Source organism: Chryseobacterium sp. PET-29, from assembly GCF_025736815.1.
GTDB lineage: Bacteria > Bacteroidota > Bacteroidia > Flavobacteriales > Weeksellaceae > Chryseobacterium > Chryseobacterium nepalense.
The window spans coordinates 3055911-3113581 of the sequence record NZ_CP107053.1 but is presented as its reverse complement, the minus strand read 5'-3'; the positions used below and the strand labels follow the sequence as shown (position 1 = coordinate 3113581).

General features: G+C 37.4%; 48 protein-coding genes (1 of these 48 only partly in view). 13 read left to right on the top strand and 35 right to left on the bottom strand.

The window, feature by feature from the left end:
• The 3 genes from ODE14_RS14040 to ODE14_RS14030 all read left to right on the top strand — a co-directional run.
• Positions 1-300, top strand: partial view of a hypothetical protein gene (locus tag ODE14_RS14040; protein ID WP_263601876.1) — the 3' end only. The gene continues 519 nt to the left of window position 1, outside the view; 300 of the gene's 819 nt are visible here — the last part of the coding sequence; the start codon falls outside the window, past its left edge; its stop codon occupies positions 298-300.
• Positions 301-468: 168 nt separating this feature from the next.
• The gene (locus tag ODE14_RS14035) at positions 469-1176 is read left to right on the top strand and encodes a response regulator transcription factor (protein WP_263601875.1); all 708 of its coding nucleotides are present in this window, start codon (positions 469-471) and stop codon (positions 1174-1176) included.
• 3 nt (positions 1177-1179) lie between these two features.
• Positions 1180-2592, top strand: coding sequence for a sensor histidine kinase (locus tag ODE14_RS14030; RefSeq protein WP_263601874.1), 1413 nt, complete (start codon positions 1180-1182; stop codon positions 2590-2592).
• Between the two features lie 52 nt (positions 2593-2644).
• On the opposite strand, the gene ODE14_RS14025 is transcribed toward ODE14_RS14030, so the two are convergent.
• On the bottom strand, positions 2645-5359 hold the full coding sequence (locus tag ODE14_RS14025; protein WP_248389396.1) for a carboxypeptidase-like regulatory domain-containing protein: 2715 nt from the start codon (positions 5357-5359) through the stop codon (positions 2645-2647).
• 556 nt (positions 5360-5915) lie between these two features.
• Here ODE14_RS14025 and ODE14_RS14020 point away from each other — a divergent pair.
• A complete protein-coding gene (locus tag ODE14_RS14020) occupies positions 5916-6797 on the top strand; it encodes a cupin-like domain-containing protein (RefSeq protein WP_248389398.1) in 882 nt (293 codons plus the stop codon).
• 53 nt (positions 6798-6850) lie between these two features.
• Here the strand turns inward: ODE14_RS14020 and ODE14_RS14015 are convergent, their stop codons facing one another.
• The 22 genes from ODE14_RS14015 to mraZ form a co-directional block, all read right to left on the bottom strand.
• A complete protein-coding gene (locus ODE14_RS14015; RefSeq protein ID WP_263601873.1) occupies positions 6851-7393 on the bottom strand; it encodes an RNA 2'-phosphotransferase in 543 nt (180 codons plus the stop codon).
• Positions 7377-8336, bottom strand: a complete 960-nt coding sequence (locus ODE14_RS14010) for an ADP-ribosylglycohydrolase family protein (RefSeq protein ID WP_263601872.1) — start codon at positions 8334-8336, stop codon at positions 7377-7379. Before ODE14_RS14010 ends, ODE14_RS14015 begins: the two co-directional genes overlap by 17 nt.
• Positions 8336-9022, bottom strand: coding sequence for an SIR2 family NAD-dependent protein deacylase (locus tag ODE14_RS14005; RefSeq protein ID WP_263601871.1), 687 nt, complete (start codon positions 9020-9022; stop codon positions 8336-8338). Before ODE14_RS14005 ends, ODE14_RS14010 begins: the two co-directional genes overlap by 1 nt.
• 143 nt (positions 9023-9165) lie before the next feature.
• Positions 9166-9636, bottom strand: a complete 471-nt coding sequence (locus tag ODE14_RS14000; RefSeq protein WP_263601870.1) for a macro domain-containing protein — start codon at positions 9634-9636, stop codon at positions 9166-9168.
• 107 nt (positions 9637-9743) lie between these two features.
• On the bottom strand, positions 9744-10262 hold the full coding sequence (locus tag ODE14_RS13995) for an O-acetyl-ADP-ribose deacetylase (protein ID WP_263601869.1): 519 nt from the start codon (positions 10260-10262) through the stop codon (positions 9744-9746).
• Between the two features lie 142 nt (positions 10263-10404).
• Positions 10405-10959: an NADAR family protein gene (locus ODE14_RS13990; protein ID WP_263601868.1), complete on the bottom strand. Its 555-nt coding sequence runs from the start codon at positions 10957-10959 to the stop codon at positions 10405-10407.
• Positions 10960-11474: 515 nt separating this feature from the next.
• Positions 11475-11921, bottom strand: a complete 447-nt coding sequence (locus ODE14_RS13985) for a GatB/YqeY domain-containing protein (RefSeq protein WP_263601867.1) — start codon at positions 11919-11921, stop codon at positions 11475-11477.
• A 120-nt stretch (positions 11922-12041) separates the two neighbouring features.
• Positions 12042-13937, bottom strand: coding sequence for a cell division protein FtsZ (ftsZ, locus tag ODE14_RS13980; RefSeq protein WP_263601866.1), 1896 nt, complete (start codon positions 13935-13937; stop codon positions 12042-12044).
• 90 nt (positions 13938-14027) lie between these two features.
• The gene (gene ftsA / locus ODE14_RS13975; protein ID WP_263601865.1) at positions 14028-15416 is read right to left on the bottom strand and encodes a cell division protein FtsA; all 1389 of its coding nucleotides are present in this window, start codon (positions 15414-15416) and stop codon (positions 14028-14030) included.
• A 21-nt stretch (positions 15417-15437) separates the two neighbouring features.
• The gene (locus ODE14_RS13970; RefSeq protein WP_263601864.1) at positions 15438-16397 is read right to left on the bottom strand and encodes a cell division protein FtsQ/DivIB; all 960 of its coding nucleotides are present in this window, start codon (positions 16395-16397) and stop codon (positions 15438-15440) included.
• Positions 16398-16540: 143 nt separating this feature from the next.
• Positions 16541-16918, bottom strand: a complete 378-nt coding sequence (locus tag ODE14_RS13965; RefSeq protein WP_263601863.1) for a GxxExxY protein — start codon at positions 16916-16918, stop codon at positions 16541-16543.
• 117 nt (positions 16919-17035) lie between these two features.
• Positions 17036-18394, bottom strand: a complete 1359-nt coding sequence (murC, locus tag ODE14_RS13960) for a UDP-N-acetylmuramate--L-alanine ligase (protein ID WP_263601862.1) — start codon at positions 18392-18394, stop codon at positions 17036-17038.
• Positions 18395-18644: 250 nt separating this feature from the next.
• Positions 18645-19052, bottom strand: a complete 408-nt coding sequence (locus tag ODE14_RS13955) for a TASOR family protein (protein WP_263601861.1) — start codon at positions 19050-19052, stop codon at positions 18645-18647.
• Entirely contained in the window at positions 19052-20206 is a 1155-nt protein-coding gene (murG, locus tag ODE14_RS13950) for an undecaprenyldiphospho-muramoylpentapeptide beta-N-acetylglucosaminyltransferase (protein ID WP_263601860.1), read from the bottom strand. The genes ODE14_RS13955 and murG overlap by 1 nt, the downstream gene beginning before the upstream one ends.
• A 78-nt stretch (positions 20207-20284) precedes the next feature.
• The gene (locus ODE14_RS13945; protein ID WP_248389420.1) at positions 20285-21523 is read right to left on the bottom strand and encodes an FtsW/RodA/SpoVE family cell cycle protein; all 1239 of its coding nucleotides are present in this window, start codon (positions 21521-21523) and stop codon (positions 20285-20287) included.
• A 22-nt stretch (positions 21524-21545) separates the two neighbouring features.
• Complete coding sequence (murD, locus tag ODE14_RS13940) at positions 21546-22883, bottom strand: UDP-N-acetylmuramoyl-L-alanine--D-glutamate ligase (RefSeq protein ID WP_263601859.1); 1338 nt, start codon at positions 22881-22883, stop codon at positions 21546-21548.
• 69 nt (positions 22884-22952) lie between these two features.
• Positions 22953-24194 (bottom strand): phospho-N-acetylmuramoyl-pentapeptide-transferase, encoded by a 1242-nt coding sequence (gene mraY / locus ODE14_RS13935; protein ID WP_248389424.1) that lies wholly within the window; start codon positions 24192-24194, stop codon positions 22953-22955.
• Positions 24195-24277: 83 nt separating this feature from the next.
• Entirely contained in the window at positions 24278-25738 is a 1461-nt protein-coding gene (locus ODE14_RS13930) for a UDP-N-acetylmuramoyl-L-alanyl-D-glutamate--2,6-diaminopimelate ligase (protein ID WP_263601858.1), read from the bottom strand.
• An 87-nt stretch (positions 25739-25825) separates the two neighbouring features.
• Complete coding sequence (locus ODE14_RS13925) at positions 25826-27817, bottom strand: penicillin-binding transpeptidase domain-containing protein (RefSeq protein WP_263601857.1); 1992 nt, start codon at positions 27815-27817, stop codon at positions 25826-25828.
• Positions 27801-28166 (bottom strand): FtsL-like putative cell division protein, encoded by a 366-nt coding sequence (locus ODE14_RS13920; RefSeq protein ID WP_090001746.1) that lies wholly within the window; start codon positions 28164-28166, stop codon positions 27801-27803. The genes ODE14_RS13925 and ODE14_RS13920 overlap by 17 nt, the downstream gene beginning before the upstream one ends.
• 102 nt (positions 28167-28268) lie before the next feature.
• Positions 28269-29165 carry a 16S rRNA (cytosine(1402)-N(4))-methyltransferase RsmH gene (rsmH, locus tag ODE14_RS13915; protein ID WP_248389430.1) on the bottom strand — a complete coding sequence of 299 codons (897 nt, stop codon included), beginning with the start codon at positions 29163-29165 and terminating at the stop codon, positions 28269-28271.
• Between the two features lie 45 nt (positions 29166-29210).
• Positions 29211-29669, bottom strand: a complete 459-nt coding sequence (gene mraZ / locus ODE14_RS13910; protein WP_248389432.1) for a division/cell wall cluster transcriptional repressor MraZ — start codon at positions 29667-29669, stop codon at positions 29211-29213.
• Between the two features lie 272 nt (positions 29670-29941).
• Between mraZ and ODE14_RS13905 the strand changes: the two genes are divergently transcribed.
• The 3 genes from ODE14_RS13905 to ODE14_RS13895 all read left to right on the top strand — a co-directional run bounded on the left by ODE14_RS13905 (position 29942) and on the right by ODE14_RS13895 (position 31859).
• The gene (locus tag ODE14_RS13905; RefSeq protein WP_248389434.1) at positions 29942-30703 is read left to right on the top strand and encodes an alpha/beta fold hydrolase; all 762 of its coding nucleotides are present in this window, start codon (positions 29942-29944) and stop codon (positions 30701-30703) included.
• Between the two features lie 63 nt (positions 30704-30766).
• Positions 30767-31390: a ribosome biogenesis GTP-binding protein YihA/YsxC gene (gene yihA, locus ODE14_RS13900; RefSeq protein WP_263601856.1), complete on the top strand. Its 624-nt coding sequence runs from the start codon at positions 30767-30769 to the stop codon at positions 31388-31390.
• Entirely contained in the window at positions 31383-31859 is a 477-nt protein-coding gene (locus ODE14_RS13895) for a GNAT family N-acetyltransferase (RefSeq protein WP_263601855.1), read from the top strand. The genes yihA and ODE14_RS13895 overlap by 8 nt, the downstream gene beginning before the upstream one ends.
• Positions 31860-31896: 37 nt before the next feature.
• Here the strand turns inward: ODE14_RS13895 and ODE14_RS13890 are convergent, their stop codons facing one another.
• Positions 31897-32964, bottom strand: a complete 1068-nt coding sequence (locus ODE14_RS13890; RefSeq protein WP_263601854.1) for a phosphatidylinositol-specific phospholipase C1-like protein — start codon at positions 32962-32964, stop codon at positions 31897-31899.
• Between the two features lie 252 nt (positions 32965-33216).
• Between ODE14_RS13890 and ODE14_RS13885 the strand changes: the two genes are divergently transcribed.
• Both ODE14_RS13885 and ODE14_RS13880 read left to right on the top strand, forming a co-directional pair.
• The gene (locus ODE14_RS13885) at positions 33217-36336 is read left to right on the top strand and encodes a SusC/RagA family TonB-linked outer membrane protein (RefSeq protein ID WP_412059340.1); all 3120 of its coding nucleotides are present in this window, start codon (positions 33217-33219) and stop codon (positions 36334-36336) included.
• A 15-nt stretch (positions 36337-36351) separates the two neighbouring features.
• Positions 36352-38118 (top strand): RagB/SusD family nutrient uptake outer membrane protein, encoded by a 1767-nt coding sequence (locus ODE14_RS13880; protein WP_263601853.1) that lies wholly within the window; start codon positions 36352-36354, stop codon positions 38116-38118.
• 106 nt (positions 38119-38224) lie between these two features.
• Here ODE14_RS13880 and msrA read toward each other — a convergent pair whose 3' ends face one another.
• From msrA to ODE14_RS13835, 9 genes are all read right to left on the bottom strand, one after another.
• Complete coding sequence (msrA, locus tag ODE14_RS13875; RefSeq protein ID WP_263601852.1) at positions 38225-38776, bottom strand: peptide-methionine (S)-S-oxide reductase MsrA; 552 nt, start codon at positions 38774-38776, stop codon at positions 38225-38227.
• A gap of 472 nt (positions 38777-39248) precedes the next feature.
• Positions 39249-40217, bottom strand: coding sequence for an ROK family protein (locus ODE14_RS13870; RefSeq protein WP_263601851.1), 969 nt, complete (start codon positions 40215-40217; stop codon positions 39249-39251).
• A gap of 87 nt (positions 40218-40304) precedes the next feature.
• Positions 40305-41516 carry a PepSY-associated TM helix domain-containing protein gene (locus ODE14_RS13865; protein WP_263601850.1) on the bottom strand — a complete coding sequence of 404 codons (1212 nt, stop codon included), beginning with the start codon at positions 41514-41516 and terminating at the stop codon, positions 40305-40307.
• Positions 41517-41670: 154 nt separating this feature from the next.
• Positions 41671-43788, bottom strand: a complete 2118-nt coding sequence (locus ODE14_RS13860) for a TonB-dependent receptor (protein ID WP_263601849.1) — start codon at positions 43786-43788, stop codon at positions 41671-41673.
• A complete protein-coding gene (locus tag ODE14_RS13855) occupies positions 43785-44993 on the bottom strand; it encodes a PepSY-associated TM helix domain-containing protein (RefSeq protein ID WP_263601848.1) in 1209 nt (402 codons plus the stop codon). Before ODE14_RS13855 ends, ODE14_RS13860 begins: the two co-directional genes overlap by 4 nt.
• Positions 44994-45033: 40 nt before the next feature.
• On the bottom strand, positions 45034-47169 hold the full coding sequence (locus ODE14_RS13850; protein WP_263601847.1) for a TonB-dependent siderophore receptor: 2136 nt from the start codon (positions 47167-47169) through the stop codon (positions 45034-45036).
• Between the two features lie 149 nt (positions 47170-47318).
• Complete coding sequence (gene secA / locus ODE14_RS13845; RefSeq protein WP_263601846.1) at positions 47319-50393, bottom strand: preprotein translocase subunit SecA; 3075 nt, start codon at positions 50391-50393, stop codon at positions 47319-47321.
• 128 nt (positions 50394-50521) lie between these two features.
• Complete coding sequence (locus ODE14_RS13840; protein WP_002662059.1) at positions 50522-50743, bottom strand: DUF2795 domain-containing protein; 222 nt, start codon at positions 50741-50743, stop codon at positions 50522-50524.
• Between the two features lie 141 nt (positions 50744-50884).
• On the bottom strand, positions 50885-51907 hold the full coding sequence (locus ODE14_RS13835; protein ID WP_263601844.1) for a GDP-mannose 4,6-dehydratase: 1023 nt from the start codon (positions 51905-51907) through the stop codon (positions 50885-50887).
• 86 nt (positions 51908-51993) lie between these two features.
• Here ODE14_RS13835 and ODE14_RS13830 point away from each other — a divergent pair, with 86 nt between their 5' ends.
• Complete coding sequence (locus ODE14_RS13830) at positions 51994-52788, top strand: DUF2797 domain-containing protein (protein WP_263601843.1); 795 nt, start codon at positions 51994-51996, stop codon at positions 52786-52788.
• Positions 52789-52807: 19 nt separating this feature from the next.
• Positions 52808-55489, top strand: coding sequence for a hypothetical protein (locus ODE14_RS13825; RefSeq protein ID WP_263601842.1), 2682 nt, complete (start codon positions 52808-52810; stop codon positions 55487-55489).
• A 16-nt stretch (positions 55490-55505) separates the two neighbouring features.
• Here the strand turns inward: ODE14_RS13825 and ODE14_RS13820 are convergent, their stop codons facing one another.
• Positions 55506-55856: a hypothetical protein gene (locus ODE14_RS13820; RefSeq protein WP_248389462.1), complete on the bottom strand. Its 351-nt coding sequence runs from the start codon at positions 55854-55856 to the stop codon at positions 55506-55508.
• A gap of 153 nt (positions 55857-56009) precedes the next feature.
• Between ODE14_RS13820 and ODE14_RS13815 the strand changes: the two genes are divergently transcribed.
• Together ODE14_RS13815 and ODE14_RS13810 are read left to right on the top strand one after the other, a co-directional pair.
• Complete coding sequence (locus ODE14_RS13815) at positions 56010-56204, top strand: hypothetical protein (protein ID WP_248389463.1); 195 nt, start codon at positions 56010-56012, stop codon at positions 56202-56204.
• 122 nt (positions 56205-56326) lie between these two features.
• Complete coding sequence (locus tag ODE14_RS13810; protein ID WP_263601841.1) at positions 56327-57373, top strand: PA0069 family radical SAM protein; 1047 nt, start codon at positions 56327-56329, stop codon at positions 57371-57373.
• A gap of 59 nt (positions 57374-57432) precedes the next feature.
• Here the strand turns inward: ODE14_RS13810 and ODE14_RS13805 are convergent, their stop codons facing one another.
• Positions 57433-57591, bottom strand: coding sequence for a bacteriocin-like protein (locus ODE14_RS13805; protein ID WP_169231564.1), 159 nt, complete (start codon positions 57589-57591; stop codon positions 57433-57435).
• Between the last annotated feature and the right edge of the window lie 80 nt (positions 57592-57671).

Genomic DNA, 57671 nt, shown 5'->3' with positions numbered 1-57671 from the left:
TTTAAAATTATTGGTAATAAATTGTATTTCTCAGAATATGTTTACTTACCGCAGGTAAATGATTTTAAACCAATAATATTATTTGATAATACTTCAGATATTGAAAGTTATTATTTAATCATTATTAAAAACGAAAAAATAATTTCTAATTTGTTAATAGGGAAAATGGATGGTGAAAGCATTCAAGATTTTAGCATATCAAAAGATTATAAAATTACTTTATATAAAAGAAAAGATTCAAAAGATATTAGAAAAAAAATAAGGAATTATATTATTTCAAAGGAAGGGTATATCAAATAAAGAATATAAAAATACCAAAAAATAATAGTAATATAGTGTTTCTGTGATAATACTATTCCCATAAAAACATGCCACGGATATTGTAGAGATCAATAATACTTTCCCGCAAACTTCGAAAATCCCACACTTCCCAATCTTTTTTCTATTTTTGTATAATTCCTTATGCTCATGAAAAAGATTATTCTCATTGAAGACGAAACAAGTGTGGTGTCCTTTATCAAAAAAGGACTTCAGGAAAGCGGGTATGAAGTTTCTGTAGCATTTGATGGGAAAACCGGCGTTCAGCTTGTACAGTCCAATGATTTTGATCTCGTTATTCTGGATATCATGCTCCCGGAAATGAATGGGCTCGATGTCTGCAAAGAGATCAGAAAAACCAATCAGCATGTTCCAATCTTGTTTCTAACGGCACTCGGAACATCTGAAAATATTGTCCTTGGATTGGAAAGCGGCGGAGATGATTATCTCGTAAAACCATTTAAATTTATTGAATTGGTTGCCCGCGTAAAATCACTTTTAAGGCGAAGTACCAACGGAAATACCGCTGAAATTGAAGAGCCCGAAGCAGGTCAGGAACATGTTTATCAGTTTTCGGATCTAATCCTTAATGATTACACTAAAAAAGTAACAAGAAACGGAGAGGAGATTTCACTTACCTCAACAGAATACAAGCTGCTGCTTTATTTTCTTAATAATCCTGAGAAAGTAATTTCCAGAGCAGAAATTCTTGATGCGGTTTGGGGAGTCAATTACGAACTCGGAACAAACGTTGTTGATGTTTACGTCAATTATCTAAGAAAAAAACTGGATAGCCAAGAAGATAATAAACTCATCCATACCGTTATAGGAATGGGATATGTTTTAAAAAAAACCTAGCGGATGTTCAATAAAGTTATTACCAATCAGACCAAAACAATGGTGCTCCTCATGCTGGTTTTTACAGCTATTATTTTGCTGTTCAGTGGGTTGGTGTATTTTTCTATTGTTAATTTTTCTCATCAGCGATTTTACGAACTTTTAAAAATCCGCACCACCACCATTATTCAGGTAGAAAAAAGCAAAGATAATCTGGATCTTCCCGAAAACTATATTCTGAACGGTCTGAATGATGAAGAGCTTCCGATGGAAAGAGACTATGTTTTTGCGGTTCCCACAGATTCTAATTTTAATAAAATTTCACAGGAAATTCATATTCCGTCTTCTTTTTTCAAAAATATCGTCAGAAAAGGAGAAGCAAATTACAATGACAAAGAATTTTATTATATCGGACAGACTTTCCGGCATGATGATAAAAGCTATATTGCGATTGCTTCAGCAAAAAACCATTATGTGGTATATTACCTCGGATTCCTGAAGAGAACATTGATCACCTGTATTGTGCTTTCGTTGTTTTTCAGCATGATTTTTTCTTTTTATTTATCTAAAACATTGTTTAAACCGATCCTGAAAATTACAGGAAAGGTAAAGGAAATCAGTTCCGAAAACCTTCATCTTCGCTTGGAGCCGCAACCGGATAATAAAGAGCTGAACGAGCTGGTGGAAACATTCAATGATATGCTGAACCGTATCGAAACGTCTTTTGAAACCCAGAACCACCTCATCGGAAATGTTTCACACGAATTAAGGACACCTCTCACTTCCATCATGGGTGAAGCAGATGTGGCGCTTTCGATTTCAAGAACCAATGCTGAGTATAAAGAAACACTCGGAATCATCCTTGATGAAGCCGAAAAACTGGATAAAAAAATTAATGCGCTTCTGATGATCGCACAAACAGGATTTGACGGTAAGATCCAGAAAATGGATAAAGTACGGATGGATCAGCTGCTCTGGGATGTTATCGAAACTTTACGGAGAATTGATGTAAGAAACAATATTTTTCTTGATATAAGCATGCTGCCCGATAATCCTAAAAAGTTAAAGGTTCAGGGGAACGAACAGCTGCTTCATCTTGCAGTTACCAATATTATCCAGAACGGATGTAAATATTCGAATTTCCAGCAGGTAAAAGTTTCTCTGGGTGCTACTGATAACGATGTTTATATTATCGTTAAAGATAACGGAATCGGTATTCCGCAGAAAGAGATGAATAAAATCTATGATCCTTTTTTCAGAGCCTCTAATACAAAGAATTATGAAGGGTACGGAATAGGGCTTCCTTTAGCCAGAAACATCGTCAGAATGCATCATGGTGAATTGATTGTAAGTTCTTACGAAAACCAAGGAACAACCGTACAGCTGCGCTTCCCGAATTTTTACAGCACCTTGCAGGAAAATGAAAGGGAAAGCTGAGAGCCTTCTAATCATAAAAAAAACCAATCTCATTAAGATTGGTTTTATTTTTTTATTTAAAGTTGAATTTTACGGTAAACATTACCTGGCTTGGCCTCAACTGTATTCTTGTGTAAGAAATACTTTGCGGATTGATATCATAAGTTTCAAATACTTTTTTATTGGCTATATTCATCCACTTCAGTTCAAAATCAATTTTCTTTTTAGCCCATGTAAACTGGTAGGAAACATCAAAGAATCCGTTAGTATATTTTTGATCAAGAGCACTTGTATTCACCTGATCCCAATTGAATCCTATCGTATGATTCTCAATCGGATAGAAGAAAACACCTAAGTTATGATTATATCCGCTTCTGGAATTTTCATTATTCAGCTGAGGTGTATTACTTTTACTTACCTGTTTTGTCTTTGAAATATTAAAATTATAATCAATACTCATCCAGCTGAAGTAGGTATTATTGAATTTAAATCCGTAAGACTGAGAATTATTTCTGCTGGTATAGGCAAACCCGTTCTGATAAGCGTCGGATTTCGAAGTATTGTTGCTGTAGCTTAATGAAGCATTTGTTTTAAATTTCGGGAAATATTTACCAACTTCAGTGCTGTATCCGTTATTCAGTACATGATTTTCCTGCTCTATGTATTGCATGATGGTATAACCCGAATTATTTCTTATCGGAGACGAAATAAGATTTCTTTTGGCATCCGAAAATCTGTAATTCACGTTAAAGAATAAGTTGTTCAGCGGATTTCTATATTCAATTCTTGTTCCTGCAGATTTTGTATTATTCTGAGGAATAGGATTATTGGCAGCCATTGCGTTAATTCCGTTTGGAGAAGTCATCAGGAATCCGGAATAAGCGGTATTAACTTCGCCAAAGTTATTATTGATATTGGCATTTACAGAAGCCTTCCAGAAAGACGCAAATGTATATTGTGCAAAAACATTGGGTTCAAAAGTTACTTTGTTTACGGTTTTCGATACCAATCTTAAAGGATCTTCAGCTTTAATATTATTGGAGTTTACCGGGAAGTTGGCATACACCATCCAGGAATCATTTTTATAATTCACCCCAACACTTCCGTAAGGAGTTGCAGTGGTATAAGTAAGGTCATTACTATATGCTGAAAGCGGAGTAGTATCAGAAGACGGAACCGTTATTATATTTGAGAGATCAGATACAAGATCTGTTGTTTTAAAATTAAATCCTATTTCCGGAGTAAACGTCCATCCTTTTGTAGAAAAGCCGATATTGGCAGAGTGGTTGGCTTCAAATGTTTTCAGTCTCAGGCTCTGTCTTACAACACCGTTTCCTGAAGGGGTAAAAAAGCCAGGTATTTCAAGATAGGATGCCGGCGAAACTTCAAGAGTCTGCCTGTCTGTCTGATAATTAATAAATGATAAAACATTTACCATTTTTTCTTTCCATGGAACAATCGTACTTAATGAATTCTGGAAAGATGTTGTAGGAGATTCAATAGCTTCCTCACCATGTCTGTTAGAATTCGTCAAAGAATTTGTTCTGTCTGCAATTCCTCTGTCTGCATTCCAGAATTGTGAGAAGCTGGTGGTATTTTTAAAGAACCCCTTTTTAGCATTTTTCGTAAATATCAGCTCTCCTTTCGCTTTATCGGTATAAAAGTTATTAAATATATTTTGGGTAACAGTAGACGCCGGTTCATCTGTTGTGGCAAAATAATCTGTTCTGCTGTAAGATTCTCTTTCCACTGCATTATTCGTGTAGTTGGCATTGGCTTTCAGTTCCCATTCTTTTTTCTTGTCAATATTGGTAAGATAATTCGCCGACAAATAATGAACATTATTCATCAGATACCTTTTTACCGGAAGATTAGGCGTGCTTGCATTTTCCACATTCAGCCAGTCATTCTGGGAGGCATTAATTCTTCTTCCCTCAAACCTGTTTCCGAACGCAAGAATATTTCCTTCATTTTCCACCTGCTCTCCCATATTATTGGTCTTGTAATTAACTACCCACTGGCTCTTCTGTCCGAAGAACATCGGCGTAAGCTTAACGTTCCAGAGCCAAGGATCTCCAAAACCTGTTCCTACTTCGCCTCTTCCCGTCATGGTAACGGAATTTTTAAGCTTGATGTTGATCGCTGCCTGATCCGAAGGCACTTTATCCTGAAGGATTTTTACAGGCTGGTGATTTTCAAGAACTTCCACTTTTTGTACGGCATCCTTCGGAAGCGAGTTGTTGATCGTTCCGTAGCCGCCTTCCATAAGGTCTTTTCCGTTAACGTAGAACTTATTGATGGCATTACCCTGATAAAGGATGGTTCCATCCGTATTCACTTCTATGCCCGGAATTTTTTTCATTACATCAGCAAGTGTTCTGTCGCTTTTACTGTCAAAGGCTTTAAGGTCATAGGAGATGGTATCACCTCTTGCCGTAATCATCCTTGTTTTCAGCTGCACTTCTTTGATTTCCGTAGCCTCGCCCTGCATTTTGAAGTTTGCAGTCTGATCGCTGTTGCTGATCTGCTTTGTTAACGGTCTTTGATTGAATGCCTTTACCTTCAGGTCTACATTAGACTCCGAAGAGGTGAAAGTTACTTTGTACTCTCCCTTGGAATTGGTAATTGCATAAGCAAGGATGGCATCTTTGCCCGGTTCTTCTATGGTAACACTGGCGCTGGGAATTGCCTGGCCGTCTTCATCCGTAATTTTTCCCGAAACAGTTTTCTGTGCGAAAGAAAGAACGGAGAAAAAAATCATGACGAATAAAGTAATTTTCAATTTCATAATTTACTATTTATGTTATTAGTTAGTCGTTAAAGCTTTTTGTTACACAATAAGAAAGATTGATATAAATGAGAAAGGTTAAAAAACATTTATCACTACAAAATTAGTGATAATTTCTTTTGAATATGAATTTAATTGTGTTTCAGTAAGAAATTTTTGTTTTGCACTCATTTATTATATTAAAAACTGGAAATTGAATGGGAAGGATTAATTTTTTTTAAGAAAAAATTTAATTTAAAATAGGATTCTCATTTTATGAGTTTATCAATAATTTGCTGTAATAGGAAATTATTTTTAAAATAAATGTTTTAATCATATTTTATTAACTTTTTATGAATTAGCTTTATCGGATAAAGTTTTTATATTAGCACTAGATGGATCTTTTTTGTTCATTATTGTGTTTTGATACCCTGTAAACTTTACAGGGTATTTCGTTGTAAGAAAATTTTATTTAGAATAAATAGGTAAAAATGATTTGAATCATAGATTAAAAAAAGCTTAAATCTGTTAACATATATTTTTATTTAATAATTTTGTAACATTAAATTTTAAACAAATGGGAATCAATTTAAAGCCTATTGATATTGTAGATGACATTACAAGAGAAGAGTTCATTGAAAAATATCTTAAGCCCAGAAAACCTGTGGTGATTAAGAATATGGCAAGAAAGTGGCCTGCTTATCAAAAATGGACCATGGATTACATGAAGGAAGTAGTAGGAGATGTAGAGGTTCCGTTATACGACAGCAGCAAGGCTGATCCCGCCGCTCCCATTAACGCATCTGCCGCAAAAATGAAGTTTACAGATTATGTGGATCTTATCCAGAGAGAACCTACAGATCTCAGAATTTTCTTTTTCGATCCTATCAAGCACGCCAAAAAATTACTGGCAGATTATATTTCCCCTAAAGACCTGATGGGCGGTTTCCTGGACAAATATCCCTCCATGTTTTTCGGTGGAAAAGGATCTGTAACATTCCTTCACTATGATATCGATATGGCGCATATTTTCCATACCCATTTCAACGGAAGAAAACATATCCTTCTTTTTGATTACAAGTGGAAAGAAAGGCTTTATAAAATCCCTTATGCTACCTATGCACTTGAAGATTATGATATCGAAAATCCCGATTTTACAAAATTTCCTGCACTGGATGGAGTAGAAGGCATAGAATGTTTCCTTGAACATGGTGATACTTTGTTTATGCCAACCGGATGGTGGCACTGGATGAAGTATCTGGATGGAAGTTTCTCCATTTCCCTGAGAGCATGGGACAAATCCTGGGCTGTGAAAGCACATTCTTTGTGGAATCTTACGGTACAAAGGAAATTTGATGATGTGATGAAGAAAAACTTCAAGAAGAAATACATGGACTGGAAAGAGAAGGTGGCCGTTAAAAGAGCCGAAATCGCCTTGAAAAGAGGATTGCCCAAATAGACAACTTAAAAGAGACTGCCTTAATAGACAGTCTCTTATTTTTTATCTATTATTTAATATTTTATATATTGAGGATCAACAAAGTCGGTAAGCCAGACCTTATTTTCTGAAAGATAAAATAGAATTCCGTCTGCATGCATCTTTCCTGTCATGATGGTAAGAAGAACAGGCTTTCCGTGGCGCATTCCGACTTTTTCGGCTGTATCTTTGCTGCTGCTTAAATGCACATGCTGCCGGCTTCTTTTTTCAATACCTTTTTCTAAAATAGAATCCAAATTATTTTGCGCCGTTCCGTGATATAGAAATTCCGGAGGCTGCTGAGGTTTCAATGCAAGATCAACAGCAATGGAATGTCCCTGGCTCGCTCTTATTTTAGTTTTATCCTCATTAAAAATAAAACGTTTCTTATCATTAGTTTCTACCACTTCATCAAGCTCATCAAGGGTAAAAAGGATATTGTTATTCGCACACTTTTTCTGCAGTTCTTTTACATCTGCCCATCCATTTTCATCCAGGTTCAGGTTAATGATTTCAGGTTGATGTCTTAATACCAGACTTAGGAATTTGCTTATTTTTTTATTATGTTTTTCGTTCATTACTGTTATTTAATTTTTCTTCTAATTTTTCGCAGAGCTTTTCAATATCTTTCTTTCTTGCCAACATATCAACCCAATCTTTTGGAATATTTTCAAAACCGTAATAAATTCCGGCAATTCCACCGGTGATGGCTCCTGTGGTGTCGGTATCTTCGCCTAAATTAACGGCTTTTAAAACCGCTTCGGAATAATTCTCAGAATTAAGAAAACACCATAATGATGCTTCTAAACTATGGACGACATAACCACCTGAACTGATAGAATCTTCGGGAAATTTTGAAATATCATCTTTCAAAATTCTGTCAAAAAGTTGGATTTCTTTAGGGTTAAAGCCTTGATTTTCCTTAAGTTCCAAAGTTATTTTCTGTGTATGGTGATAAGCTTCAGCCTTACTTTTTCCTTTGATTAATTCAATGGCAAAAATCACATAAACGAAACAGGCAAACACCGAACGAAAATGTCCGTGCGTGATTGAAGAAACTTCTTTTACCTTCTGATACAATTTTTCAATATTTTCTTCGTCTTTAAGATAGAAAGCCAAAGGGAGGGTTCTCATTAAAGAACCATTTCCATTATCTTCTTCAAAAATATTTCCCGAAAATTTTGCGTTTTCTCCTTTTATTAACCTAGCAATGGAGTGCCTTGTTGTTCCCCCGATATCAAACAATCTTCCGTGAGCGGTCCAATGTCCGTATTTTACCCACTTTACGAAGCTTTGTCCGATCTTTTCCAAATCATAACTTTTTGTAAGTTCATCTGCAATGCAAAGAGTTAATGAACTGTCGTCGCTCCATGTTCCTTTCGGTTGGTTCCATGATCCGAATTCCCGCATATTTTCAACGGGAAATCTTTTTAAAATTTCCCTACTGGTGAATTCCACCGGAACACCAAGCGCATCACCCACACAAACCCCGAAAATTCCCGCTTTTACCGTCTTGTCCATCAGGCAAGATTTATCAATTTATCAAACAAAAGTTTCATCCCCTGTGTTGCAGTCTCTTTCATCACAACAGCTCTTTGTCCGTACCCAAAACCGGTTTCATTAGGGTTAATCACTATTAAAAGGCAGTCGTCTTTAATATCATGAAGCAGCCCGGCCGCCGGATAAACCTGTAGCGAAGTTCCGATGACCAGAAAAATATCGGCCTCTCTCGCTATCTTTGTGGCTTCCCTCATCAGAGGGACATCTTCCCCAAACCAAACGATAAACGGCCGTAATTGTGCCCCGTCTTCCGCTTTATCACCAATATTGATGTCGCTTTTCTGTTCGTAGACTAGGGTTTTATCATTGCATGAGCAGGATTTAAATAACTCGCCGTGAAGATGTAAAATATTCGTGGAACCTGCTCTTTCGTGAAGGTCATCAATATTCTGAGTTATGATCTGAACATCGAAATATTGTTCCAGTTCTGCTAATAACCGGTGTGCTTCATTAGGCTCTACCTCATGAAGCTGCCGGCGTCTCTGGTTGTAAAATTCCAGGACTAATGCTCTGTCTTTTTGCCATCCTTCAGGACTTGCTACATCTGTGATGCTATGATTTTCCCAGAGACCATCTCCGTCTCTGAAGGTTTTTATTCCGCTTTCGGCACTGATTCCGGCACCGGTTAATATTGTTAGTTTTTTCATTGGTTTTTATTTTTTAAACGCAAAGCTCGCGAAGATTTTATTTATTACTAAACGTTTTTAAGTGCGCAAGGTCTTTCTACTCAGCAAAGTTCTCAAAGTGTTTTGTTGATGTGTTAAGTTTTGGACAATCATATTATTCATTATTAAAAATCATAGACGAATACTTCTACATTGTTTTTTAGTAATGTTCTTTCAATAATAGGCTCGACTTCTTCCCATTTCCCACCTGCCAATCCGCAACCGATTCTCGGCATATGAACTCCAGCATTTAATTTTAAAGCTTCATTAGAAAGTTTTTCAAGGCATTTTTCAACCGCTTCATAACGAATCGGCGGAATTCCTTTTGAATTGGTTTTAATTTTATGCTGGCCAATCATATTACAGACCCAAAGACTTTCTTCAATCTGAATAGTCTGGATTTCTCCGAGATAAAAATTTTCAGCATCCTGAAACCATTTCCGATATTTATTTTCCGGTTCTTTCCATCGGTTTGAAATGGCTAAAACAAAACCTTTTCCCCAACTTCCGATGTCGTTGCAGATGTGTGCGATGATGTTGTTTCCTTCTGACTGAGGATTTGTTGCGTCACCTTTTAGATATATTATTGTTTTCATGGTTTTTTATTCTTAACTTTTTTTAAAACGCAAGCTCGCGAAGATTTTTTACTGGCAACTGTTTTTAAGTTCGCAAAAGCGTTCTAATTAACAAAGCTTACAAAGACTTAATCTGTAATATTCTTTAACAAAGTTCTATAAATTTCCTCATTTTCCTCATCAAAACAAACGAAGATTACTTTTTCCAGAATTTCTGATTTGAAATTTTTTACCTCTTCAGTTGCAATTTTGCCTGCGAGCTCCTTTGGAAATCTGTAAACTCCGGTACTGATGTTAGGAAAAGCAATGGTTTTTACACCAAGGCTTTCTGCTAATATCAAAGAATTTTTATAGCAATTTGCCAATAACTTTGAACATTTTTCCTCATCTCCATCCCAGACCGGGCCAACGGTATGAATGACATATTTTGCAGGAAGATTTCCCGCAGTGGTCACAACAGCTTCACCGGTATTGCATTTACCCTGTTGGTTTCTGATCTGAATACATTCTTCTAAAATTTGTTTTCCTCCGGCACGATGAATGGCCCCGTCAACTCCGCCTCCGCCTAATAATGAAGAATTGGCAGCATTTACGATGGCATCTGTTTCAATTTTGGTGATGTCGCCTTTTATTAATTCAATTTTCATGTTTTTATTTATTGAGTTTGATTGCTCTTGTAATTTAATTATAAATAAGGTCTGCGAAGATCACTTTACACTAACTGCTTTTAAGTATTTCAATGTAAGCTAATTACATCTCATTATTCAGATCAGACACTTCCGATATTGTTTACAGTTCTTTTTTTATTCTTAGTTCATCTCTTACTTCCATTAATGCAAATCCCAGAAGATTTTCGCCATTCCATTGTGCCGGATTTTTAGCTTTAGGATCTGTTTCCAACATTCCGATTCCCCAGATGGTATCGTAAGGACTTGCTTCAACCAATATCTTATCCCCGGTTGAGAGCAGGAATTCTTTGAACGTTTCATTTTGTGAAAATTTTAGTAGATTTCCCTGCTTCACAATATGGTATTTATGTTCATCCCAGATTTCAGGATTAAAATTTCTGATTTTTCTTCCTAAACTTTTTGCCAGGTTTGGAGTTTCAGAGTTTAAAATCTTTTCTAAAATTTCAGTATCATTGAATAATTTTGCCTTTCCTGCCATCATGTAATGCTCGGCGGTTTTATACATAACCTCTTCTTCTTTGAATTGTAAAGGAAACCACTGACTAAAGCAAGCCTTGGTAACTTCATCTTTAACAGTATGCCCCCAAAAGAATAAAAATTCAAGATTTTCATTTTTGTTAAAAAGATCAACAATGCTTTCTAATGTATAGGTCATAATTGCGTTATTGTTACACAAATTTAGTAAAACGAAAGTTGAAGCTCCAAATTTATTTGTGTTTATTTTACGCTAAAAATATAAATGTTTGATTTTCAATATGTAAATTTCATCAGAATATATTTTAATATAAAAAAGTAATTCGAATGATCAAGAGAACACGAAAGAATAAGAGTAATATTTCCCGCAAAACAACAATTACTGTAATGTAAAATACAAAATATGTTTTTAAGTTAAAATATACCATTTATTGATATTGATTATTAAAAAACAATTATCTTTGATCCAGATTCTGAAAACAATACCATGAAAAAAAGTATTTAACCAATTCCCTCAGAATTAATTGTTCAATTCTTATGAGTTGAGCTATTCCTAAGGAGAAAAATAAATGAAGCCCGGAACTGGAAAGGTTCCGGGCTTCTTAATCAAATCGATATGCAAAGGTTGAATATCCTTATAAAAATTGATCTTTTGGGCTGTAGCTGATTTACTATATCAACTCAAAAAATCAATACCTAAGAAAGCAGCTTTTTAGCCATCTCGGAGATGCTTTTTCCGTCAGATTTTCCGGCTAAAGATTTTGAAGCTACTCCCATTACTTTTCCCAAATCTTTCATGGATTCGGCTCCTGTTTCAGCAATGATGTTTTTCATTTCTGCTTCCAGTTCCTCGGCAGAAAGCTGCTTCGGCAAAAACTGTTCAATAACTTTCATCTGGGCTTCCTCCACTTCCGCAAGATCATTTCTTCCTTGTGCAGTAAACTGTTCTGAAGAATCTTTACGTTGTTTTACCATTCTCTGGAGTATCGCAATTTCCTGCTCTGCAGTAACTTCTGCTCCTCTGGCTTCTGTTTTAAGCAATAATATTTGAGATTTTACGGCACGAAGAGAATCCAGAGCCACTTTGTCTTTCGCTCTCATCGCCGTTTTTATCGCTTCGTTTATGGTATTTTCTAAACTCATGTCAATATTTTAATTTGAAAATTTGAAAATGAGACAATTTGAAAATGCAGATGCATTTTAATGTGATTCTGCCATTGAATAAGTTTCAAATTATCAAATTGCTACATTTTCAAATTTAATTTAATCTACATCTTTATTTAAAAACCTGTTTTCCCTGATCTGCATGTTGCCGTTGTTGTCAGACAGATACGTGTTAATATTCTGTTCTGACGCATTGGTTCCTTCAATAGAGATATTTTTTCTCTTAAAGGCCGGAACGGATTCAAACTCGCTGGAGCTGTCGAAGCTCTGGTAACGTGAATTGAATTCTTTTAGCTTATTTCTGCGTTCCATTACTCTTTCCTGATCTACGGTTTTATTCACAAACGTGAACTCTTCTTCTTCGGGTTTTGTTGCCTGCTTTTCAGACTGAGTTTCTGCAACGGGCTCTTCTTTCAGATGCTGAAAGAAATGCTCAACTTTCTGAAGAGGCTCTTCTGTAAGTTGGTTTACCTCGGTTGAAGAAGTAAATTCCGCTTTCGGGCCGAAATCTGATTTCGAATCGGTATTTTTCGACTCATTTACAAAAAAACTGAATTCAACAGGCTTTTCTTCTGAATATGATCTATTGGAAGAATTTCCGCTTTGTGGTTCTTCTTTTTTCTGATCAAAATCAAACTTGAAAGATTCTATTTCAAGATCATTCGGGTCTTCTGGTTCCTCATCAAGAGAAAACAGGCTGAATGACTCTTCTTCTTCATTTTTCCAGCTTTGTTCCGGTGTATGAATCGTATCTTCCTCTCTGTCAGTGAATTTTATTTCTGTTCTCGCAGGTTCTTCTTCAATAGTCATTTTTTTTTCAGATGAGGAACTGAAGAATGGAGCATCATTATCTTCGTCATCAAGTCTGAAAAGACTTTTGCCTCCGAAATCATAGGACTGCTCGGGTGCGTCTTCTCTTTCCTGTCTTGTTTTGAAGGGAGACTCTTTAGGAGTATCAAAACTATCGTTCAGGCTGATTTTAATTTTTTCTGTTGGGCCGGAGAATTTTTTATTGTCATTTGAAAAACCAGTAGCGATTACAAGAACGCTTACAGAATCTCCAAGTTCTTCATCAGAACCAACCCCAAAGATAATATCTGCGGTATTTCCGGCTTCTTTCTGGATATGATCCATAATTACCCCGATCTCGTCCATCGTTACTTCTTCCACGCCGCTTCGGATTAATAAGAGCACGTTTTTAGCGCCGGTGATTTTATTATCGTTCAACAATGGAGAATCCAAAGCTTTTTTAACGGCTTCTTCAGCTTTATTTTCACCTGAAGCCACTCCGGTAGACATCAACGCTGTTCCTGAATTCTGAAGCACGGATTTAGCATCTCTAAAGTCAATGTTTACGTCAAAATATCCGGTGATTACTTCAGCCATTCCTTTGGCTGCATTCGTCAATACCTCATCAGCTTTTGAGAATCCCTGTTTGAAACCAAGGTTTCCGAACTGCTGTCTTAATTTATCATTATTGATAACAATCAGGGAATCTACGTTATTTCTTAATTTATCAAGACCATTTTCCGCCTGCTCCAGTCTTCTTTTACCTTCAAAGCTGAAAGGAACGGTAACAATCCCTACCGTAAGAATTCCCATATCTTTTGCTACTTTAGCAATAACGGGAGCTGCACCGGTTCCTGTACCACCACCCATTCCGGCAGTGATAAATACCATTTTTGTATTCTGGCCCATTGCCGCTTTGATATCTTCGATGCTTTCGATAGCCGATTTTTCTCCCACTTCAGGATCAGCACCGGCTCCGAGACCTTCTGTAATAGTAGTTCCCAACTGCACTTTATTGGCAACAGGATTATTATCCAAGGTTTGTGCATCCGTATTGCAGATCACGAAATCTACCCCGTGGATTCCTTTTTCGTACATGTGTTTTAGGGCGTTGTTTCCACCGCCTCCAACACCGATCACTTTTATTATTGATGAATTTCCTTTTGGCAAATCAAATGAAAACCCCTGTGTCCCTATATTTTCCATAACTATACTTTTATAATTATTATTGATAATTGATTGATGATCACTGATAAGGAAAAGATCATGCATCGCTTATCGTTTTATCATTTATATTTATTCTACTTCCTCAAAGAATTTTTTTACTTTTTCCATGAGCGACTGCCCGAAAGTCAGTTTTGCTGCTTTTTTAGACTGCTGTTCGCTAACGTTATGCTCCGGCTGTACGGTTTCCGCCTGCTGTACATTCTCCTGGATGGTTTCTGCAACAGGTGTTGTGGTTTCAGCTTTTGTTTCTACAGGTTCCTGAACCGTTTCCTGAAGCTCAGCATGCTGTTTTTTGTCCCTGATCTTTAAGCTTTCCATTAATAAACCGATGGAAGTAGCGAATTCAGGTCCCTTAAGATACTGATTTTTATCGTTTGCGATGTATTCATTGGCAAAACCGATTCTGCTATCAAATCCCGTGGTATAGTTTGCCAGCTGACGCAGATGTTTAAGGTTCGATCCGCCTCCTGTAAGTACAATTCCGGCAATAAGCTTTTTCTTTTGTTCGAATGCGCCGTATGCCTTAAGTTCCGTATTCACCATTTCCAGAATTTCTTCTACTCTGGCATTGATAATCTGTGCCAAAGTTTTGAGTGAAATCTCTTTATCCGGTCTGCCGTGAAGCCCCGGAATGGTTACATAGGTACTGTCTTTTTCAAGCTCAGGAACTGCTGAACCGAATTTTACTTTTAACTGTTCCGCATGCTTTTCGATGATAGAACAGCCTTCTTTAATATCTTCGGTAATTATTCCGCCACCGTAAGGAATTACACAGGTGTGACGAATAATATTATCTTTAAAAATAGCGATATCTGTAGTTCCGCCACCGATATCTACGATGGCTACTCCGGCTTCTTTTTCTTCTTTAGTCAGTACAGCTTCCGAAGATGCTAAAGGTTCCAGGGTAAGAGCTTCCATTTCAAGACCTGCTTCACGCACACATCTTGCAATGTTACGGATGCTTCCCATCTGTCCTACCACTACGTGGAAGTTTGCTTCCAGACGTTTTCCGTGCATACCGATCGGCTCTTGAATTTCTCCTTCGGAGTCTACTTTATATTCCTGGGGAAGTACATGGATTATTTCTTCACCTGGAAGCATGACCAGCTTCTTGACCTGATCTTTTAATGCTTCAATGTCATCATCTGTGATGAATTTGTCCGGATGTTCACGCATAATATAATCAGAGTGCTGCAGAGAACGGATGTGTTTTCCTGCAATCCCTACCGTTACTTTACGGATAGGAACTCCTGCGCTGGACTGTGCTTCAGACACAGCAGCTTTGATTGAATTAATGGTCTGCGAAATATTATTCACAATACCTTTGTGAACACCAAGACTCTTAGCCTTCCCTACACCGAGAACTTCTATTTTCCCGTGTGCATTCCTCCTTCCGACAATCGCGACGATTTTCGTCGTCCCGATGTCCAGACCTACTGAATACTCTTGATTTTCCATTGTTTATATCGATTTGATTTTTTATTCTATTTTAATTTTCGCCTTTGTTTTCGGCTTTACTGCCGTAGATTTCTTCTCTGTTTTTTTTATTTCTTTTGGCTTGGTTACTGTTTTTGGTTTTAATGAAGAGGAAGTTGGTTGGTTAGTCTTTTTTATTTCTGCCGGTTTGGGCTTATCGTCGGCTTTCTTTACCGGAACTAATGAAGCTTTTGCCAGTTCTTTATTTCTTACATTCAGAATACTGTCATTTTCTTTAAAATAAGGATTTAAAGTGGTGACAATCTGGTTCTGATATTTTACCGATACCATTTTGTATTTTTCGGGATCCTGGTAAACAAGATATTTTTCTACAAAGGTTTTAAAACCTTTTACTTTAAATTCAATATTGTCCAGATCTCCGATTTCTACTTTATAATTACCTTCGCTGGTGAGCAAATTGTAGTCGCCGTTATCTTTTGAAATGCCGATGAAATATTTCTTACTGAAATCATCTTTATCGATTTTTTCGACAAGCTCAGCCAGTTTTTTATATTCGTCCTTCTGTACATCTCCCGTTACCAGCATGCACGGATGAGAGTATGTTTTAGAAATGGGAAATTCTATTCCTTTTTCGTCTACATAAAAGTCACGCCCATTTTTATTAAGCCTGAAAACAGGAACCCTTTGCTTGATATCCAGGTTCAGTTTCCCGTTCAGATTAAGGTATACATTAGCGCTGTCCACAGCAGGAAGGGCATTGATCTTCTTTTCCAGGGCAGGAATATTAAGATCCCCCACTTTTCCGGAAGGGTTTTCTTTTTTTACAATTTCCCGGATATCTTTTTCATCAATAAAATAAACTGGTGTTTTCTCACTCATTTTTACAGAAATTTTATTGTCCGTAATCTTCTGTCCACTGAATTTCTTCAATGAGAAACTCAGCAGAAACCCTAGAATGATTACTGTAATGGCAATTTTTAATATTCTGTATTTATTTTTCATTTTTAAATTTTTTAACGCTAAGTTCGCAAGGCTTTTTTCTATTATTATTTGTTACTTTTTTGCTCGCAAGGGCGTTTCACTCAGCGAATGTTAGCTGAAAACATTTACTATTTATCCTTTTATTTGTGCTGTTTACCAGGCTTTTATAATTTATTTACTACTCTTTTTACTCCGTTTTTAAATAAGCTAGAATGAAAATTTAAAATCATCCCTAATTTCATTTCTGTAATTCTTAAATAGTTAAGAAGCTGAAAGAAATGATACGTATTAATTTCCGGAGCAGCTTTTATTTCAATAATAACTTTATTTTCAATCACCAAATCCGTTCTGAATGCTTTCTCAATTAGCAAATCTTCATAATTGATACTGATATCTTTTTGACTCTCAATTCTAAGTCCACTATTTTTCAATTCGTAGATTAAGCATTGCTCATACACATTTTCATAGAGTCCTATTCCAAGTTTTCGATGCACTTTCATCCCTGCATCAAAAACTACATTTGATATTTCATTTTCTGTCATCTTGTGTTTTTTTATTCCTAAATGATATTTCCAGTTATCATTTGCTAAGTGAAACGCCCCTGCGAACGACTTTATAGGAGTTATATAAATTCCGTTGCGCTCGCTGCGGTTATTAAATTAATATTTACTCATCCACTCACAAACAGGATCATACAGCGTATCAATATTTCCTGCGCCTACGGAGAGAAGGATGTCAAATTCTTTTTCTTTTATTTTACTGAAAGCATCACTTAATGTTGAAACTTCCTTTTTATCTAAAGTCACTTTTTCCAGGAGCCAGTCTGAAGTAATGCCTTCAAAATTTTCCTGAAGTTCTCTTGCCGGATAAATATCAAGCAGGATTAATTCATCGGCCTGACTCAGGCTTTCTGCAAAATCGTCAGCAAAATCTCTTGTTCTGCTGAACAGGTGCGGCTGGAAAACCACCAGCAGTTTCTTTTCCGGGTAAAAAGTTCTGATTGAGCTCATTACCGCATTGATTTCAGTCGGGTGGTGAGCGTAATCGTCGATGTAAATTTTACCGTTCTCATATCTGTGCTTGGTATATCTTCTTTTAATTCCTTTAAAATTGATAATTGCTTTTTTTAAAGTCTCAAAATCGACTTCCAAATTATGAAGGATTGCCAATGCCACGGTTGCATTTTCTACATTATGGATTCCCGGAATTTCCCAGGCAAAATCTTTTACTGTTTCTTCCGGAGTATGAAAATCAAAATAGATCGTATCATTCTCCATACGCAGGTTATCAGAATAATAATCTGCTGTTTCATTTACGGCATAGGTGAGGTGTGGTCTTCCGATGTCAATCCCTTTTCTTACAAAAAGCTGTTTGTCGTCCGGAACCAATGCGGCAAATTGCCTGAATCCCTCTTCAATGGTGTTTTTGTCGCCATAAATATCCAGGTGATCTGCATCGGTGGAGGTGATCACTGCCCAATCTGGGGAGAGATTAAGAAAACTTCGGTCATATTCGTCTGCTTCTACCACAGAATATTGAGTCCCATTATACAGAAAGTTTGATTTGAAGTTCTCGGAAATTCCGCCCAAAAAGCAGGAAAACGGCAGATCTGCCTCTTTGCACAAATGTGAAACCAAGGTAGAAGTTGTTGTTTTTCCATGAGTTCCTGCAACAGCGATACAGTCTGTATTTTCTGTAATTAATCCCAATACTTTTGCGCGTTTCAGAACTTCAAACTTATTATCGTTAAAATAATCCAGAATTTCTAAAACCTTAATGGCAGGTGTATAAATTACCAAAGTATCATCTTTCTGCAGTGAGGTAATTCTTTCGTCAATAATATCATCAAAAACAATATCGATTCCTTCGTTCATAAGAGCTTGGGTAAGCTTGGTGTTGGTTTTATCATAACCAGACACTTTTTTGCCCGAAGCATGGAAATACCGTGCCAGAGCACTCATCCCGATGCCTCCGATGCCCACGAAGTAAAAATTCTGATATGTATTTAAAATGTTCATTTTTAATATTTGTTTAAATATCTGACGACAATCCAAAAAATAACTCCGATTATTGAACAGATTAATATATTCCTACCTTGTTTTCGGTCTTCTTCCTTATAGACATAAGCAGATTCTCCGTTTGATAAATTTCTCTTGTAAGACATTATCGTATACCCTATTATAATACCTAAAAAGCCTCCAACAAATGCAAAGAAATAACCTAAGTAAAACCACAGTTTCGGAACTTCAGCTTCTTTTGATAATTCCTCTATCTTTGTTTTGAAATAACCGTAAGAACTTCCGGACTAATTTCTTTTCCTCTTTCTTTTAAAATTTTCTGAGCCAGCAAGTAATCAAATTTGCTCCACTCTTCCTTCTTTAGTATAATTTCGATAAGCTCCTCATCAGAATATTCAAAAAGATAATAATCTCTTTCAACATTTTGCACATCATTTTCTACAAGCTTTTCCTCTAATTCTTCAACTTTATTAAAATTCTCTTTTTGGATTTTTAATTCAAATTCCTGATTGTTGACATCTGCTCCAAAGCTTGAATCTAATCTGGAGGAATTGTCGGCCAATTCATAATCAATATGATTAACTTCAAGAATTTTAATTAATTCTAAAGCATCATCCTTATAAATAAATTTTCTATATGTAGAAAGTGTGGCTGACATTATTCAATTATTTTTAAAATCTCGTCCACAATCTCTTTAGCCGCATTTGGCTTAGCAAAATATTGCAGATTCTGAGACATTTCTTTTCTTATAATTACATTTTCACAGATTTCTGAAAGGGTATTCCAGAATTTTTCCTGCATTTCAGAGTCTTTTACCATTCTTGCGGCATTCTTTTCCACCAGATTCATCGCATTCTTGGTTTGATGATCTTCCGCTGCAAAAGGGAAGGGAACCAATAATACAGGCTTCTGCGCTACTGCCAATTCTGAAATGGCAATAGCTCCCGCTCTGGAAACAATAACATCTGCCGCAGAATATGCTGTTTCCATGTCTTTGATGAATTCTTTTATCTGTATCTGGTTGCCGGTTTCTGGTTGTTGGTTATTTCCATCAACGGACAACTGAAGCTCATCAACAATTTCTTTATAATCCAGTTTGCCCGTCTGCCAGATCAATTGATACCCTTTTTGTTTCAGGTTTTCAAGATTTTCTTTCCATCCGTTATTTAATGTTCTTGAACCTAGAGAGCCACCGACTGATAGAATCGTTAACTTTTCTTTATCAAGACCCATTTTTTCTTTTGCCTGGGCTGTTTGTTGCATTCCCGAAACAATATTTTCGCGGATAGGATTACCCAGAAAGTGTATTTTATCTGCCGGAAAGCCATCTACTTTCGGGTAGGCAGTAAATACGGCTTTTGCTTTTTTGCTCAAAATTTTGTTGGTAACGCCTGCATGGGCATTCTGCTCCTGAATAAAAATCGGGATTCCCAATTTGCTTGATTCATACAAAGCCGGTCCGCTTGCAAAACCGCCTGTTCCTATCGCGAAATCGGGAGCGAAACTTTTAATGATCTTTTTAGATTTAGATAAACTTTTTAAAATCTTAAAAGGCAGCCCTAAATTAGAGAGGATATTTCCACGGTTGATTCCGGCAATATCAATGCCTTCTATTTTGTAGCCGGCCTGAGGAACTTTTTCCATTTCCATTTTGCCGTTGGCTCCAATGAACAAAAATTCTGCATCCGGAAATCTCTTTTTGATTTCGTCTGCAATAGCAATAGCCGGGAAGATGTGTCCTCCTGTTCCGCCTCCGGATAATAAAACGCGGATGGCTCGTGGCTTCTGGCTATTGAATGATTGATTGTCCATTTTTTATTTTATCTGTTTTAAATTTGACAGGATTTGCACCCTATCCTGATTTATGTCCTTTTGAGACTCTTTTTTTATTTAAGCAATGTCGTTTATTTCTGCAATGCTTTGCTTTTTGCCCAATCCTTCTTCATCATAAATCTGGATTCGTGAGCTTATATTTAAAATTATTCCCAGTTGTAAATAGGTTACCAGCATGGATGTCCCCCCATAGCTGATCAATGGCAACGGCTGGCCAGTTACCGGGATCAGATTGACGGCTACCGCAATATTTACGGAAAGCTGTATAAAGATCATTACCCCGAGACTGAGCACGAGCAACGATCCGAAAAATGCCGGCATTTTACTGGCAATCATTACAATCCTGATCATCATAATTAAATACATACTGATCAGAAAGGCTGCACCTATTACTCCATATTCTTCAACAATTACCGCAAAAATAAAGTCGGACGCAGACTGTGGAAGCATTTGTTTTAATGCGCTTTTCCCGGGTCCCATTCCTGTTATCCCACCGTGAACAATGGCTGCTTTAGCCTGCATTACCTGATAGTTTTTAGCTTTTACACTTTCATCGTCTACATCGGCCGACTTCGCTTTGCTTGAAGTAAAAGTTTCGATACGGCTCATCCATGTGTGTACCCGGTTTCCTCCGATGAGGTTTGTGTTGAGTGCAATAATCAAAAACAATACAATTGCAATAAATGATGCGGAGATGAATCCTGCAATATATTTCCAGTGAAGCTGCCCGATAATCAATACAATCACGGAAACCATCAGGATCATTAATGCCGTAGATCCGTTATCTTTTGCAACAAGAACAAAGACAAGGAGAATAGGGCCAAAGATGTACATGATATTTTCAATCGGAAGCCTTTCTCTTGTGATTTTTTTGGTCAGATACCTGCAGAGATAAATGATCAGCATAAGGAATGCAAAAGAAGAAGGCTGGAATGATATCGGCGTGCCCGGAATTTTCAACCATCTTGAGGCACTTGCTCCATCAATGGTTTGCCCGGTAAACATCGTGACAATGAGAAGAATAATCATTAAACCAAGCAGGATGCTGCTGAGCTTTCCGATGTATTCATATTTTACCATTCCGACCACTCTCATGATCGAAAGACCTAAGACTACGAAGAACATATGCTTGATCACGTGACCTGTTGTAGTCCCGTTATTTACGATATATTCCAGATTTGAGCTTGCAGAATATACAGGGAAAATAGAGAAGATGGAGATCACAAGAATGACCATCCAAAGTACTTTATCGCCCTTCAGGAATTCAAATCTGTTTTCTGTATCTTGTTCATTCATATTTAATGCTGTTAGCTTTTGGCTAATTGCCACCTGCTTTTAAAACCTGCTGTTTAAATTGTTGTCCCCTGTCTTCATAGCTTTTAAATAAATCAAAGCTTGCACAACATGGTGAAAGTAAAACCATATCTCCTTTTTTGGCCAGTGATTTTGATATCTTTACTGCTTCTTCCATGCTTGAAGTATCGTAAATAAATTCTTTTTTATCCCTAAAGAAGTTGATAATTTTTTCATTATCAATGCCTAAGCATACAATTGCTTTTACTTTTCTTTTGACTAAATCTTCAATTTCGGTATAGTCATTTCCTTTATCGATTCCGCCAACAATCCATACGGTTGGATTTTTCATACTTTCCAAAGCGTAATAGGTTGCGTTGACATTGGTCGCCTTGCTGTCATTGATGTATTTTACGCCATCAATCTCTGTCACAAATTCCAGCCTGTGCTCAACGGCCTGAAAAGTCATTAGCGAATTTCTAATGCTTTCATTATTGATTTCCAGAATCTTACCCGCAATTGATGCGGCAAGGCTATTGGCTACATTGTGATTGCCAAGAAGAGATAATTCCTCGATTTTCATTGAGAATTTTTCTTTCATTTTAACCACAATATTTTCATCATCAACAAAACCTCCTTCAGACAGTTTCTCTTTGGTGGAAAAAGGAATCATTTTCGCTTTAACCTCCAGCTTTTCAAGGATATTTTTGCTCATTTCATCATCTTTATTGTAGATGAAGAAATTGTCATTTTCCTGATTTTCCGTTATTCTGAACTTTGCTAATGCATATTCTTCATAGTTGTAATTGTACTGATCCAGGTGATCCTGTGACAAATTCAGCAATAAAGAAATATAAGGTCTGAAATTCTGAATATCATCAAGTTGGAACGAGCTTACTTCCAATACATAATAGTCGTACTTTTCGTCGGCAACCTGTTTAGCAAAACTGTACCCGATGTTTCCTCCAAGACCAACATTGAGTCCGTCGTTTTTCAGGATGTAATAGATCAGCGATGTCGTAGTTGTTTTCCCGTTGCTTCCGGTAATCGCGATGATTTTGGCATCGGTAAATTCCGAAGCAAATTCAATTTCCGAGGAAAGTCTTATTCCTTTATCGTGGATCTTATGAATGATGTCTGCCTTTTTAGGAATTCCCGGGCTTTTTACAATCCAGTCTGCATCCAGAATTCTTTCTTCATGATGGTTTCCTTCTTCAAATTCAATTTCATTATCCGTAAGAAACTGCTTATAGTGATCCTTAATAGACCCCTGGTCTGAAAGAAAAACTTCCAGACCCTGTTTTTTAGCCAAATAAGCAGCGCCACAACCGCTTTCTCCTCCTCCTAAAACAACTATTTTCATACTTTTTTGCTTTATGCTGTAGCTATAAGCTTTAAGCCTGATGCTTATCGCTTATTGCATACCGCCGGTTTATCTCATCTTTAATGTAATGAGACATACAATTGCTAACATTACCCCTATGATGATCATCCTGTTAACGATTTTGCTTTCATGAAAACCGCCTTTCTGATAATGATGGTGAAGGGGTGACATTCTGAATAATCTATTGTTCTGGGCATATTCAAGCCCGTATTTTCTTTTTCTGTATTTGAAAACAATCACCTGAAGCATGACGGAAATGTTTTCTATTAAAAAAATTCCGCATAATACAGGAATCATCAGTTCTTTTCTCAGAATAATTGCCAGAACGGCGATTACACCACCCAGCATAAGGCTTCCCGTATCTCCCATAAACACCTGGGCAGGATAAGTATTGTACCAGAAAAAACCGATTACAGCTCCTACCATGGCGACTACAAAAATGGTGGTTTCACCCATGTTGGGAAGGAACATAATGTTCAGATAATCAGCGAATATGATGTTTCCTGAGAGATAAGCGAACAATCCCAATGTGAGTAAAATAACGGTGCTGGTACCTGCAGCAAGACCGTCTATTCCATCAGTAATGTTGGCACCGTTTGAAACGGCTGTTACAATGAAAATTACAATAGGGATGAAAACAACCCATGCCCATTCGTGGGCATCTTTATCATTCATCCAAAACAAAATTCCGCTGTAGTCGAATTCATTATTTTTTGCAAAAGGAACGGTGGAAACGGCAATCTTTTCGGTAGGCATAAAGTTTTGCTCTACATTGTTACGGTTTACCACTTTAGCGTCCAGATATTTTCTTTTTACGGTAATATCGGGGTGAAAGTACATTGTAACGCCTACAATCAGACCCAATCCCACCTGACCTACGATTTTGAACTTTCCACTGAGGCCGTCTTTGTTCTTTTTTATTTTTTTCAGGTAATCATCAAGGAAACCGATGGCGCCCATCCAAAGGACTGAAACAATGAGAAGAACAATATAAATATTGGTAAATTTTGTAAACAGCAATACAGGAATCAGCGTGGCCAGAATGATAATTAGCCCTCCCATAGTAGGAGTTCCTTCTTTTTGCTTCTGTCCATCTAAACCGAGATCACGTACCAGTTCACCCATTTGTTTGGCTCTCAGATAATTAATGATTCTTTTTCCATAGATAAGAGCAATGGTTAAAGAAAACAGTACCGCCATTCCCGCTCGGAAAGAGATGTATTTCAACAATCCAAGTCCGGGGACATGGATTCCGTGGTTGGTTAGATATTCGTATAGATAGTATAGCATTTTTTCAAATTTTAATAAATGATAAATGATGACTGATGAATGATAAAACCAATTAACATTTATCAATTATCGATTATAAATTTTTACTTGCTCATCAATTTCCAAAGTTCATTAATGGTTTCTTTATCATCAAAATGATGTTTCACACCATTGATTTCCTGGTAGGTTTCATGGCCTTTTCCGGCTACGAGAACAATATCTTTCGGTTCAGCAAATTTTATCGCCATTTTAATCGCTTCCTTCCTGTCAGGAATGGAAGTATATTTGCTGAAGTTCTGGGGTTCTACACCCGCTTCAATTTCTTTGATAATGGCTGCAGGATCTTCCGTTCTCGGGTTATCTGATGTAATAATCGCCAATGTTGATTTTTTGGTGGCAATATTTCCCATTTCAGATCTTTTAGCGTGATCCCTGTCGCCTCCACAACCGAAAACTGTGATCAGTCTTTCGTTTTTTGTCCTAATGTCGTTGATGCTGTCCAGAATGTTTTCCAAAGCATCCGGAGTGTGAGCATAATCTACAATAAAAATGATTCCGCCGTCTGATTTGAACGTTTCAAACCTTCCTGAAACCCTTTTTAGCTGGCTGATGGCCTGCAGAATTTCTTCCTGCTCAAAACCAAGCTCTGAAGCTATCCCAAACACCAGCAGTAAATTATAGACATTAAATTTTCCCGTCAGCGTTGTCCAGAATTCTTTTCCGTTGAAATTCAGCAGCATTCCGTTAAAATCCACTTCCAGCAATCTTCCGTGATAGTCGGCCATTGTCTTTAAGGCATAAGACCTTTTTGCTGCCTTTGTGTTTTGAAGCATGACGTTCCCGTTTTTATCATCAATATTTGTGATAGCAACGGCGGTTCCATCCAGCTCATCAAAAAATCTCTTTTTTGTTTTTAGGTACTCATCAAAGGTTTTATGATAATCCAGATGATCGTGGGTAAGATTAGTAAATCCGGCGATTTTAAAATGGAGGCCTTCAATCCTGTTTTGGGCAATACCGTGAGAGCTTACTTCCATGAAAGCAAATTCACAGCCTTCTTCAACTGCCTGAGCTAAAATTTTATTAATAGTGATAACATCAGGTGTTGTATGGGTTGCAGGAATGATCTGGTCTGCAATTCTTATCTCTACTGTAGAAATCAATGCAGAATCATAGCCTAAATTTTTGAAAACATCAAAAAGTAAGGTAGAAACAGATGTTTTTCCATTGGTTCCTGTAACACCGATTAATTTTAATTTTTCTGAAGGATTTCCGTAGAAATTAGAGGCCAGCTGCCCTAAAGCTTTGGAAGAATTCTTTACTTTTACATAAGTGATATCTTCATTTAAATTGTCAGGAAACTCTTCACAGACAATAGCTTTTGCGCCTTTTTCTTCAGAAGCTGCAATAAATGAATGTCCATCCACAACCGTTCCTCTCATTGCGATATACAAAGAGTTGTCCGTAACCTTTCTGCTGTCGAAAACCAATTGTGAAATTTCACGGCTGTCATCACCATGAATTTCTAAAACTGGAATTCTCTTTAATAATTCATTTAACTGCATTTATACTGATGCTTTATATTCTTAAAATATTTCCATTTTAATAGGATTTTATCCTATTCTGTTTTAAATTGTCCTTGGACTGTTTCTTTAATTTTGCAGAGACAAATAAATTCTCTGATTCTTACTAATCATGGTGCCTTCCAGCGGAAATTGCTCTTTAATTCTTCCTACGCCTTTAAAGTCAACACGATATCCCAAATTTTCCAATTGCGGAATGACGTTTTTACCGATCAGTCCCACAACATTGGGCATTTGTTTATTATTGACGGCTACTTTCACATTAGGTTCAACCATTTTATTAAGGTTTACCTTTCTGTCAACCAGCATTTCTCTTTCAATATTTTGTGGCGTTTTCAGGAACGTTTTTCCAGCAATTTCCTTAAATACGGGGGCTGCAACCGTTGCTCCGTAAAACCCTTTCGAAGTGTTGGGCTCACTGATCATCACATAACACGTATATTTTGGATTATCAGCGGGATAGAAGCCTGCAAAGGAAGAGCGGTATTTCATAGGTCCGGGAAGCCAGTATTCAAATCTTGCCGTTCCTGTTTTTCCTGCCATTTTCAGATTCGGGGTAAAAATACTCTTTGCCGTACCTTTTTCCACAGCTTTTGTTAAAGCATGTGTCATCATTTTAACGGCTTTGTCGGATGCCATTCTGCTCACCATTACTTCTGGTTTTGCATTGTACATAACCTTTCCGTCTTTCATGATTTTATCGATGAATAGTGGCTTCAGCATTTTGCCATTGTTAGCAACACCGTTGTAGAAAGTTGTAAGCTGTAACAAGTTAATATTGGTAGAATATCCATAGGCGATGGATGCTAATGTTGCGGCATTCCATCTTTTACTTTCCGGAGTAAGAATTTTTGGTTTTGTAATTCCGGGAAGTTCGATATCCATTTTGTCAAACAATTTCCAGCGTCTTAAATGATCAAGGAAAATCTGGGGTTTTTCCGCATAATATTTCGTAATAAGCTTTGCAGAGCCTACATTGCTGGATTTGGCCAAAACATCACTGATGTCGTATGTTCCGCCGCCGTGGCCATCGGAAATTCTTTGTTTGGCATATACCCAGATTCCGTTTCCTACATCTACGGTTGTATTTTCGTCAATAAAACCGTCGTCCATTGCAGCGAGAAGGGAAATGGTTTTAAAAGTGGAACCGGGTTCGATATTATCTTTTAAGGCATAATTGTAAGAATCTACATACTCTCCGTCATCGTTTCTTCTTAGGTTCACCATTGCGCGAACCTTTCCTGTTTCCACTTCCATTACAATGACAGTTCCATGTTTTGCTTCGAAATTAACAAGCTGTTTCTGCAAAGCCGAGTGCGCAATATCCTGAATTCTAAGGTCTAGCGTAGTGTAAACATCTTCTCCGTCAACAGGTTCCTGAACTTTCCAGAAGTCAATCGGTTTCCACTGTGAGGAATTAATTCTTTGCTCAAGTCTTTTTCCGTCGGTTCCTCTTAAATATTTTGAGAAAGCACCTTCAAGACCGGAACTGTACTCACCGTTATCCATTCCGATTGTTCCTGCTCCGATTTCGGAAGTAGCCAGTTCTCTTTTATAGTTTCTGTCTACAATAAAGCCTCCTTTATTTTTACCTTTTTTGAAAATCGGGAATCTGCGGATTCTGTCGTACTGGTCAAAATCAAGACCTTTCACCAAAGTGTAATATTGGTTTTTCTTTTTTCTCTGCTCGTCAAACTTTTTTCTGAAGTCACCTCTTGGTTTCCCAAACATTTTGCTCAAGGAATCCGTTAATGCACCGATATTATTCGTGTAAACGGTATCCTTCATTGTTTTAAAATCAAGATAAATATCATAACGCATGACAGTTGTTGCGAGGATAGAACCATCTGAAGCGAAAAGATTTCCACGGGCAGCTTTAAGAGTGGCTTCGCGATAATTTTTATTAATGTAATCGTCTTTAATTTCCTGAACATTAGTATTCTGAAGGATTACAATCCTTGCTAAAAACATGACAAACACGCACAAAGCTACCACTGCAAAGAGGTAGCCCCAACGTAACGTTTTTTTACGCTTGTTATCGTATTCATTTTGTTTTTGCATCTGTACTGTCCAGTTTTATGAGCAATTTATGAGGATGGCTTTCCAGGGTCATCAAAGAATCCCGGGCGACTTCTTTCCCCAACTCCGATTCCATTTTTACTTTGATCAGCTTACTTTGTGCATAAGCGTTTCGTGATTTATATTCTTCTGTTTCTTCCTTTAAGGCATTAACGATTTCTATCTTTTTATTAACCAGGTGATTGCTGTAAATCATGGCCATCATCAGCACAAAGAGCAGGAGAAAATACCGGTAATGTATTTTGATTTCATCCCGGTTCAGGAAATTTCCTTTTATAATGTCTATAAAAGTGAGTTTTTTCTGAGGACGATATGTTGTTCTTTTTGCCACAGACTTTGTCTGATTTATTTTTATATTATTTTGTTAACCACCCCGTCAAAAATTCTTTGAATTTTCGCCACCCTCCAGAGGAAGGGAAGTTGCGGGTGGAATTTATCCTACTTTGATTCCTGTTCTCATTTTAGCACTTCTGGCTCTTGAGTTTTCTTCAATTTCTTTTTCATCCGGGATAATCGCTTTGCTTTTTACCAGCTCGAATGCTTTTTTATAATTTCCGTAAATATCTCTTTCCGGTTCTCCTTCAAACATTCCGTTTTTCAAAAATCTTTTTACCAGCCTGTCTTCCAGGGAGTGGTAAGAAATGACAACCAGTCTGCCTTCGGGTTTTAAAACATTGTATGCCTGAACAAGCATTTCTTTCAATACTTCCAGCTCCTGATTTACTTCAATCCTGATCGCCTGAAATAACTGGGCATAAAATTTATTTACCTTATGCGGTGGAATGTAACTGAAAAGTTTTTTCAGATCTTCCGTTGTTTCTATGCTTTTTGTTTTCCGGTGATGAACAATATCTCTTGCCAGCTTTCTTGCTTCTCTCAACTCACCGTAGTGGTAAAATATATCCGCAAGCTCTCCTTCTTCATAATCATTGATAACTCTTTTAGCATCAAGATTCTGCATTACGTTCATTCTCATATCCAGTGGAGCATTACTTCTTGTGGAAAAGCCTCTGTCGGCCTCATCAAATTGGTGGGATGAAACTCCAAGGTCGGCCAGAATGCCGTCTACTTGGGAAACACCATGCATCAGCAGAGAGTTTTCGAGAAATCTGAAATTCTGATTGATTAATGTAAATCTCGGGTCATCGATCGTATTTTTAAGAGCATCGAGATCCTGATCAAAGCTGAAAAGTCTTCCTTTGTCGGAAAGTCGGCTCAATATTTCTCTTGAATGGCCGCCACCGCCAAAAGTACAGTCCACGTATGTTCCGTCTGGATTCGTTACCAAATCATCAACACTTTGCTTCAACAAAACGGGGTTATGATACATGTTTAAGTTGTGTTTTTTAGCTTTTTAATTAATAATCAGCTTCGTTTATTCCTCATCGAAAGCGCCCATCACATCTTCGGCTAGGCTTGCAAAGTCTTCTTCGTTGATGGAAATTACTTTTTCGTAAGCGTCTTTATCCCATATTTCGAAGAGTTCTCCTGCGCTTGTAATTACAATATCTTTCTGAAGGTTTGCGAAAGTCATCAGATCTTTTGAGATCTGAAGTCTTCCTGCATTGTCCAGCTCTACTGTTTTTACACCTGCCGTAAACATTCTAATGAAATCAGCATTCTTTTTAATGAATCTGTTTAGTTTATTAATTTTGCCCATCACTTTATCCCATGCATTCATAGGGTAAACTTCCAGACAGGATTGGAACACGGATCTTTTAACCACAAACGTTTTGTCGTCGAAGTTTTCCATTTGTTTAATCAAAGAAGAAGGTAGCTTTAAACGCCCTTTATCATCGATTTTACACTCATATGTTCCAATGAAATTTTTCATTTGGGACAAATTTATATAATAATTTCCAAAAGTTCCCACTTTTTCCCACTTTTTGCCTTAATGTTGATAAGTTTTATTAAATCTTGAATTTCAGTTGTTTAGTAAACTGGTATATAGGATATTGACTAAGTTGTTATTCAGCCCATAGCAAAGTGTTTAAGAAAAAATGCTTTAAAAAGCAGTTTGGTATATTATTTTTATTTTAAATTAGGCTTATCAAAATATTTTTGAGGTTTAATTTGTATTTTTGCAAGGCTTTATTAAGGCATTTTATGATATTTAGTACAAAAAAAGAAAAGAAATACACCTTCATTGAGGCGGGAGAAGGACATCCATTGGTGCTGTTGCATGGTTTAATGGGTGGGTTGAGCAATTTCGATAAGATGGTTGATTTTTTTTCAGACAGGGGATTCAAAGTATATGTTCCCCAGCTGCCAATCTACGATTTGCCGGTACTCAATACCAATCTTACAACATTAGCAAAATATATCGCCAAGTTTATTGAAACCCATGTAGAGGCGCCCGTAACTATTGTAGGAAACTCAATGGGAGGGCATATAGGGCTGATTTTAACACTGGCAAGACCGGACCTGATCAAAAATCTTGTTCTGACAGGAAGTTCAGGGTTGTATGAAAGAACTTTCGGAGATAGTTTTCCGAGAAAAAACGACCGTTCGTATATCAGGAAAAAAACGGAAGAGGTTTTCTATGATCCTGCTATTGCTACGGAAGATCTTGTAGATGAGGTTTTTTCAGTGGTGAATGACAGGATGAAAGGGATCAAAACCGTCATGCTGGCCAGAAGCGCGATCAAGCATAATATGATTCATGATCTTCCGAAGATCCTTACGCCAACCTGTCTCATATGGGGAAAACAGGACAACGTAACGCCTCCTGAAGTAGCGGAAGATATGCATAAATTCATTCCGAACTCTGATTTGTTCTGGATAGACAAATGCGGTCACGCAGCCATGATGGAAAAGCCGGATGAATTTAATGAAATTCTGTACAGCTGGTTAAAAGATAAAGTTTAAATTAAATATAAATGAACCATTAAGAACTTTCTTAATGGTTTGTTTTTCTAAAAATATTTTAAGATGGTTATTAAAACAGCAACATTCGTAAAGAGTAGCGGTAAATGGCAGGATTGTCCGGAGCCCAATATTCCGGAATATGCTTTTATCGGAAGATCCAATGTTGGAAAATCTTCACTCATCAACGCCATGATGAATCATAAAGATCTCGCCAAAACTTCCCAAACTCCAGGGAAAACCCAGCTCATCAATCATTTTTTAGTGAATGAAAACTGGTATCTTACGGATTTGCCGGGATATGGTTATGCTAAAGTGTCGAAGTCAATCAGAAAAGATTTTGAAAAGCTGATTACAAACTATATTCTTAACAGAAAAAATCTCGTTAATCTTTTTGTGCTGGTAGATTCCCGCCATAAACCCCAGACGATCGATATGGAATTCATTCAGTGGTGCGGGGAAAGCGGTGTGCCTTTTTCTATTGTCTTTACGAAAGTGGATAAACTAAAACCAAATGCCGCGATAAAAAATGTTGAAGATTATAAAACAGAGCTGCACAAAACATGGGAAGATCTTCCTGAAATCTACGTAACCTCTGCAGAGAAAAAAGAAGGCTGCGATGAAATCCTTGATTTTATTCAAAAAACCAATGAATTTCTTGCTAATAATAATGTAAGTTTCGATGAGTAATATTACCTGGAAGATCAAAACTTTTGAAGAATTTACCATTCCGGAATTATATAATGTTCTTAAAGCAAGAATCAATGTTTTTGTAGTAGAGCAGAACTGTCCATATCCTGATCTGGATGATTATGATCAGAAAGCAATTCATATCTGGGCTGAGAAAGACGGTGAAATTCTCGCGAACTGCAGGATTTTTGACAAAGGCATTAAATATTCTGAAGCCTCGATTGGAAGAGTGCTGACCACTGAAAAGGGGAGAGGGAAAAATCTTGGAAAGCAGCTGATAGCCTATGCTCTTGAAGCTATCGAAGCGCGCTTTCGTACCAGTGAAGTAAGAATTTCCGCACAGGATTATTTAATTAAATTCTACGGAGAATTCGGTTTTGAAGATACCGGAAAGAAATATCTGGAAGATGATATTCCGCATACGGAAATGATCCGCCGGAAAAAGCAGGAAAGGCTTTCAGATCTCTGAAAGCCTTTTCCAATATAAATCTAATTGTAAAAATGTTCTAATTTCCGTTTACGGGATTTTTTCTTTCGTAAGAATTATTGTCAAAACTGATTTTATAGCTGGATTTAAACAGTTTGCTTGGTTGATAATAATCTGTTGTAATAACCTGGGCACCACTTTCCTTAGCCTTTTCAAATCTTGAATAATCTTCTTTACGGGCTTCCATCGTATCTGCATCTGCCCGTGTTCTGATGATATATCCTTGTTTTACAAGCTCTGCAATTTCGGGATTCGGATCATTTCTGAATAACACCGCAGCCTCAGGCGTTCCCGGCTCGGAATTGGTGAAAATTATTCTTCCTTTCAGCGAAGGATGTCCTTTCATATAAAGATCTCTGTTTTCACTGTTGTTGTCGAGAACAAACAGAAACTTGCCTTTCGCATCCTGTACCTTTGGCCAGTTTTTATTTAAAACAGCTTCATTTAAAGTTTTATAAGAACCGCGGATATCATCCGGAGTAATGATTTTATTTTCCCCTAAATATTTTCTGAGCTCATTGTCAAGATCATCAAAAAGTTTTGAAGTATAATGTTCCGGTTCTGTTCCGAACTGGTTGGCTTTTCCGTCCTTTGGTTCCAGAGTAATAAAAACAGGATCATGATCAGGATGCATGTCCGACCATTTCTTTAAATCTTTCAGGCAGTCTTCCAGTGTATAATATTGTGTCTGGTAATCAATGTCTGTAATATGAATCATTTTATAGCCGGACTTTTTCATTTTACCTTCGGGATCAAATGGCTGGGAAGTTTTTACAAGATCCAGAATTTTAGGATGGGCATATTTTCCGCCTTTGCTGTCTGCGTACACATCTATTTCAAGATTTCTTAAGCCGAGGTCCAGCTGTTGCGGAATAGGAATATGTTCATACTGAATTCTCGGCAGAAAATTCAAGGTGTCTTTTTGTGATAAATAGCGGTACACTTCCGGCAAAATTGCCTTTTTATAAGAATTATGGGAGCCTATTACCTGTACCTGATTTATTTTTAGATTATTAAGATTCTGCGTCTGTGACTGGAAAAGTTGTATAGATGTTACATACAATCCTAAAAGAACTACCTTTTTCATTGTTTCGATTTTCTTTGGCGAAATTAGGAAGTCTTATGATAGCCGGCTTGTATATTATGTTAAGTGTTCTTTAAGATTATGTAAATGAATATACATGATGAATTATTAACTGGCTGAAAATTAAAATGTCAATTTTAAACAATCAATAAGGAATTGATATTTTATTGATTTTAAGATAATATTATGTTAAAATGTTTTCAGGTTAAACGTTTTTACTTTGTATCCCGAAATAAAAACTAACGACGGGCAGAAATGAAAACCACTGTTGCGGCAACAACAGCGGCTTTTACTAAGCATGTAACGTCATGTAATTACTTACTTAATGATATGTACCACAAAATTAACTCTTTTAGTTTTAAGAAACTAATTCCGGTTGCGATGATTTTCCTGTTGGCAAATCAAACCTATGCAGAAAATCTTTCGGCAAATCACAGTATTGCTTTCCAGGTGAACGAAACAATTACCGGAAATGTAACGGATCAGGACGGTGCTGCCATTGCAGGAGCAACAATTACTGTTGTTGAAACCGGAATTCAGGCTACTACCGACGATGCCGGAAATTTCACAATTTCTGCAAATATCGGTCAGACATTATCCATTTCTTATGATGGATATGAAATTCAGACAACCAAAATTTCAGGAACTGCGGTTTCGGTTCAGCTGAAATCAAAGAAAGAAACCACCGCTATTGAAGAAGTAACACTTGTAGGATACGGGTCTCAGAAAAAATCTGATTTAACCGGTGCGATCAGCCAATTGAAAGCAGAGAACTTCAAAGAAGGGATGAACATTTCTGTAGACAACCTGATGCAGGGAAAAATCGCAGGGGTGCGTATTGTACAGACCAGTGGTGAACCGGGGGCCGGTGTGAATGTTTCCATCAGGGGAATCGGATCCATCAGAAGCGGAAGTACACCTTTATTCGTTGTAGACGGTGTGCCGTTGAATAACGACCCGGTAAGCGCGCAAAGCCCGAATGTAGGTTTGGGAAATGTACAGGCTAAAAACCCGCTGAATTTTCTGAATACTTCGGATATAGAATCAATCACAGTACTAAAAGATGCATCGGCTGCAGCGATCTATGGAGCAAGGGGATCAAACGGAGTTGTTCTGGTAACTACAAAAAGAGGAAAAAAAGGAGAGCCGATCTTCACTTATGATACCTATTTAGGTTTTTCTTCAGTCATTAAGAAGCTCGATCTTTTAACGGCGGATGAATATAGAGCGGCTGGTATTAATCCTTTGTATGATCATGGAGGAAATACCGACTGGCAGGACGAAATTTACAGAAATGCCGTTTCTTCCAATCATTCGGTGTCTTTCTCAAAAGCTACGGACACAGGAAGTTATTTCGCATCCCTTTCTCATATGGATCAGGATGGTATTGTTTTAAACAGCAGCTTTAAGAGAACAACTGCCCGCCTGAATGCGGAAGAATCTTTCTTCGATAATAAAAGATTAAAGGTAAAACTAAACCTTACGGCGAGTGACATCAAAGAAACCGGAATTCCGAACGGAGGAAATGCCGGTTCAGACGGTCAGCTGATTATCCATGCTTTGATGGCGAATCCTACCCGTTCTGTATACGATGAAACCGGAAATTTCACCAATTTCAATATGAATGCTCATTACAATCCTTTGTATTTGCTGAGTGTGTATAATGACAAAACCAATACGTTCAGGATTTTGGGAAATACGGAAGCGACATTGAGAATTTTACCCGGACTTAATTATAAATTTAATCTGGGTGTTGATAAAACCATGTCGGAAAGAAATACAACCATGTACCCGAACGTTACCGACAGAACGCCGAAAGGGATGTATGTACAGGCTAATCTGGATTCTTACAACGTACTTTTGGAACATTATCTGACGTATGATTTTAATCTGAACAGGCATAATTTTAATGTTCTTGGTGGTTTCTCTTATCAGAAATTTAAGAATACGGGGACTTATTTCGGAGTAAGAGATATTGCTGCGCAGGGAGCGGGAATTTCTCCGGAAATTAATCCGGGATATTCGGGGACGGCTTTTGTTCCGGGTGCAGGTTATGCTCAGGAAAATGAATTACAATCGTATTTCGGAAGGGTTAACTATAATTTTGATAAGAAATATTTGTTAACAGCTTCCCTGAGAGCAGACGGTTCCACGCGTTTCGGAAAAAATAATAAATACGGATATTTTCCTTCTGTTGCTGTGGGATGGACGGTTTCTAACGAGAATTTCCTTAAAGACTCACAAATCATCAACGAATTAAAATTGCGGGGAAGCTGGGGACAAACCGGAAACCAGGAAGTTCCGAATAAAATTACGCAGGCAAGTTCGTCTCTTACGCAGGCCGCGGGATACTATTTATATCCTAATTTAAATTTAATTAACGGCGTATCTATTAACAGGACGGTAAATCCTGATCTGAAATGGGAAGTTGTAGAGCAAAGTAATATTGGTGCGGATTTCAGCTTATGGAAAAACAAATTATACGGATCGCTTGAATATTATCACAAAACAACAAAAGACCCTATTCTGAATATTCCTTCAAGCCCTCTAAGTCCTACCAGTACCGTATGGAAAAATGTCGATGCGAAAATTTTGAATAAAGGTTTTGAATTTTCATTAGGTTCAGAAATTATTCGGAATGAAAACTTTACCTGGAATGTTGATGTAAACGGAGCAACGGTGAATAATGTGGTAAAAGACCTTCCGGTTTCTGCCATTTATTCGGGAGAAGTTTCCGGGCCGGGACTTTCCGGGGTTACTGCCAATATTTATAGAAACGGCTATGAAGCAGGATCTTTTTATATGTACAATTACCTGGGAATCGACGCGAACGGAAAATACATTTATGAAGACCTGAATGCAGACGGAAGAATCGACCAGAATGACAGAAAGATCTTTGAAGGAGCTATTCCTAATTTCACATTCGGGATCAACTCTTACATGAAATATAAAAAGTTTGATTTCGCCTTCTCTTTCATCGGACAAACCGGAGGTTACCTGGTAAATAATACCGCATTGGATCTGAACATCAATAATTTGGCATCAGACAGAAACGTATTGAAAAGTTTTTATGAATCAGGGGCAAGCTTTACCAATCAGCCGCAGCTGTCTTCATTATATCTTGAAAAATCAGATTTTCTTCGTCTGAATAATGTAAGATTAGGATACACTTTTGATATGAACCAATTGAAGTTCCTGAAAAGCATCAATTTGTATATCAGTGCTCAGAATCTGTTTACCATTACCAATTACTCCGGATACGATCCGCTTGTTGACACCAATAAGCAGGTGGGAGGAAACCAGTCTCTGGGAATTGATTACACTACTTACCCGTCTGCAAAGACATTCATTCTGGGAGCAACTGTTAAATTTTAATTAAGCTAAAAAATTATGAAATCTAAATTTTTAACGATCAATAAAATCATTTTATCCGTTGCTGTATTGGCCTTAACAGGCTGTACCAATCTGGATGAAAAAGTAATCGATGAGGTACTGGGTGCTGAAGTGGCAGATCCGGAAGCGGCTCTTGCTGCAGCGTATAGCCAGCTTGGGGAGGGAACTTTTGTAGATCACGGAAGTGTTTTTGCTTTGCAGGAATACTCTACGGATGAAGCGCTCTTACCAACGAGAGGAAGTGACTGGGGAGACGGCGGGAAATGGAGGGCCATGCATGAATTTACCTGGGATGCCAACAGTGATGTGGTGAAAACAACCTGGAACCAGCTGAATTTCGGAATTACAAAATCTTTAACCGCCATCTCAAGTGCCAATAAAAGTACCGGAAGCAATAAGACATTATTTTTAGCTGAAGCAAAAGGGTTATTAGCATTTTATACTTATACCACGATTGATTTGTTTGGGCAGGCTCCTTACCGAGATCCGGACAATATCAACGCGCCGATCCAGATCAGAAAAGCAGATACAACCATCGATGAGCTGATTAAAGAAGTGGAAGGACTTATTCCTAATTTAGCGGATATTAAAACCCAGAATACCCATGCAGGAAGATTCACGAAACAGGCGGCTTATGCTCTTTTGGCAGATATGTATCTGAACCGGGCAGTTCTTAAGAATAAAACTGCAAGTTCCTTCAACTTCACGGAACAGGCTGTAAATGGGGGAGGGACAGATATGGATAGAGTAATTCAGTATTCTAATTTGTTGATTAATAATTCGTTGTTTAGCTTAGAGTCCAATTATTTCCACAATTTCGATATCAATAATGACAACAGTAAGGAAATGATTTTCTCGGTCGTTCAGAAGAAATTTGCAGGCTCTGATAAAGGTTCTGATAATGATCTTGCTTATATGTCGATGGAAAGAATTCAAAAGCCATCTCCGGATAACAGAGGAACCAATGCTTCTTGTATAACTCCTGAATTTTATTACTCGTGGAACGGAAATCACGATGACCCACGCTTTCAGAGATCATACCAGTACGAAGACGGAACCTGGTTCCGAAATGACGGTACCGATGTGAGCGTGCCTTCTACAAGCAAAGTGGAAGGAACCGGAAAACCGTGGTTTCATTTCAACAGAGGTCTGCAGGTTGGGCAACAGTATGGTCCTAAAATTCTTTCAAACGGTAATTTTGATATGACTTCAGACGGAAGAATTAAAGTGTACAAATTATTCACAGAAAAAAATACGACGCTTGCAGCTGATTTTACTCCTGAGCTGAATTTTGACAATCCTTCGGAAGCCGTATTTACGCAGGCACAGATCAACAGAGGGGTAAGAAATTTCAAGTTTGAATTTGATCCCGGGTACGGAAACAACGGAACGAGTGGGATGGATGTACCTTTGTACAGACTGGGAACCATCTATATGATGAGGGCGGAAGCGTATTTCAGAAGCGGAAATATAACGGCAGCATTGGCAGATGTCAATATACTGAGAACAAGCAGAACGAATGACGCTTTAAAGAACAATGCTCCGGGTATTGCTCTAACTACTCTTGATGCGAATATATTATTCAGAGAATCAGGATTTGAGCTTTACTGGGAAATGTACCGAAGAAAAGCCATGATCAGGTTCGGGAAGTTTGATCTTGCCGGAACAGCAAAACCTGCATCCCAGCCTTACAGAAGAATTTTCCCGATTCCTCAGGCAACTATTGACGCCTCAAAAGATTTTACACAAAATCCTGGATATTAATATACTCATAGACTTACCATTAATTATTATTAGAAAAGCGAAGAGAACAGTTTCTCTTCGCTTTATTTTTTTAATCTTTTAAACCTTCAAGGTTTGATTTTATTTATTACTCTGCATTCAGCATTCCCAATTCACCGAAATGCTTTTTGAATTTCTGGATTTTAGGACCTACCACGGCGCTGCAGTAAGGCTGTGTGGGATTTTCATTATAATATCCCTGATGGTATTGTTCTGCCGGCCAGAATTTCTCGAATTTCGTCAATTCCGTAACATAGGTTCCCTGCCATCTTCCGGACTGTTTAGATTTTTCAATGGCTTCTTCGGCTTTTGCTTTTTCAGCGTCGTCTTTATAATAGATTACCGAACGGTATTGGGTACCGATATCATTACCCTGTCTGTTCAGCTGTGTAGGATCGTGAAGGAAAAAGAAGACATCCATTAACTGTTCATAGGAAATAATGGAAGGATCATAGGTAATCTGTACTACCTCAGCATGCCCTGTCTCTCCCGTACATACTTCTTCATAAGTGGGACTGTCTTTATGTCCTCCTGAATACCCTGAAATAGCAGACTGCACGCCTTTCAGCATGTTAAAACAGCTTTCCACACACCAGAAGCACCCGCCACCGAAAGTAATTTGCTCTAAATTATTATTCATTGTAAGTTGATTATTGTATTTGAATATTTTCTCGTTAAAGAATAATGGAGAAAAAAACTAATCAAAAATAAGGAAAAGTTTTTCAATTTTTGCGTCATCATCCGATTCAAATCTAAATGATGATGATAGATCAGACAAATTATTTTTTGCAGCAAGTAAGAATAATTGACTTTAAGATTAAAACGTTCTTTTAAGCATATAAAACAGTAAAACTATGAATTTCTAAAACAAAAGTCTGCTAAATCAGCGCGATTTTATTTGACGCAAAGAATTTATTTTCACAGCATATTATTTCGAGAAGACAAAGAAGTATCAGCAAGCTGATTGATGAAGTTGACGTTCGCTTCGTGCAGCAACTTATTGCCTTTTGTCTTCTAAAATCAGCGAGACAGCAATTTATCTTTGCGTGAAAATATTTATCAATAAAAAAGCACCCTTAAAAAGGATGCTCATGTTTATGTATACATTCAATTTATTTCTCCCAGACCAAAGCACTTGCTCCCAGAATAGCAGCATCTGCCTCATCAAGTTCACTGAAAACGAGTTTCACTTTATTTCTGAAAATAGGAAGTAAATTTCTTTCCATGTGAAGTTTTGTAGGTTTTAAAATAAAATCACCCGCTTTGATCACTCCGCCAAAAAGAAGAATGGCTTCAGGAGACGAAAACATCACGAAATTAGCCAAGGCTTCGCCCAATTTCTGCCCGGTGTACCGGAAGACCTCAATGGAAATCGGGTCACCTTTCAATGCGCATTCGTGTACGGTTTTAGAATTTATGGATTCTTCAGGATATTTATTGAGCAGAGACTCCGGAAACTCAGCACGCATTTTTTTTGCAGTAATGGCAATTCCTGTAGCAGAGGCATACGCTTCAAGGCTTCCTTCGGAACCTGTGCTCCAGTGTTTTCTTCCGCCAGGTTTTACAATGGTATGTCCAAGCTCTCCGGCAAATCCGTCATGTCCGTAGATAAGCTTACCGCCTGCAACGATGCCGCTTCCTACACCTGTTCCAAGAGTGATCATAATGAAATCCTTCATTCCCCTTGCTGCCCCGAAAAGCATTTCTCCGATGGCTGCAGCATTGGCATCATTGGTTATGGTACAGGGCAGTCCGAATTTGGCTTTCATCAGTTCCGCAAAAGGAATAATTCCTTTCCAGGGAAGGTTCGGGGCCTGCTCTATGGTTCCTGTATAGTAGTTGGCATTTGGAGCTCCTACTCCTATCCCATCAAAATTTTTCTCTTTTCCGTGGCTTTCAATCAAAGGATGAACAGCCTCGTATAAAGCATCAATATATTCTTCTACGGTAGGATAGGCATCGGTCCGGATATTTCCTTTTTCCAAAACCTCACCTCTGTGGTTTACCACTCCAAATTTTGTATTTGTTCCGCCAATATCAATTCCCAGCGCAACATGTTTTGACAAATCTACTAATGACATTTCTATTCTTAATAATTCTAAAAGGCTAAAATTATAAAAAAGATATTATTATTAGACGATTAAGCAGCATTTTATTTTAAAAAAATATTATGTTGTTTTTACCTTTTTCTTTTTTCTTCTTCCCCACCATATCATAAAGCCTGTTACTGGTAATGAAGCACATATGAGACTTACGATAAAAGCGATGATCTTGGTTGGGAGTCCCAGAATAGATCCTACGTGAATATCATAATTGGCGCCCACCGCTTTTTCACCTAAATTTTTATCTTTCATATCGTGGGTATGAAGCAATTCTCCTGAGTTTTCATCAAAAATGAGGCTGCTGCTTTTATGATAAGAGTAGGATAAATGTTTAACGTAGACTTCAAAATTCGGGTGCTCATGATCGTCCATATGCTCATGGCCGAGATCAATAGAGAACCCGTAAGAATCCGGGTATTTTGCTTTAACGGTATTGCTGATCTTATCTAAAGTTCCTTCTGTTCTCATTTCAATCGGAGCTTTGGTTTTAATGGAAGAAAAATCAGGATAAGCAGTTTCACCTCCGGAAAAAATAAAATAGATCGCAGCCTGAACGACAAAGAAAGCATAAAATAACCCGGTTATGGAAAAGATCAGCGCAAAGATCGAAGCATAAAAACCAAGAACATTATGAAGATCGTAGTTTTTTCTTTTCCAGCCTTTTACGTTTTGCCATTTAAAAGAAAAACGCTGTTTTCTGGCGGCTTTATTTTTCGGCCACCAAAGGATGATGCCTGAAATGAGCATGATAATGAATATGATCACGGGAATGCCCACCAGATACGTTCCCCAGGACTGTTTCAGAAGATAGCTCCAGTGAATCATTTTTACAATCTGGAAAAATCCGTTTTTCTCGTCGTAAGTACCCAAGACTTTTCCATTATAAGGATTTACATATGCTACTTTATAGATCGGAAATTCATCAAAATAATTCCAGCCTTTGGGATCGTGTTCGTACCAGTAAAAGAGATAAGACATCTTTTTATCAATCGGAATATTTACCCAATGAACAGGATATTTTTCTTTTACCTGTTCTACAACGGCTTTTTCCAGAACACGGATCGGGAGAACCTGTTTCTGATCAATTTGTTGCTCATTATGATAAATTACTTCTTTGCGGGTGAAATTTTCAATTTCATCTTTAAAAACGTATAATGCTCCGGTAATCGAGATAATGAAAATCAGAAAACCGATGCCTAATCCAAGCCACAAATGCAGCTTGCCGATCCATTTTTTAAAAGTGCTTGGTTTTTTTTTATGGTGATGTTTTTTCCTCATATTCATCCTAATTGCCGCAAAGATAATGTTTAATTTTTATTTAGAATATTTACAATTAAGGATTTTCATCAGGTTTTTTTAATTTTAAATGTAAATTAGAAAGCGCTTCAATTACTAGTGAAACGCTTTATTTTAATTTAAATCAGAATTAATTTTAAAATTTATATTCGATGATGAATGTGCCCCTCATTCCCAATGCATTGGTAAAATCACTATCCCGGGCTGCCCACCATGCAATTGCCGGCTGATACATTTTGTTAAAAAGATTTTCAATTCCTAATGACAGTTTCCAGTTTTTGTTGAGATCGTAGCTGGATTTAAAATTGAATACTGTATAAGCAGGAACTTTTCCTTCACCATATACAAAAAGTCCGGTTTTAACATTTGGCTGAAATCTGTCCTGCTCAAAAGCATGAAGCATATCCAGTCCTATAGATAATTTATCAATGGGTCTTGCCTGAATATAGGCTAAAACTTTAGGCGCGGAAATTCTGCTGTTATTGATCCTGGTAGAATAGTCGCCGTCATCTTTAGGTGAGGTAATACCTTCCATCCAGCTGTAGCTTCCTCCGAAACTGATCCATTGTGTGGGAGAAAAATGCAGAAATCCTTCCACTCCGTACACTACTTCAGGAGCTCTCTGAATTGTCAATGCACGATCCGGACTTTGTATGAAAGTCGCTCCCAATTTTGAAGTACTTACGTAAGACGTGAGTTCATAATTGAGCCATTTGGTGATTTGTCCTGTTGCCCCCAATTCATAATTGTTAACAATAATCGGTTTTGTTTCCAGATTATTGATCGTTTCTGAAGTTGAGGTCCTTAATATTCTTCCCAATTCATTAATAGAATATGCCTGGGAAAAGCTCCCGAAAATATTGATTGCCTGATTGATATTATAACGAATTCCCACGTTTCCTACCACCGCATTGTATTCAAGATCTCCTCCTTTTACAAAGATGCTTTGGGTGAATGTTCCGTCATTTTTAATGGTTGACAAGGTATTGAAATCACCAACTTTTACTCTGATGTTTTCATAACGGAGCCCTCCTTTAATGGTTAATTTTTTCATGAGATCAATTTTAACCAACATAAAAGGGGCAATATTTGTCATATTCATATCCGGCGTCCAGTAGCGGCCGTCTTCCAGTTTCTGAACGGTCTGGTCATTCAGGATATCAACCCCGTAAATCATTTCAGCTTGTGAATTACGCGTATTCCAGAGTTGGGAGTCAAAATTGGCTCTTGCGCCGTATTTTTTTGAAATTACATTCGATTGTCCGCCATTGAAGAAGGTATCGCTGTATCCGTATACCGTTCTGAAATCCTGAAGATAAAGATTTACATTTAATGAAGTTCCCTGCCAGATTCTTTTATTGTCGTAGCTTAATTTCAGATTGTGATTTCTGGGCGTTCCCTGCGGTGTGGTTTCCAATCCTTTTCCCTGGCCTTCTCCAATCGTCGGGATCAATCCGTATTTTCCGGTTTTAAGGCCTAAATTAAGATCAGATTTGGAGGCATATCCGATATAGGAGGCTTCAATTCTGTTATTTTCATTCAAATTGTATCCCAGCTTCAGCATTCCGTTGTAATTATCCATTTTTGCGGTGCTGTAGGTTGGGCTGAGGTTTATTCCATCTGCATCCTTCATGTATCCCGCTCTTTCATAAGCGAAAGATGCTACATAGTCGAAATTTTTGGTAATTTTTCCTGATAAAAGCTGGCTCGCTCTGAATCCTAATGTTCCACCGTATGGCTGACCCGTAATACCTGCCTGGGAAATTCCTGAGATTTTCTTTTCTCCACTACTTTTTCTCGTGATGTAATTAATGATACCGCCGTCTGCACCGTTCCCGTAAATGGATGAAGCACCTTTGATCACTTCTATTCTTTCAATAACGGAAGGATCAATCACTCTAAGGTCTCTTGCACCGTTTCGAAGTGGGGTAGACTGCGGAATACCATCAATCAGCACCAAAACCTGGCGTCCTCTTAACGTTTGTCCGGTATTGGAGGTTTGTCCTGAACTCGTTGCCAGACTCGGGACGGTATATTGTAAAATGCTTGTAATATCTGAATTTACCGTTAATTGTGACTGGATCTGCTTTTGATTGACAATCGTTACAGATCCCGGAATTTCCTTAATATTTTCCTTTTTCCTCGAGGCAGTCATTACAACTTCATCCACATCTTTTACCCGTAATGTGTCGCTGTGCTGAGCAAAAATCGTTGCAGAGGCTAAACCAGCAGCTGCTAAAATGGTCTTTTTCATGATAATTTTCTAATTCCTTTTTTCTTTCTTTTACCCCACCATATTAAAAAGCCTGTTACAGGCAATGACGTGCATACAAGACCTGTAATAAACCAGATTATTTTTCCGAAAATCCCAAAATAAGATCCTGTATGGATGTCATAATTGGCATTGGCGTATTTTTCGGCGGTGGTTAATTGTTGGTGCGGTTTGTTCATCAATAATTTTCCAGAATATTTGTCAAAAACAAGCTGGCTCCGAATGGCAAATTTGCCGTCTTCACCATATACGGTAACCGGAATATTTTTCAGATCTTTTCCTTTTTTATTTTTCCCGTTCAGCGGAATTCTAAAGCTTGATGAATACACATATAATTCTTTGGTTTCCTTTGCGGTAAGGTCGAAAACAGATTTTTTAGCTGATAACAATGAGTCAGGAGATTTAATTTCTTTTTCTTTCGGCAGCTCTGCTGATCCTGATAATACAAAATGGAAAGCATTTTTTACCCAGGGGAATGAAAAATAAATACCGGATAAACTTAATATCAAAGCAATGAATGAAGCGTAAAATCCTAAAATATTGTGAAGATCGTAGTTCTTCCTTTTCCATGTGGTGATGTTTTTCCAGCTGAACCGGAACCGGCCTTTTCTTGCAGTCTTATTTTTTGGCCACCAAAGAATGATTCCTGTGATGAGCATTATAATGAAGAGCACAACAGGAATTCCTACAACATATTTTCCCCAGTCTGTTTTTAATAATAAACTCCAGTGAATGGATTTCAGGATTGGAAATATGTCATATTTTTCATCATAAACACCAAGAATTTCTCCATTATAAGGATTAACATATACCACTGTATTAATTTTCACCTCATCGAAATAATTCCAGGCTTTTTTATCTTTTTCGTAGTATAAAAATTCGTAAGATTTGTTTTTGTCTAAAGGAATTTCAACAGAACTGATCGGAAACTTTTCATTAATTTCCAAAGAAACTTTTTCCTTCAAAGTTTCAATTGAAAGGGGTTGATGCGTAATCGTTTTAGCTTCCACATAAATAACATCTTTTCTAAGTACGCCCTGAATTTCGTCCTTGAAAACATACAGAGTCCCTGACAGTGAAACAATAAAAACAATAATCCCAACGGCCAAGCCTAACCACAAGTGCAGTTTGGCAGACCATTTTTTTATAAATGAAGGTTTCTTTTTATGGTGATGTCGCTTCCTCATAGTAAAAAGTTAACCTTTTGAGGGGTTAACTTTTAATTATTTAAAATTTGTATCCTACTGAAAGTCTGAAGTTTCTCGGAGCTTCTGCCTGATAATAGTAATATGCTCCGTAAGGTGATCCTGAATAAAGGAATCTGTTAAATACATTGAATACATTCAGTCCCACTCTGAATTTGGTATTTTCCCAAGATAAGCCGGCATCGAACTTCAGATAATCATCCATATCTTTCTGAGCTCCGGAGCTTGCCCAGTTCCAGCTGCTTCTGTCAGCAAGGTATGTTCCTCCGAATGAAAGTCCGAATCCTTCCAATGCACCTGTTGTAAATGTATAATTCAGCCATCCGTTTGCCGTATGTTTAGCGTAACCAGGCACTCTCATTCCTACAGGGTTATTTACCGGATCGTTTGATTCGGTCACTTTGTTTTCTGTGAATGCATAATTGATAATAGCATTAAATCCTCTTGTAATTTCTCCTTTCAGATCAAATTCGATTCCCTGTACACGGGTTTTACCAAGGTCGATCACAAAGTTTTCAAGAGCGCTGTTAGCAGGATCATTTACAGTAGCATTTCTTTTGATGATGTTATATAATGATAAAGTTGTATTCCATTTTCCGTTAAACCAGTCTCTTTTTACACCTACTTCCATATTGTTTCCGGTAATAGGTTTGGGTATGCCTCCTGTTCTGAAGAATCCGGCCTGTGGGACAAATGACTGATCATACAAGCCGTATACAGAGGTATTTTCGTCAATAGAATAGCTTATTCCCACACGCGGTGTTATTTTATCTGCTTCTGCGTTGGTTCCGTATGAGTTTTCCTTAACATTTGTATATCTCGCTGCAAGGGTCAGTCTTAAAGCATCATTGAAAAAGCCTAATTCATCCTGAACATATAATCCGGTATAGTTTTGTTCGATAGTGCCGTAAGGAGTAGCTCTGCTTTGCAATGAGGTACTGGTGTCAAATTGAGCATATCCGTTTGCCGGAGGAGTATATGTTGTTGAATTTACATTGAAAGGATTGGCATCTGTATCCAGATTATGAGATTGATTCCAGTCTGCCATATATTTTTTTGAGCCTAAATCCAGTCCTGTTAATATTTTATGAGAAACCGCCCCTGTTTTTACATAACCGTTTAAGAAAACCTGTCCGAATTTCATTACATTGCTTGCTTCCCAGAAATAAAGAGTTCTGATCATATCACCATTTGGTAAAAATTTGGATGGCCAGATATCGCTTCCTAAGGTATATTCGTTAACGTAGGTAAGCTGGGAGGTCAGTTTCCAGTTTTCATTGAATTTATGCTGAAGATTAACATTTACGGTATTATTATCTACATTAGTAGGATCAATTCCGGGATCTGTCATTGTATATTCTACAGGTTTGGTAGCATACCCTTCGTAGCTGAAAACATATGCAGAACCTACTTCAGACATTTTTGCCTTCTGATAAATATATTCTGCCGTTAAGGTTGTTTTATCTGTTAGATTTACTTTTAAAGACGGATTGATAATGTATCTGTCGTTGAATTCATAATCTCTGAAGCTTTTTTTATTCTGAGCCATGAGATTCAGTCTGAAGGCAACTTTATCTGTAATTTTTGTGTCAATATCCGTTTCACCTCTGTACATATTGAAGCTTCCTAAAGTTACTCTTGCGGAACCATTCAAAGATTGTCCTGTCGGCTTTTTGGTTACAATATTGTAAATACCGCTTGGTTCACCGTTTGACATTAGGAAACCGGATGGACCTTTTATAAATTCGATATGATCTACATAACTCATATCTTCACTTAGCGGCCCCCAGTTTGAAGTAACATTTACTCCGTTCATAAAAGCTGCAGCTCTGGAGCCCCTCATGTTTACTCTGGTATACATGTCTCCCCAGTGTTCTAATCTCTGTGCCCCTGCAACGTTTCTTAAAACACCGTCGCTTAATGTTGTCACCTGCTGATCTTCTAATGCTCTGTTGGTAATGATAGATACATTCTGAGGGATTTTAATCAATTCTTCGTCCAAACGCATAGAAGAAGATCCTTCTTTTTCTACATATTTTTTGTAATATTTTCCATTTACAACAACTTCCTCAATATCATTCGACTTAATCGTATCGTTCTCCTGAGCAAAAGTTAGCATAGAACCTAACATCGACGCACAGATCAGCATATTTTTCATGAAATTCAAATTTCCTGCAAATATATTGTTTTTAATTATTCTAAATAAATAATTGAATTGATATTTGTCATAAAATTAATATACGGTAATAATGCAAAGCCGCTCCAGAACTATCTGGAGCGGCTTTGTATATTTCGAAACTACTATTCTTATGCCGGAATTTCTCCTTTGTATAAGAATGAAATAATTTCTTTGTTCAATTTGTCGATCATTTCACTGAATAAGTGGAAAGATTCCTGTTTGTAGATTACCAGTGGATCTTTCTGCTCATAAACAGCACCCTGCGAAGATCTTCTTAAATCGTCCATTTCACGAAGGTGAAGTTTCCAGTTTTCATCAATGATAGATAAAGTGATGTTCTTTTCAAAATCGTTGATTAAGCTGTCGCATTGCGTTTCAAAAGCTTCTTTCAGATCGGTAACAATAGTCATTGTTTTGTGACCATCTGTGAATGGAACCTGGATCATTTTAAACATTGACCCCTGGTTTTGATACACATTTTCAATAATCGGGAAAGATTTTTCTTTCAGTAAATTCAGCTTCATCTGATAATCTTCCTGAGCAGCCTTGAACAGGATATTCGTAAGATCCTGAATGGTTTTGCTCTTGAAATCATTTTCAGAAACCGGAGATTCCATCGTAAACGTTTTAATGATATCGTATTCAAAATCTTTATAATTTCCTGATGCTTTTCCTTTAGCAACAATTGAATTGGAAACATCGAAAATCATATTCGTAATATCATACTTCAAATGGTCTCCGAATAAAGCGTTCTTTCTTCTCTTGTAGATAACGTCACGCTGTTTGTTCATTACATCATCATATTCAAGAAGTCTTTTTCTTGTTCCGAAGTTGTTTTCCTCTACTTTTTTCTGAGCTCTTTCGATAGATTTAGAGATCATGGAATGCTGAATCACTTCACCTTCTTTATGACCCATTCTGTCCATCATTTTAGCAATTCTTTCAGAGCCGAAAAGACGCATTAAGTTATCTTCAAGAGATACATAGAACTGAGAACTTCCCGGATCTCCCTGACGTCCTGCTCTACCTCTCAGCTGTCTGTCAACACGTCTTGAATCGTGTCTTTCTGTACCGATAATGGCCAAACCTCCGGCTTCTTTTACTTCTTTACTCAGCTTAATATCCGTACCACGACCGGCCATGTTGGTAGCAATAGTTACCACACCCGGCTGTCCTGCTCCTGCAACAATTTCCGCTTCTTTTTTGTGAAGTTTCGCGTTAAGAACCTGGTGATTAATTTTTCTTAATTGAAGTGCTTTTGAAAGCAACTGAGAAATTTCAACTGAAGTTGTACCTACTAGAACAGGTCTTCCTGCAGCTGTTAGTTTTTCAACTTCTTCAATTACAGCATTATATTTTTCACGGTTGGTCTTGTAAACCAAATCCTGTTTGTCATTTCTTAAAATAGGACGGTTGGTAGGAATGACCACAACGTCTAATTTGTAAATTTCCCAAAGCTCACCGGCTTCCGTTTCAGCAGTACCTGTCATCCCCGCAAGTTTGTTGTACATACGGAAATAATTCTGAAGGGTAATGGTCGCAAAAGTTTGGGTAGCTGCTTCGATTTTTACACTTTCTTTCGCTTCAATTGCCTGGTGAAGACCGTCTGAATAACGTCTTCCTTCCATAATACGGCCTGTCTGCTCATCAACGATTTTTACTTCACCGTCAATCACCACATACTCATCATCTTTTTCAAATAAAGTATAGGCTTTAAGCAACTGGCTCATGGTGTGAACTCTTTCAGACTTTTCGGCAAATTCGGAGAAAAGTTTTTCTTTAGCCTCAAATTCTTCTTCTTTCGAAAGATTTTTAGCTTCCAGTTCTGCAATTTCAGTTCCGATGTCAGGAAGAACGAAGAAGTTCGGATCAGAATTCCCTTGGGACATATACTCAACACCTTTGTCAGTAAGGTCTACCTGATTGTTCTTTTCTTCAATTACAAAGTAAAGATCTTTATCTACAATCGGCATATCGCGGTTGTTGTCCTGCATATATTGTGCTTCTGTTTTCTGAAGCAATGCACGGTTTCCGCTTTCCGATAAGAATTTAATTAATTGTCTGTTTTTAGGAAGCCCTCTGTAAGCCTGAAGCAATTTGAAACCTCCTTCTTTGGTGTTTCCTGCTGCGATTAATTTTTTTGCTTCATTAAAAATGGCAGAAACAGTTTTTTTCTGAACTTCAACAATTCTGTCGATAGACGGTTTCAGAACATCAAATTCCTGTCTGTCTCCCTGGGGAACCGGACCGGAAATAATTAACGGTGTTCTTGCATCATCTACCAATACGGAGTCAACCTCATCTACGATCGCAAAGTTTAGTTCTCTTTGTACCAGTTCTGAGGGTGAAGTTACCATGTTGTCTCTCAGGTAATCAAACCCGAATTCATTATTGGTTCCGTAAGTAATGTCTGAATTGTATGCTTTTCTTCTTCCGTCTGAGTTCGGCTGGTGATTGTCGATACAGTCGATCGACATTCCGTGGAATTGGTACAATGGCCCCATCCATGCCGAGTCTCTTTTGGCAAGGTAATCGTTTACTGTTACTACGTGAACGCCTCTTCCCGGAAGTGCATTTAAGAAAATAGGAAGCGTACCCACTAAGGTTTTACCTTCCCCGGTTGCCATTTCGGCAATTTTACCGCTGTGAAGAATTACCCCTCCAATGAACTGTACATCATAATGTACCATGTCCCAGTTTACGGGTGTTCCTGCAGCATTCCATGAGTTTTTCCAAACGGCTTGATCTCCCTGGATTTCAAGGAAATCTTTACCTGCTGCAGCCAGCTGTCTGTCCCAGTCGGTTGCTGTTACACGGATTTCTCCATTCTGTGCCCATCTTCTTGCTGTTTCCTTTACCAAGGCAAAAGCTTCAGGAAGAATCTGGCCGAGGACTTTTTCCTCAATTTCGTATGATTCCTTTTTAAGAGCTTCAATTTTTGAAAAAAGCGCTTCTTTTTCATCAACGTTTTTCGAATTTTTTATCTGCTCTTGTATCTGTTCTATCTGAGCTGTGATTTTGCTGGTTGCAGACTTAATATTTTCTTTAAACTCAGCAGTTTTTTCTCTCAGTCCATCGTCAGACAACTGTTGAATATTGGGCTCAACAGCTTTGATTTTTGTTACAACTTTTTTTACTTCTTTTAGGTCCTGCGCTTTCTTGTCTCCCAAAAACCCTTTAAGAACTTTATTTAAAAAACTCATAAATTTTTTGCTTTATGCCTAAAGCGTATGCTTTAAGCGTTTTTAATAACACGCTTTTCGTGTAAAATTGATATGTAAAAAAGGGCAAAAAAGCTCTAAGCGACGCCTAAAGCCTGATTGCTTTTAATTTAATATTCGTCTTCGTTCCAAAGGAAGTCTTCATCGGTAGGATAATCACTCCAAACTTCTTCAATTGATTCGTAAATCTCTCCTTCATCTTCAATCGCCTGAAGGTTTTCCACTACTTCCATCGGTGCACCAGTTCTGATTGCATAATCAATAAGTTCTGCTTTTGTCATTGGCCAAGGTGCGTCACTTAAATATGAAGCTAATTCTAATGTCCAGTACATAATTTTCTAATTTTTTTGCAAAAGTATAAAAATAGCTTATATTATATGCTTTTTTACACCTGATTTTCAATTCTTTTTATTAATTTTTGTTCATTCTGCATCATACACCTTTGTTCAGGTGTGATGCCAGCATGTTTGCTGTCATTTTCTCAAAAACCATTCCACAAAAATTTTTATGCCATTTTGGAAGTTTGTGTCAGGTTTATAGCCAATTAATGTCATAGCTTTTGTAATATCTGCATTGGTTTTCAGGACATCTCCGGGCTGCATTGGCAGATTTTTCCGGATGGCAGATTTTCCTAAAGCAGCTTCTATAGTTGACAGCATTTCATTAAGCGTTATCACTTCACTCTCTCCAAGATTGAGAATCTCATAAATGCCGGAATGTCTTTCAAGATATTTAATTGATTTTAATATTCCATCGATGATATCATCGATAAAAGTATAATCTCTTGCGGTGGTACCGTCGCCGTAGAAAGGGACTTCCTGATCTTCTAAAATTAGTTTTGTGAATTTATGAATGGCAAGATCGGGCCTTTGTCTGGGGCCATACACCGTAAAAAATCGCAGCTGTATCATATCGATTTTATAGAGATCATGATATACATGGCCTAAAATTTCACCACATTTTTTAGTTGCTGCGTAAGGTGAAATAGGATTATCTACATTGTCGCTTTCGGAAAAAGGAATTTTTTCATTGTTCCCATAAACGCTTGATGAAGAGGCTGCAATAACTTTCTTAATGTTAAATTCTTTACACAGTTCCCAAAGGTTCATGGTTCCGCGGATATTTACTTCTTCATACTCTAAAGGCCTTTCGATGGAAGGTCTTACTCCTGCCAAAGCTGCCAGATGGATCACCATATCAATAGTATGCTCGCGGAAGATTTTTTCAAGTCCTTCTTTATCACGGATGTCCTGATAATATAAAGTATAGCAGTCTGATTTGGCAATGGAAATCAGTTTGGTAATATCTTCCTGCTTTTCCACAAATTCAAAATCCGAAAAATTCTGTATTGAATCTAAAGTATTCTTAATTTTTATCTGATAATTGTAGAAATCATCAAAATTGTCAATGTTTATGACAGAATGTCCCTTTTTTAATAATTGTTCTACAAGGTGAGAACCAATGAATCCGCTTCCGCCCGTTATAAGATAGACCATTTGTGACTTTTTATTGAAGCAAAAATATAAATTTATTTTTTGAAAATATAATCATTACTTTTACTTTATAAAGTAATATACACAATATGCAGTTTCAGGGACAAATTTTAAAAATGACAAGCTTCAACGAAGAACCGATTCAATATTATCTTAATCTTTCCGGCGATCTTATTCATATGAATGAACTTTTCGGAAAAGAATTAACGATAAAGCATATTGGTTTTCAATGTGTGAACTGTCAGGAAAACAAACCGATTTACCGAATGGGTTTCTGCAAAAACTGTTTTTTTGAAAGTCCTTATGCAAGCGACACCATCATCCGTCCCGAACTTTCCACTGCACATCTCGGAATTGCGGAACGGGATTTGGAGATAGAAAAAGGAATTCAGCTTCAGCCTCACACGGTGTATCTGGCTTACACAGGAGAAGTAAAAGTGGGGGTGACGAGAAATACGCAGATTCCTACAAGATGGATTGATCAGGGCGCGACTTTTGCTCTGCCTATTGCGAGAACCGAAAACCGGTATGAAGCAGGGATGATTGAAGTGGCTCTCAAACAGCATGTTCCTGATAAAACCAGCTGGAAGAAAATGCTCCAGGATGACCTGGAAGATGAAATTGATCTGGCGGATTTCCAGCAGAAAATAAAAGAATATTTTCCTGATGACTTCCAGAAATTTTACAGTGAAGGCGAAACGCTCTGGAGATTTGATTATCCTTTCGAAAAGCCAGAAAAAGTAACATCTTTTACGCTTGATAAAAGACCGGAGTTTACCGGGAAGCTTACAGGCATAAAAGGGCAGTATCTGGGTTTTGATGGAGGAGAGTTCATTAATGTAAGAGGGCATGAAGGGTATTTTATAGAGCTCAACGTCATTTAAATAAGTAAAATATGTAAACATGAAAAAGTGGGTAAAAAAGCTATTGGTTGGTCTGGGAGTTTTGTTGGTGATCATTTTATTGGCGAACTTCGGACTTAACATCTGGCTTAAGACCCGCCTTCCCGATTACATTAAAAACAATACCGATTATAAGGTTTCCTATAAAAGTCTGGAAGTAGATCTGCTGTCAGGAAATATTCTTGCAACAAAAATATCAGTTAATAATAAAAATCCCCAAAATAATAATGTAATTGGTCTTCAGGGAACAATAGACACACTCAAAATAAGCCGGTTCGGGATTTATGATGCAGTATTTAATAAGCAGATCAGCTCATCGGATCTTTTACTTTCCAAACCAAATCTCAACGTAATTCTCGCCAAGCCGGTAGATGATAAAACCGGGAAAAAGAGAAATCCTGTAAAATTTGAAAATATCAGGATCAACGATGGGGATGTCAGTGTTTTCAGGCATACTAAACAAAAATTTCTTTCGGTTCAGGATCTTGATCTGTATGTGGAAAATCTTCAGTTAACTGAAGAATCGGTGGAAGATAAGCTTCCTGTTGTTTTTGACGCCTACGATATTAAAGGAAAAAACTTTTTTGTTCGTCCCGATGATGTATATGCTCTTAAGATAGATGCCATCAGGACATCAGACGGGCAAATGACGGTCGACAACTTTCAGTTGGTTCCGGTATTGGATTTTGAACAGTTTAAAAAATATTACCCGAAAAAAAATAAGCTTTTCCAGTTTGCCATTAAAAAAATGGAATTCAAAGATCTTGTTTTGAAAAAGAATAAGTTGTCTCTTTCCAATGCAAGTTTTTACGAACCCAATCTCTTGATGTACACTACGGATGTTGTTCCTGTAAGGGTAAAGAAACCTTCAGACCTTGAGCTAGATCTGGAAAATATAAAAATGAGCAATGCAACCATTCAGGTCATGAAGCCTGATGGTAATAAGCTTTTATATGCTAAAAACCTTAACGTTGATGTCAACCAGCTGAGATTTGATAAAGAAACCAGAGAAGCGCTCATTCCTGTAGGATATAAAAACTTTCAGATTTCAGGCAGAGATGTCTTATTTTCCAATCACCAGGACTTTACAATCGGAATCATCAGCCTGAATCCTAAAAAAGGAGAATTAAGGAATGTTTCTGTCGTTCCTAATGGGAGTGCTCCTGAAAAAACCTCAATGAATCTCTTAACAGATTATATCCGGTTTACTATTAATAAATGGGATTTTACTGATAAAAAGATGAATCTTGATGTCAATGAGGTTCTCATGAGCCGTGTCAAAGGAAAAATTACTGCCGGAACGGGTAAAACGGTTAATCGCAAAAAGCAGAATTTTAACGGGATCCAATTTCCTATAATAATCAGGAAAGTTGTACTGCAGAATTCGGATATTATTTACTCTAAAAATAACCAGCCGCTCAGTTTTCAGGATCTTAATGCAACCGTAAATGATATTCAGCTCATTAATAAAAAGGATAATTCAGGAATTGAAGCAAAAATAAGTAAATATGCTGTTTCAACTAAAAACTTCGGGTATAAGACGAAATTCTACAATATGACGGCAGGGTTTTTAAAGCTGGACCAGAATACGATAAACGTAACGGCATTTGCAATGAAGCCTTTGGTTTCGAGAGCGCAGTTTATCAGAATGATTCCTGTGGAAAGTGATTTGTATGATATCACGGCAAACCAGATTGCAGCAAACGGAACCTGGGATTTATTTTCTGATCAGAAATTAATCCGCGCTTCAAACGTTACAATCCGTAATGCAGATGCCAATATTTTCAGGAGTAAAATTCCGGAAGATGATCCGAAAGAAAAACCTTTGTATTCAAGAATGTTGAGATCTATTAAAATCCCGATGGTTGTCAATGATCTTAACCTTAAAGATTCAAAATTGGTCTATGAGGAAGATACGCCGGAAAGTGCCGGCCCCGGGAAACTGACCTTCAGTAATTTTAATATGAATGTTAAAAATTTAAATTCTGCCAAAATCAAAGGAAATCCAACGCGGGTTGATATTAAAATCAACTGTTCTTTTATGAATCTTGCACCGCTTTCGGTAAACTGGAATTTTGATGTTGCAGACCAGGGTGACCGTTTTGCTATTTCGGGACGAACAACCAATCTTCCGGCTACGGGAATTAATCCGTTTATCCGACCTTATCTTCATGTAACGGCTACCGGGACTATTCAGGAAATGCTTTTTAATTTCAGAGGAAATCCAAAAGGGCTGGACGGAAAATTTAATCTTAAACATAAAGATCTTAAAGTAACCATTCTGGATAAAGAAAATAAGGATAAAAAAGGTTTTCTTACGGCGGTTGCCAACCTGCTGGTGAAATCTGATTCCGGGAAGCTTCCGGAAGACGTGGATGTGGAAGATGTGGAAAGAGATCCTACAAAGTCGTTTTTCAATCTCTTCTGGAAAGGTATTGAGCAGGGATTAAAGAAAACATTAATAGGAATCAATATTGATAAAGCCAAGAAAACGGTTGATAAAACGGCGGCTGCTGTAAAGAATGTAAAACAAGATGTAAAAGAGATGAAAGCGTCTGCCAAGGAAGTTGGACAAGCTATTAAGAAGAATCCCGAAACAGAGAAGGTAAAAGAAAATGATAAAGAAAAGAAAGGATTTCTAAAAGGAGTCTTCCGGAAAAAAGAAAAATCCGAAACTGAATAGTTTCGGACTTTTTATATTAATCAAAATCAAATTCGTCGCTTTCCAGAATAGGAACTTCACGAAGGAAATTATCAAATTCTTTTGGATAATTACTTCCTGCACCATAAGAATCGATAATCATTCCGATATTCCCTTCAGTATCTTTTACCAAATACAAAACGGCGTTGTCATCAGGACTGCTTGGGCCTTCGAAACGATAAGTTTTTATGATAGTAAGTTCATTGGGCTGATATACTTTCTCAGAGTTTTCCAGTTTCATTTCACATTCTTCATTCATTCTGAATTCTCTGTGGATGCCTCTTTGAGTGAGTCTTGTCATAACCTGACTTAGTGTGGTCATTTTGTCAATATTTCCTGTGCCTTCCATAATAATATTTTTCTTTTAAGATGCAATAATTAAACCAATCATCTTATTATGGTATTTTATAAAAATGATAAATCGTATTAACAAAAATTTATATTTGGCAATTTATATTGGGTATACTTTTTGCAGTAATCACCGTAATAAATCAAACGAAATATGAAAAAGGAAGTTGGCGTTTTACTGGCGGGAGGTGTTGGTCTTCTGGCAGTATTAAGTATCATCGGAATTAAAAAAATATTACATAGAAAAGATAAAAGATACAGTGATTCCTATTCTGATTATCACAGACATTTTGATAATAGAAATGTCGAAGAAGATTATCACGGTATTGAATTTTATGCTTTAAAATAATAAAACACGATATATCCAATTTTTTGTAATCCGGTACCGTTAGGCTGCCGGTTTTTTTTGTGGAAAACTTTCATGTTAAAACTTATTATTTTCCAGGATTTCCATTCTAATTTTACAAAATCATGCAGAATGAAAATATCATAAAAGGACAGGGAGCTCAGCGAAACATAATCAACCGTTTCGACCGATATACCTATGAGCCGGAAGATGAAGACTATGAAGCCCAGAAAACATCTTTTACCGAAGTATTTCCGAAAACTATTGTAAATCAGGTGAAAAGCGAAGATCTCCCGATGGAATATTCCATGAATCCTTACCAGGGTTGTGAGCACGGCTGTTCCTACTGTTTTGCAAGGCCTACACATGAATATTGGGGCTATAGTGCGGGAATCGATTTTGAAAGAAAAATTATGGTAAAGAAAAATGCTCCTGAACTACTGGAAAAATTCTTTCAGAAAAGAGGGTATAAACCGGAGCCTATTTTACTTTCCGGGAATACGGATTGCTATCAGCCCGCAGAAAGGCAGTTCGAGATTACAAGGAGAATTCTTCAGGTTTGCCTTGATTACAGACATCCGGTAAATATCCTTACAAAAAATGCTTTGGTTCTTCGGGATCTTGATCTGTTAATACCGATGGCAGAACAGAATATTATCAGTGTTTCCTTAAGTATTCCAACCATTAATGAAGAGCTGCGAAGAAAGATGGAACCACGGACAAGCTCTGCAAAAAATAAACTAAAAGCTGTAGAAATCCTTTCGGAAAATAAAATTCCGGTTAATGTCATGGTGGCCCCAATTATTCCCGGACTGAACAGTGATGAGCCTCTTTCTATTTTAAAAGCAATCTCAGAGGCGGGAGCACAAAGTTTTGGTTATACTTTGGTAAGGCTGAATGATACAGTAGAGCCTGTTTTTGTAAACTGGATCGAAAATGCTTTTCCGGACCGTGCACAAAAAGTTTTAAATTTAATCCGTTCGATGCGTGGTGGAAAGCTTGGTGAAAAAAAGTTTTTTGACCGCCAGAAAGGTGAAGGGAACATTGCGGAAATGATTCACAATACTTTTAAAATCGGAAGAAAGAAATTTTTTGACGGCAAGGAATTTCCGAAACTCACTACAAAAAATTTTACCGGCTCGAAGGATCAGCAGTTAAAACTATTTGATTAAATAAAAAAACCGCTCCCAAAAGGAACGGCTTCTTTTATGAAAAAATGTTTCTGATTGAATTACATCGTATCATCAGGACATTTGAAATCTTTACTGCATGTTGCGCAGATAATCACATTACCACATGCATACATACAAAATTCCGGCTCAGGAAGTTTAATTCCAGCTCCTGTAATACTTTTTAATTGGCCTTTGCTTAGTTTTTTTAAATTTTTCATATTGTTTTCGTTAAAAATTTGATACTTCTGTAAAGATAAATAAAAAATGAATAAGTCAAACAATTGTGGTATATTATTTT

What these genes read in the sequence shown, in the direction of transcription:
- ODE14_RS14035 (WP_263601875.1), top strand. Translation starts at nt 469, where the DNA reads ATGAAAAAGATTATTCTCATTGAAGACGAAACAAGTGTGGTGTCCTTT.
- ODE14_RS14030 (WP_263601874.1), top strand. Translation starts at nt 1,180, where the DNA reads ATGTTCAATAAAGTTATTACCAATCAGACCAAAACAATGGTGCTCCTC.
- ODE14_RS14025 (WP_248389396.1), bottom strand. Translation starts at nt 5,359, where the DNA reads ATGAAATTGAAAATTACTTTATTCGTCATGATTTTTTTCTCCGTTCTT.
- ODE14_RS14020 (WP_248389398.1), top strand. Translation starts at nt 5,916, where the DNA reads ATGGGAATCAATTTAAAGCCTATTGATATTGTAGATGACATTACAAGA.
- ODE14_RS14015 (WP_263601873.1), bottom strand. Translation starts at nt 7,393, where the DNA reads ATGAACGAAAAACATAATAAAAAAATAAGCAAATTCCTAAGTCTGGTA.
- ODE14_RS14010 (WP_263601872.1), bottom strand. Translation starts at nt 8,336, where the DNA reads ATGGACAAGACGGTAAAAGCGGGAATTTTCGGGGTTTGTGTGGGTGAT.
- ODE14_RS14005 (WP_263601871.1), bottom strand. Translation starts at nt 9,022, where the DNA reads ATGAAAAAACTAACAATATTAACCGGTGCCGGAATCAGTGCCGAAAGC.
- ODE14_RS14000 (WP_263601870.1), bottom strand. Translation starts at nt 9,636, where the DNA reads ATGAAAACAATAATATATCTAAAAGGTGACGCAACAAATCCTCAGTCA.
- ODE14_RS13995 (WP_263601869.1), bottom strand. Translation starts at nt 10,262, where the DNA reads ATGAAAATTGAATTAATAAAAGGCGACATCACCAAAATTGAAACAGAT.
- ODE14_RS13990 (WP_263601868.1), bottom strand. Translation starts at nt 10,959, where the DNA reads ATGACCTATACATTAGAAAGCATTGTTGATCTTTTTAACAAAAATGAA.
- ODE14_RS13985 (WP_263601867.1), bottom strand. Translation starts at nt 11,921, where the DNA reads ATGAGTTTAGAAAATACCATAAACGAAGCGATAAAAACGGCGATGAGA.
- ftsZ (WP_263601866.1), bottom strand. Translation starts at nt 13,937, where the DNA reads ATGGAAAATATAGGGACACAGGGGTTTTCATTTGATTTGCCAAAAGGA.
- ftsA (WP_263601865.1), bottom strand. Translation starts at nt 15,416, where the DNA reads ATGGAAAATCAAGAGTATTCAGTAGGTCTGGACATCGGGACGACGAAA.
- ODE14_RS13970 (WP_263601864.1), bottom strand. Translation starts at nt 16,397, where the DNA reads ATGAAAAATAAATACAGAATATTAAAAATTGCCATTACAGTAATCATT.
- ODE14_RS13965 (WP_263601863.1), bottom strand. Translation starts at nt 16,918, where the DNA reads ATGACAGAAAATGAAATATCAAATGTAGTTTTTGATGCAGGGATGAAA.
- murC (WP_263601862.1), bottom strand. Translation starts at nt 18,394, where the DNA reads ATGAACATTTTAAATACATATCAGAATTTTTACTTCGTGGGCATCGGA.
- ODE14_RS13955 (WP_263601861.1), bottom strand. Translation starts at nt 19,052, where the DNA reads ATGTCAGCCACACTTTCTACATATAGAAAATTTATTTATAAGGATGAT.
- murG (WP_263601860.1), bottom strand. Translation starts at nt 20,206, where the DNA reads ATGGACAATCAATCATTCAATAGCCAGAAGCCACGAGCCATCCGCGTT.
- ODE14_RS13945 (WP_248389420.1), bottom strand. Translation starts at nt 21,523, where the DNA reads ATGAATGAACAAGATACAGAAAACAGATTTGAATTCCTGAAGGGCGAT.
- murD (WP_263601859.1), bottom strand. Translation starts at nt 22,883, where the DNA reads ATGAAAATAGTTGTTTTAGGAGGAGGAGAAAGCGGTTGTGGCGCTGCT.
- mraY (WP_248389424.1), bottom strand. Translation starts at nt 24,194, where the DNA reads ATGCTATACTATCTATACGAATATCTAACCAACCACGGAATCCATGTC.
- ODE14_RS13930 (WP_263601858.1), bottom strand. Translation starts at nt 25,738, where the DNA reads ATGCAGTTAAATGAATTATTAAAGAGAATTCCAGTTTTAGAAATTCAT.
- ODE14_RS13925 (WP_263601857.1), bottom strand. Translation starts at nt 27,817, where the DNA reads ATGCAAAAACAAAATGAATACGATAACAAGCGTAAAAAAACGTTACGT.
- rsmH (WP_248389430.1), bottom strand. Translation starts at nt 29,165, where the DNA reads ATGTATCATAACCCCGTTTTGTTGAAGCAAAGTGTTGATGATTTGGTA.
- mraZ (WP_248389432.1), bottom strand. Translation starts at nt 29,669, where the DNA reads ATGAAAAATTTCATTGGAACATATGAGTGTAAAATCGATGATAAAGGG.
- ODE14_RS13905 (WP_248389434.1), top strand. Translation starts at nt 29,942, where the DNA reads ATGATATTTAGTACAAAAAAAGAAAAGAAATACACCTTCATTGAGGCG.
- yihA (WP_263601856.1), top strand. Translation starts at nt 30,767, where the DNA reads ATGGTTATTAAAACAGCAACATTCGTAAAGAGTAGCGGTAAATGGCAG.
- ODE14_RS13895 (WP_263601855.1), top strand. Translation starts at nt 31,383, where the DNA reads ATGAGTAATATTACCTGGAAGATCAAAACTTTTGAAGAATTTACCATT.
- ODE14_RS13890 (WP_263601854.1), bottom strand. Translation starts at nt 32,964, where the DNA reads ATGAAAAAGGTAGTTCTTTTAGGATTGTATGTAACATCTATACAACTT.
- ODE14_RS13885 (WP_412059340.1), top strand. Translation starts at nt 33,217, where the DNA reads ATGAAAACCACTGTTGCGGCAACAACAGCGGCTTTTACTAAGCATGTA.
- ODE14_RS13880 (WP_263601853.1), top strand. Translation starts at nt 36,352, where the DNA reads ATGAAATCTAAATTTTTAACGATCAATAAAATCATTTTATCCGTTGCT.
- msrA (WP_263601852.1), bottom strand. Translation starts at nt 38,776, where the DNA reads ATGAATAATAATTTAGAGCAAATTACTTTCGGTGGCGGGTGCTTCTGG.
- ODE14_RS13870 (WP_263601851.1), bottom strand. Translation starts at nt 40,217, where the DNA reads ATGTCATTAGTAGATTTGTCAAAACATGTTGCGCTGGGAATTGATATT.
- ODE14_RS13865 (WP_263601850.1), bottom strand. Translation starts at nt 41,516, where the DNA reads ATGAGGAAAAAACATCACCATAAAAAAAAACCAAGCACTTTTAAAAAA.
- ODE14_RS13860 (WP_263601849.1), bottom strand. Translation starts at nt 43,788, where the DNA reads ATGAAAAAGACCATTTTAGCAGCTGCTGGTTTAGCCTCTGCAACGATT.
- ODE14_RS13855 (WP_263601848.1), bottom strand. Translation starts at nt 44,993, where the DNA reads ATGAGGAAGCGACATCACCATAAAAAGAAACCTTCATTTATAAAAAAA.
- ODE14_RS13850 (WP_263601847.1), bottom strand. Translation starts at nt 47,169, where the DNA reads ATGAAAAATATGCTGATCTGTGCGTCGATGTTAGGTTCTATGCTAACT.
- secA (WP_263601846.1), bottom strand. Translation starts at nt 50,393, where the DNA reads ATGAGTTTTTTAAATAAAGTTCTTAAAGGGTTTTTGGGAGACAAGAAA.
- ODE14_RS13840 (WP_002662059.1), bottom strand. Translation starts at nt 50,743, where the DNA reads ATGTACTGGACATTAGAATTAGCTTCATATTTAAGTGACGCACCTTGG.
- ODE14_RS13835 (WP_263601844.1), bottom strand. Translation starts at nt 51,907, where the DNA reads ATGGTCTATCTTATAACGGGCGGAAGCGGATTCATTGGTTCTCACCTT.
- ODE14_RS13830 (WP_263601843.1), top strand. Translation starts at nt 51,994, where the DNA reads ATGCAGTTTCAGGGACAAATTTTAAAAATGACAAGCTTCAACGAAGAA.
- ODE14_RS13825 (WP_263601842.1), top strand. Translation starts at nt 52,808, where the DNA reads ATGAAAAAGTGGGTAAAAAAGCTATTGGTTGGTCTGGGAGTTTTGTTG.
- ODE14_RS13820 (WP_248389462.1), bottom strand. Translation starts at nt 55,856, where the DNA reads ATGGAAGGCACAGGAAATATTGACAAAATGACCACACTAAGTCAGGTT.
- ODE14_RS13815 (WP_248389463.1), top strand. Translation starts at nt 56,010, where the DNA reads ATGAAAAAGGAAGTTGGCGTTTTACTGGCGGGAGGTGTTGGTCTTCTG.
- ODE14_RS13810 (WP_263601841.1), top strand. Translation starts at nt 56,327, where the DNA reads ATGCAGAATGAAAATATCATAAAAGGACAGGGAGCTCAGCGAAACATA.
- ODE14_RS13805 (WP_169231564.1), bottom strand. Translation starts at nt 57,591, where the DNA reads ATGAAAAATTTAAAAAAACTAAGCAAAGGCCAATTAAAAAGTATTACA.